Origin of the sequence: Methylobacterium currus (assembly GCF_003058325.1) — a bacterium.
GTDB classification, from domain to species: Bacteria; Pseudomonadota; Alphaproteobacteria; order Rhizobiales; family Beijerinckiaceae; genus Methylobacterium; species Methylobacterium currus.
The window spans coordinates 5154512-5211128 of record NZ_CP028843.1 but is presented as its reverse complement, the minus strand read 5'-3'; the positions used below and the strand labels follow the sequence as shown (position 1 = coordinate 5211128).

Sequence of the window (56617 nt, the reverse complement as noted above, 5' to 3'; positions counted from 1 at the left end):
CCGCGCCGCTGCCGGCCGCCGAGGCGCCGTTCGACGCCGTCGGCCTCGCCAAGTCCTTGCTGCGGAAAGTGCGCTCGGGCGCTCTCGCGACCCTGGAGCGGGAGGGTGGCGCGCCCTTCGCATCGCTCGTCACCGTGGCGACGGATCTCGACGGGGCGCCGCTCCTGCTGCTCTCGCGCCTCTCGGCCCATACCCTCAACCTGGAGGCGGATCCGCGCTGCTCGCTCCTGCTCAGCTCCGGCGGCAAGGGCGACCCGCTCGCCCATCCGCGCCTGACCGTGACGGGGACCGCCGAGCGCAGCGATGAGGCGCGGGTCAGGGCCCGCTTCCTCGCCCGCCACCCGAAGGCCGCGCTCTACGCCGATTTCCCGGACTTCGCCTTCTTCCGGCTCGCGGTCCGGGCCGGCCACCTCAATGGCGGCTTCGCGAAGGCGGCGACGCTGAAGCCGGCCGAACTCCTCACGGACCTGTCCGGGCTCGAGGCGCTCCCCGAGTCGGAGCCCGGCGCGGTCGCCCACATGAACGAGGATCATGCCGACGCCGTCGCGCTCTACGCCACGCGGCTCGCCGGCGAGGAGCCCGGGCCGTGGCGGCTGACCGGGTTCGATCCGGAGGGGCTCGACCTGATGGCCGGCGACCGCACCGCCCGCGTCGCGTTCCCGGAACGGCTGGCCAGTCCTGCCGCCTTGCGTCCAGCTCTGGTGGCGATGGCGGCGCAGGCTCGCGCTGTCCCCAGCTCATGACACAAAGTCGAGCGTGTCACGGCGACGCCACGCGAATTCGATTGAACCGTGAAGTTTCGCCACCTACTAAAGCAGCCCATCGAGGTCGCCTTGATCGGCCTCGGCGCGGGGGCGCGCGACCTGCTAGGACTGGCATGGTCGCCGCACCGGACGCGAGCGTAAGTCAATCGGCCCGATCCGGACCGGCAGACGGCCGGGCTCCCCGCGGTCGGCGCCAGGAGGAACAGGCGTGAACGACATCGGCGTATTCAACGAGGCGTTCGGCGCCGACAGGATCGGCTTCCGCAACCTCAAACGCGTCAACTGGAACCTTGAGGCTCCGAGCCTCTACGAGCACGCGCTGCAGCGCGGCGAGGCGCAGCTGGCCGCCGGCGGCGCCCTGGTCGCCGAGACCGGCATCCATACCGGCCGCTCGCCCAAGGACAAGTTCGTGGTCCGCGACGCGGAGACCGAGAACGAGGTCTGGTGGGAGAACAACGGCGGCATCACCCGGCCCCAGTTCGAGACCCTGCTGGAGGATTTCCTCGCCCATGCCGAGGGCAAGGAGCTGTTCGCCCAGGATCTCGTCGGCGGCGCCGAGGCCGGCCACCGGGTGCGGACCCGCGTCTTCACCGAATATGCCTGGCACTCGCTGTTCATCCGCAACCTGCTGATCCGCCCGGAGCGCGAGACCCTCGCCGGCTTCGAGCCGGAGCTGACCATCATCGACCTGCCGAGCTTCCGCGCCGATCCGGCCCGGCACGGCTGCCGCAGCGAGACCGTCATCGCGGTCGATTTCTCGCGCAAGATCGTGCTGATCGGCGGCACCTCGTATGCCGGCGAGATGAAGAAGTCGGTCTTCACATACTTGAACTATGTGCTCCCCAGAGCGGGCGTGATGCCGATGCACTGCTCGGCCAATGTGGGCCACGAGGGTGACTCGGCGCTGTTCTTCGGCCTGTCGGGCACCGGCAAGACCACCCTGTCCTCCGACCCGAACCGCGTGCTGCTCGGCGACGACGAGCACGGCTGGAGCCCGAAGGGCATCTTCAACTTCGAGGGCGGCTGCTACGCCAAGACCATCCGCCTGTCGCGGGAGGCCGAGCCCGAGATCTACTCCACCACCGAGCGCTTCGGCACCGTGATGGAGAACGTCGTCATCGATCCGGTCACCCGCCTGCCGGACTTCGACGACGCCTCGCGCACCGAGAACACCCGCTGCGCCTACCCGCTGCCCTTCATCAGCAACTCGAGCGCCACCGGCCAGGCCGGGCACCCGAAGAACATCGTCATGCTCACCTGCGACGCCTTCGGGGTGCTGCCCCCGATCGCCAAGCTGACCGGCGCCGAGGCGATGTACCACTTCCTCTCGGGCTACACCGCCAAGGTGGCCGGCACCGAGAAGGGGCTGAAGGGCCCGGAGGCGACCTTCTCGACCTGCTTCGGCGCGCCGTTCATGCCGCGTCATCCCTCGGTCTACGGCAACCTGCTGCGCGACCTGATCGCCCGTCACCACGTCGATTGCTGGCTGGTCAATACCGGCTGGACCGGCGGCGGCGTCGGCACCGGGCGGCGCATGCCGATCCGGGTCACCCGCCGGCTGCTGACCGCGGCCCTCGACGGCTCGCTCGCCAAGGCGGATTTCCGCCGCGACCCGTATTTCGGCTTCGCGGTCCCGACCTCGGTGCCGGGCGTCGAGCCGCACATCCTGTACCCGGTCAAGACCTGGCAGGACAAGGCGGCCTTCGCCGAGACGGCCAAGAGCCTGGTCGAGATGTTCCAGAGCAACTTCAAGCGCTTCGAGGCCCATGTCGATGCCGACGTGCGGGCCGCCGAGCCGACCATGTCGATCGCGGCGTAACGCGCGCGAGCGGTCGCCAGAGGGCCCCTCTCCCCGGAGAGGGGCCCTTTTTCGTTGTACAAGCCCAAACGAAGAAACCTGAAGGGAGGAGCGGCCGATGATGGTGCTCGTCGTCGGTGCCGGCGTGGTCGGCCTCGCGATCGGTCGGGAACTGGCCCTGCGCGGCCACGAGGTGATCGTGGCGGAAGCGGAGGGCGGGATCGGGACCGGCGTGTCCTCGCGCAATTCCGAGGTGATCCATGCCGGGATGTACTATCCGACCGGTTCGGCGAGAGCGCGCCACTGCGTCGAGGGCCGGCGCCGGCTCTACGCCTTCTGCCAGAGCCACGGGGTGCCCCACGCGAAGATCGGTAAGCTGATCGTCGCGGCGACCGAGCCCGAGGGCGCCAAGATCGCGGCGATCCATGCGCAAGGGGTCGAGAACGGCGTCGAGGGCCTGTCGCTCCTCGACGGCACGCAAGCCCGGCGGCTCGAGCCGAACCTGACCTGCAACGCGGCCCTCCTCTCGACCGAGACCGGCATCGTCGACAGCCACGCCCTGATGCTGGCGCTCCAGGGTGACATCGAGGGGGCGGGCGGGGCGCTCGCCTTCAACACCCCGATCTCCCGCCTGACCCGCGCGCCCGAGGGCTGGGTCGCCCGGTTCGGCGACGACGAGGAGATCACGGTCGACGCCGTGGTGAATGCCGCGAGCTTCGGGGCGCAGGGGCTCGCCCGGGCGACCGAGGGCTATCCGCCGGACCGGGTGCCGCGCCTGGTGCTCGCCAAGGGCAATTACTTCGGCTGCACCGGCCGGCCGGCCTTCTCGCGGCTGATCTACCCGGCCCCGGTCGAGGGGGGGCTGGGCATCCACCTCACCCTCGACCTCGCCGGCCGGATGCGCTTCGGCCCCGATGTCGAGTGGATCGACGCGCCCGATTACGAGGTCGATCCCGGCCGCGGCGCCCTGTTCTATGCCGCCATCCGCCGCTACTGGCCCGCGCTCCCCGACGGGGCCCTGGTGCCCGATTATGCCGGCATCCGCCCGAAACTGTCCGGCCCGGGGGAGGGGGCCGCCGACTTCCTCATCGACGGCCCGGCCGAGCACGGGCTGCCGGGGCTGGTGCATCTCTTCGGCATCGAGAGCCCGGGGCTGACGTCGAGCCTGTCGCTGGCGGAGGATGTGGCGGACCGGCTGGGGGCGTGACGGGGGCTGCGCACTCGTCTCGACGCCGCCGCGGCCGGCAGCCGCCTTGTTGCCGGCCTGACCCGCTGCTATCTCGCGCCTTCGAGGATTTCCGAAAACCCCCGTGCGCCGCGTCCCCTGCTGCGCCTGCGCGCCGGAGACAGCCACACGATGACCGCGTCCCCCATCGACAACATCCGCAATTTCTCGATCGTCGCCCATATCGACCACGGCAAGTCGACGCTCGCCGACCGGCTGATCCAGATCACCGGCGCTGTCGCGGCGCGCGACATGAGCGAGCAGATGCTCGACTCGATGGACATCGAGAAGGAACGCGGCATCACCATCAAGGCGCAGACCGTGCGCCTCGAGTACAAGGCGCAGGACGGGCGCGATTACATCCTCAACCTGATGGACACTCCCGGCCACGTCGACTTCGCCTACGAGGTGTCGCGGTCGCTCGCCGCCTGCGAGGGCTCGCTGCTGGTCGTCGACGCCTCGCAGGGCGTCGAGGCGCAGACGCTGGCCAACGTCTACCAGGCGCTCGACGCCAACCACGAGATCGTCCCGGTCCTCAACAAGATCGACCTGCCGGCGGCCGAGCCCGACCGGGTCAAGGAGCAGATCGAGGAGGTGATCGGCATCGACGCCAAGGATGCGGTGCCGATCTCGGCCAAGACCGGCCTCAACATCGAGGCGGTGCTGGAGGCGATCGTCACCCGCCTGCCGCCGCCGAAGGGCGACCGGACCGCGCCGTTGAAGGCGCTGCTGGTCGATTCCTGGTACGACGTCTATCTGGGCGTCGTGGTGCTGGTGCGCATCGTCGACGGCGTGCTCAAGAAGGGCATGACGATCCGCATGATGGGGGCGGACGCGGCCTACGGCGTCGAGCGCCTCGGCGTGTTCCGGCCCAAGATGCAGGACGTCTCCGAGCTCGGTCCCGGCGAGGTCGGCTTCTTCACCGGCTCGATCAAGGAGGTGGCGGACACCCGCGTCGGCGACACCATCACCGAGGACAAGCGCCAGACCAAGGAGGCGATGCCGGGCTTCAAGCCGGTGCAGCCGGTGGTGTTCTGCGGCCTGTTCCCGGTCGATGCCGCCGACTTCGAGAACCTGCGCGGCGCGATGGGCAAGCTGCGGCTCAACGACGCCTCGTTCTCCTACGAGATGGAGACCTCCGCGGCGCTCGGCTTCGGCTTCCGCTGCGGCTTCCTCGGCCTCCTGCACCTCGAGATCATCCAGGAGCGGCTGGAGCGCGAGTTCAACCTCGACCTGATCTCGACCGCGCCGAGCGTGGTCTACCACCTCAACATGCAGGACGGGGAGCAGCGTGAGCTGCACAACCCGGCCGACATGCCCGACGTGATGAAGATCGATACGATCGAGGAGCCGTGGATCCGCGCCACGATCATGACGCCGGACGAGTATCTCGGCGGCGTGCTCAAGCTGTGCCAGGACCGGCGCGGTACCCAGATCGACCTCAACTATGTCGGCAAGCGCGCCATGGTCGTCTACGACCTGCCGCTCAACGAGGTGGTGTTCGACTTCTACGACCGGCTGAAGTCGATCTCGAAGGGCTACGCGTCGTTCGACTATCACATCTCGGATTATCGCGAGGGCGACCTCGTGAAGATGTCGATCCTGGTGAATGCGGAGCCGGTCGACGCGCTGTCGATGCTGGTGCACCGCACCCGCGCCGAGAGCCGCGGCCGGGCGATGTGCGAGAAGCTGAAGGACCTGATCCCGCGCCACCTGTTCCAGATCCCGGTCCAGGCGGCGATCGGCGGCAAGATCATCGCCCGCGAGACCATCCGGGCCCTGTCGAAGGACGTCACCGCCAAGTGCTACGGCGGCGACATCTCCCGCAAGCGCAAGCTCCTCGACAAGCAGAAGGAGGGCAAGAAGCGCATGCGCCAGTTCGGCAAGGTCGAGATCCCGCAGGAAGCCTTCATCGCCGCCCTCAAGATGGACAGCTGACCCGCAGGAACGGATCGGTTCGCGAAGCGAGCGCCGCCGGCCGTCCGGCGGCGTTTCTGTTCATGCCCTATGACCCCTGCAACGGCATCCGCCGTGGCGGCATCGGCATAAGGATATCATTCCTATTATACCCTCGCGCCTTGGCATCGACACGTCGATGCCAAGGCGTCCGGCGCATCAGCGCCGACGCCCGTTCGGGCTGAGCCAGCGCCTTGGAACGGATCCGTTCGAAGGCGCGGCGGTATGATGCAACCTTGTGCTGCAGCCGGCCGCCAAAGCTAACGCAACGATCAGGAAACTAAAAAAGTAAATACCCCTTTACATTGCGTCATATGACGTAAGGTGACTTTAACTCGTTCCAGGCAAACTGCGCCGAGTGTGGAAGTTGGGCTGCTTGGCAAGATGATTCGGTACGGATTCGCTCACTGCAACCGGTTCGCGGCGGATCGTGCGGCGAGCGTGGTGCTCATTTTCGCCCTCGTCGCTCCCCTCCTGCTCGGCATGGTCGGTCTCGGCATCGACTACGCGTCCTGGGTGCTGCAACGGACGATGCTGCAGCAGGTGGCCGATGCCGCGGCCCTCGCGGTCGCGTCCGATCTCCAGGTGTCCGGCGCGAGCCCGCACCGCATGCAGTCCCTGGCGCAATCCTACGTCGACAGCGCCGTGAAGGTGGAGCGCGGCGACGGGCGGGTCGCCGTGGCGACCGTGGCGGTGATCCGTGAGCGCCCGGGCGGACCCTTCGTGCCGGCCAGGTGGATGCATGGCGAGGTGCCGCCGACCGGGGTCAGGGTGACACTGACCCAGCACAAGCGGGCGATCATGAGCCGTCTGGTGACGCCGCATCTCACCGACATCGCCGTCTCGGCCACTGCCGAGGCTGTCAACTCGTCCAAGCTCTGCGTCTTGGGTCTGGCGTCGGGAGGGATCCAGGCGATCCAATTGAGGAACAGTGCCAGGATCGAAGCCGACGACTGCGTCGTGTACTCCCTGTCACCCAGTGCCGTGGGACTCTCGGGAAGCGATCGGAGCGTCGTCACGGCGACGAGAACCTGCGCGGTCGGCGGCTACCAGGGAGGACATGCGAACTTCAGGCCGCTCCCGGTCACCGGTTGCCCGACCCTCAAGGACCCGCTCGCCGGCCGGCCGGCACCACCGGTCGGAAGCTGCATCGCCAATGACCTGGCGCTCACGGATGGCACCTACACGCTCTCGCCGGGAACGTATTGCGGTGGCCTTTCGATCGGGGGAGGTGCCGAGGTGACGTTGCGACCGGGTATCTACGTGATGAAGGATGGTCCGCTTGTCGTCGGCCCGCCTGGGCAACGGACCGAGGTGGAGACGATCTGCAGGCCACCGTCGCTTACGTTGGGTTTCGTGACGGCGGTAGCGCTAATCAATATCTGCAAACAGGCGATAAATGTCAGAACGCGCGGCTACATGAAGGGAGATGGCGTCGGCTTCTATTTCACGGGCAATATCGCGTGGCCCAAAGTGCGGACCATGCAGCCATTGCTTCTCCAACCGAACTCCGTCGTCGAGCTGACGGCGCCACGCGACGGGGACATGGCTGGCCTGCTGTTCTTCGAGGATCGCGCCGCGCCGGTCGGCCGATCGTTCGAGGTTCTCAGCAACAGTGCGCGGCGCCTCGTCGGCACGATCTACCTGCCGCGAGGTACCTTCTCCGTGCAGACCAATCAGGTGGTGGCCGATCAGTCCGAGTACACCGCGATCGTCGCCAACCAGATCTTCCTGTCGAACAGCCCGCGCCTCGTGATCAACACCCGCTACAGCGCGACCGACGTGCCGGTGCCCAAGGGACTGGGACCGAGGAGCGGCTCGGTCGGACTGGCGAATTGACGCTCCGCTTGTCGCCGCGCTCGCGGGCGTGGCATGAGAAGGGCCCGACCGACGCGCCGCCCGGCAAGGGCGGCCGAAACGCCGCCGTGATGGCGGCCAGGATGACGATCCGTGTCCGTGCTGAGCCTGAAGCCCCGTCCCGAGGATGTCGACGCGCTGATGCGCGAGATCGGCAGGCAGGCCCGCGCCGCCGCCCGCCGGATGGCTCTGGTCCCAGGCCCGGCCAAGGACGAGGCCCTGCGGGAGGCCGCACGCTCCTTGCGCGACGCGGGCGCGGCGATCCTCGAGGCCAATGCCGCCGACATGGCGGAGGCGCGGGCCAAGGGCCTGCCCGCCGCCACCCTCGACCGCCTGGCGCTGAACCCCGCCCGGATCGAGGCGATCGCGCAAGGCCTGGAGAGCGTCGCCGGCCTGCCCGATCCGGTCGGCCGCACCCTCGCGACCTTCGAGCGGCCGAACGGCCTGACGATCGAGCGGGTGGCGACGCCGCTCGGCGTCGTCGGCGTGATCTTCGAGAGCCGCCCCAACGTCACGGCGGATGCCGGCGCGCTCTGTCTGAAGGCCGGCAACGCCGCGATCCTGCGCGCAGGCTCGGAGAGCCATCGCAGCGCCACAGCGATCGCGACCGCGATGGGCGAGGGGCTGACCCGCAGCGGCCTGCCGGCGGATGCGATCCAGCTCGTGCCGACCCGCGACCGGGCGGCGGTCGGCGCCATGCTCACCGGCCTCGACGGCGCCATCGACGTGATCGTGCCCCGCGGCGGCAAGGGCCTGGTGGCCCGGGTGCAGGACGAGGCGCGGGTGCCGGTCTTCGCCCATCTGGAGGGGATCTGCCACGTCTTCGTGCACGCGGCCGCCGACCTCGCCATGGCCCGCACCATCGTGCGCAACAGCAAGCTGCGCCGCACCGGCATCTGCGGCGCCGCCGAGACCCTGCTGGTCGACCGCGCCTGCGCCGGCACCTATCTCAGCCCCCTGGTGACCGACCTCCTGGAGGCCGGCTGTGCCGTGCGCGGCGACGAAGGCGTGCAGGCGGTCGATCCCCGGGTGACGCCGGCGACCGAGGAGGATTGGCGCACCGAGTATCTCGACGCGATCATCTCCGTCCGGGTGGTGGACGGGCTCGAGGCCGCCATCGACCACATCGAATCTTACGGCTCGCACCACACCGACTCGATCCTAACCGAGGACCAGGCGGCGGCGGAGCGCTTCCTGGCGGAGGTCGATTCGGCGATCGTCGTCCACAACGCCTCGACCCAGTTCGCCGATGGCGCCGAGTTCGGCTTCGGCGCCGAGATCGGCATCGCCACCGGGCGGATGCATGCCCGCGGCCCGGTCGGCGTCGAGCAGCTCACCACCTTCAAGTACCGGGTCCGCGGCACCGGGCAGATCCGCCCGTGACGACCTGAAGGCGGGAGGCGCCACGCTCCGGAACCGCGCGCGTGATCGTGCGCCTGCCGCCCCTCGCGCCGGGCCTGCGGGTCGGCCTCTATGGCGGCTCGTTCAACCCGGCCCATGCCGGCCACCGGCATGTCAGCCGGCTGGCCCTGCGGCGCCTCGCCCTCGACCGGATGTGGTGGCTGGTGAGCCCCGGCAACCCGCTCAAGGACCGCAGCCACCTGCCCGACGCCGCCTCCCGCGCCGCGGGCGCCCGGGCGGTGGCGCGCGACCCGCGGATCGCCGTCACCGACTTCGAGGCGGGCCTGGGGGTTCGCTACACCGTCGAGACCCTGACCTGGCTCACCGCGCGGCACCCGGAGGTCCACTTCGTCTGGATCATGGGCGCCGACAGCCTGGCGAGCTTCCATCGCTGGCGCGGCTGGCGCACGATCGCCGCCCGGATGCCCATCGCGGTGATCGACCGGCCGGGCTACACCCTGCGGGCCATGGCGTCCCCCGCCGCCCGGGCGCTCGCGGGCTCGCGCCTCGACGAGGCCGCCGCCCCGACCCTGGCCGACCGGGCGCCGCCGGCCTGGGTCTTCCTCCACGGGCCGCGCAACAGCCTGTCCTCGACGGCTCTGCGCGCCGCCACGGTCCGGTCCACGTCCTGATCGCGGGCGATTGCCAGGGAGCTTGCAAGGGATTTGCGCGGCCCCAGCTTGAAAATTCGCCATCGGTTCGCCACTGTCACCGTCTAATGGCATCGGCACCGCGTATGCCGCGGGCAACATCGTCTCGTGGCGCCACCGGGTGCCTTCATCGACAGGGGCCGGCACTGAACGACGCAATCTCTCACGAAGCTCATGACAACGAGCTTCCCGTGCAGCCCGATGCGCAGGAATCCCGGCAGCAATCCCGGATCGACGCGCCCGAGGCCGCGGACATGAGGTCGGTTGCCCTCGCCTGCCTCGAGGACATGAAGGCCGAGGAGACGGTCGAGATCGATCTCGCCGGCAAGACCTCCATCGCCGACGCCATGATCATCACCTCCGGCCGCTCGCAGCGCCATGTCGGCTCCATCGCCGACAAGGTGATCCAGGAGCTGAAGAGCCGCGGCTTCGGCAATCCCCGGGTCGAGGGCCTGCCGGCCTGCGACTGGGTGCTGATCGATGCCGGCGACCTCCTGGTCCACATCTTCCGGCCCGAGGTGCGGCACTTCTACAATCTCGAGAAGATTTGGGGCGCCGACCGGCCGGCCGACCGCCTCGCCGGCTGACCGCACGCAGCGCAGACGGACGGACACGCCGCCATGCGGCTCGCCCTCGTCGCGGTGGGCCGCCTCAAGCGCGGCCCGGAGCGCGACCTCGCCGAGGAGTATCGCGGCCGCGCCGACGCGCTGGGCCGCAGCCTCGGCTTCGCCGCCGTGCAGCTGACCGAGATCCCGGAGAGCCGGGCCCGGCGCGCGCCGGACCGCTGCGCCGAGGAGGCGGGCGCGATCCTGGCGGCGATCCCGCCGGGCGCCGCCGTGCTCGTCCTCGACGAGGGCGGCAGGGCGGTGACGAGCCTCGCTTTCGCCGACCAGCTCGGCGCGTGGCGCGACGGCGGGCGGCCCGGTCTCGCCATCGTGATTGGCGGCGCCGACGGCCTGGATCCTAGTGTCAGGGCCAGAGCGGACCTCATCTTCGCCTTCGGGGCCGCCACCCTGCCGCATGGGCTCGTCCGGGTCCTGGCCCTCGAGCAGCTCTACCGGGCCATGACGATCCTCTCCGGCCATCCCTATCACCGCGGCGCCCCGTGACCCGAGCGCTCCCCCCCGCCATCGCCGCGCTCCTGACGGCCGCGACCCTCGCCTGCGCCCAGCCGGCGCCAGATGCGGATCCCGTGGCGAAGGCTCAAGATCCCGTGGCGAAGGCACAAGATCCCGTGGCGAAGGCCCAAGCCGAGAAGGACCGGCGGGCCGAGAGCCTGCGGGCGATCGACGCCGCGCTCCAGGCCAGCACCGAGACCCGGGCCAAGCTCGAGCGCGAGGTGGCCGAGATCAAGGGCGACGGTGCCCGCCTCAACCAGGCCCTGATCGACGCCGCCCGCAAGGCGCAGGAGGCGGAGGACCGCATCTCCGAGCTGGAGGCGCGGCTCCAGACCATGGCGGGCAGCGAGACGGCGCTGCGCCGCTCGCTGGAGGCCCGCCGCGGCGTCATCGCGGAGGTGCTGGCGGCGCTCCAGCGCATGGGACGGCGCCCGCCGCCGGCGGTGCTGGTGCGGCCCGAGGACGTGCTCGCAGCGATCCGCACCTCGATGCTGCTCGGCGCCGTGGTGCCCGAATTGCAGGGCGAGGCCGAGACCCTGGCCGGCGACCTCGCCGAGCTGGTGCGCCTGCGCGGCCTCATCGCCGCCGACCAGGAGACCCTGCGCGGCGACATCAAGGGCTGGGCCGCCGAGCGCCAGCGCCTCACCGCCCTCATCGCCGCCCGCCAGGCCCGCCTCGGCGAGGCCGAGAGCGGCCTGACGGCCGAGCGCGAGCGCGCGACGGGACTTGCCGGCCAGGCCCGCTCCCTCAAGGATCTGGTCGACCGCCTGGACGGCGACCTGGCGAATGCCCGCCGCGCCGCCGGCGCCGCCAAGGAGGCGGCCGAGGCCGAGAGCCGCGAGACCCGCGAGCGCTTCGCGGCGGCGGCCCTGCGCGATCCGGCGCGGCTCGCCCCCAAGGTGCCCTTCCCCCAGGTGCGCGGCCTGGTGCCGCGCCCGGTGAGCGGCGAGGTGGTGCGGACCTTCGGCAGCCCGGACGGGGCCGGGGGAACGAGCCGCGGCATATCGCTCATGACGCGCCCGCGGGGCGTCGTCTCCTCTCCGGCCGACGGCTGGGTGGCCTATGCGGGGGCGTTCCGCTCCTACGGTCGTCTCTTGATCATCAACGCAGGCGACGGCTACTATCTGCTCCTGGCGGGCATGGACCAGATCAACGTCGAGGTGGGTCAGTTCGTGCTCGCGGGGGAGCCGGTCGCCGTGATGGGAGACACGGGCGCCGCACCTTCGGCAGGAGCCGGTGGGCGGAACGATCCCGTCCTGTACGTCGAGTTCAAAAAAGACGGTGGCTCCATCGACCCGGATCCTTGGTGGGCCAAAGGGTCAAGCGAGAAGGTTCGCGGATAATGCGCAAAGTTTCCCTCGTCCTGTTCGGAGCCATGTTGGGCGCCGGGACGGCTACGGTGGCGACCCAGACCCACCTGCTCTCGAGCACGAGCGCCGTCGCTGCCTCGGCCGAGACCTATCGCCAGCTCAGCCTGTTCGGCGACGTGTTCGAGAAGATCCGCACCGACTACGTCGAGAAGCCCGACGAGGGGAAGCTGATCGAGGCGGCCGTCAACGGCATGCTGACCTCCCTCGACCCGCATTCGAGCTACATGGACGCCAAGAGCTTCCGTGACATGCAGGTGCAGACCCGGGGCGAGTTCGGCGGCCTCGGCATCGAGGTGACGATGGAGGACGGCCTGATCAAGGTCGTCACCCCGATCGACGACACGCCGGCCGCCCGCGCCGGCCTGCTCGCCAACGACATCATCACCCAGATCGACAACGACCAGGTCCAGGGCCTGACCCTCAACCAGGCCGTCGACAAGATGCGCGGCCCGGTCAACTCGCCGGTGAAGCTCAAGATCACCCGCAAGGAGGCCAAGGACCCGATCGAGGTCACGCTCAACCGCGACCTGATCCGGATCAAGCCCGTGCGCTCGCGCACCGAGGGCGGCGACATCGGCTATATCCGCCTGACCCAGTTCAACGAGCAGACCTATGACGGCCTGAAGGCCGCCGTGGACAAGATCGCGACCGACCTGCCGGGCGACAAGCTCAAGGGCTTCATCATCGACCTGCGCAACAATCCGGGCGGCCTGCTCGACCAGGCGGTGATGGTCTCCGACGCCTTCCTCGACCGCGGCGAGATCGTCTCGACCCGCGGCCGCAACCCGGACGAGACCCAGCGCTTCTCGGCCAAGTCCGGCGACCTGACCAAGGGCAAGCCGGTCGTGGTGCTGGTCAATGGCGGATCGGCCTCGGCCTCCGAGATCGTCGCCGGCGCGCTTCAGGACCACAAGCGGGCGACGGTGCTCGGCACCCGCTCCTTCGGCAAGGGGTCGGTGCAGTCGATCATCCCGCTCGGCGGCAACGGCGCCCTGCGGCTTACCACCGCGCGCTACTACACCCCGTCCGGCCGCTCGATCCAGGCCAAGGGCATCGAGCCGGACCAGGAGGTGCTGCAGGACGTGCCCGACGAGCTGAAGGGCAAGGACGAGACCAAGGGCGAGGCCGGCCTGAAGGGCCACCTGAAGCAGAAGGACACCGAGGAGCGCGGCGGGTCGTCGGCCTATGTCCCGCCGGACCCGGCCAAGGACAAGCAGCTGATCGCCGCGATCGACTTCCTGCACGGCGTGCAGAAGGGCGCCGCCAACACCGCGAAGACCACCGTCCCGAACCCGAACTGATCGGCCGCGTCTCCTAACGGTGTCTCCCGGGCGCGGGACGCGCCCGCCTTAACGCCGCATTTACCACGAAGGCCCGCAATACCGGTCGAACGACCGGCGCTGCGGGCCTTCCGCTTATCTAGCAGCGACACGGTCGCGGGACCTCACGCCAGTGCCGCTCGCGTCCGACACCATCCTGACCCGTCCCCTCGGGCTGAGGGGCGAGGCGACCGCCCGCGTCCAGCGCTGGCGCGCCGCCCTGCAGCCGCGGCTGCTCGCCGGCGCCGCCCTCGGCGCAGGCGCCCTCGCGCTCGCCGCCTTCCTCGTCCTCAGCGACGACCCGCTCGCCGGCGAGCCCTATGCGATCGCCGCCATCACGATCCGGGCACCGAGCGCGCCGGCGCCGGAGCCGGCCGTTCCGTCGCGTCCCGACCCCGCGAGCCGCAGCGCCGGCGAGGTCGAGCGGGCCTCGGGCGTCGCAGTGAGCCGGCCGGACGGCGCGACCGCGCCGGATTCGGTGGTGATCCGGGTGCCGGGCAACGCCCCGATCCAGCTGAACCCCGCCCCCGACCCGCGTCTCGCCGAGCGCGGCCGCTACGGCACATTGCCGAAGATCGGCCCGGACGGTGCCCGGTCCCTCGACGTCTATGCCCGCCCCGAGGCCTCGGGGCTGGAGCGGGGCGGGGCGGTCGCCGGCCGCATCGCCCTCGTGGTCTCGGGCCTCGGCATCGGCCAGGCGGCGACCCAGGACGCGGTGCAGCGCCTGCCGCCGGCGGTCACCCTGGCCTTCGCGCCCTACGGCGCCGACGTCACCCGCAGCGCCGCCCGCGCCCGCGAGGCCGGGCACGAGGTGATGGTCCAGGTGCCGATGGAGCCGTTCGACTATCCCGACAACGACCCCGGCCCCCAGACCCTGCTGGCGGGGGCCAAGCCGGCCGAGAACCTCGACCGCCTCGCCTTCGTGCTTGCCCGGGTGCCCGGCGCGGTCGGGGTGACGAACTTCATGGGCGCGCGCCTCACGGCCGAGGCTGCTTCCCTGGAGCCGGTCCTGCGCGAGATCGGCGCCCGCGGCCTCGGCTTCCTCGACGACGGCAGCTCGCCGCGCTCGCTCGCCCGCGACCTCGCCCGCAAGGCCAAGGTGCCGGCGGCCCGGGCCGAGATCGTCGTCGACGCGGTGCCGCGCCCGGACGCGATCGACCGCGAGCTCGCTCGCCTGGAGGAGGCGGCGCGCAAGGCGGGCTTCGCGCTGGGCTCCGCCACCGCCCTGCCGCTCTCCATCGACCGCATCGCCCGCTGGGCGCGGGACCTCGAATCCCGCGGCATCCTGCTGGTCCCGGCGAGCCGAGCCATGCGTTCCGGACCCTGAATCGCGGCCCTACCCCCTCTCACCCCGCAATTTTGCCGGATGGTCGGTCCACAGACGGGGAAATTGCTCTAAGGTCGCCTCATGGCACCGCTTCACCGCTCCGAGGCCGCCCTGGCCAGCCTTCCCTACCGGCCCTGCGTCGGCATCGCCCTGTTCAACCGCGACGGGCTGGTCTTCGCCGGCCATCGGCGGCACGAATCGGCCGATCTCGGCGCCCATGCCTGGCAGATGCCGCAGGGCGGCATCGACGAGGGCGAGGCACCGCGCGACGCCGCCCTGCGCGAGCTCTACGAGGAGACGAACGTCGCCCCCGCGTCGGTGCGCCTGCTGGCCGAGGCGCCGGGCTGGTACTCCTACGACCTGCCGACCTTTGCGGCGGGCAAGCCCTGGAAGGGGCGCTACCGCGGCCAGACCCAGAAATGGTTCGCCTTCGCGTTCGAGGGTGACGAGCGCGAGATCGACATCCTGCGGCCGGGCGGCGGCGCCCACAAGGCGGAGTTCGACGGCTGGCGCTGGGAGCCGCTGGCCAACCTCGCCGAGTTGGTCATTCCGTTCAAGCGCCCGGTCTACGAGCAGGTGATCGCCGCCTTCGCCCACCTCGCGCGCCCCGCGTGACCGGCCTCGCGCACCCTCCTGCCGGCGATCGGGCATGACGCGCTGGTGGCTCGCGGGCCTGGCGGTCCTGCTCCTGTGGATCGCCTACGGTGTCTCGCCCTACATCGCGCTCTACCGCCTGTCGCAGGCGGTGCAGGCGCATGACGCCGCCTCCGTGGCGCAAAGGGTGAACTTCCGCACTCTGCGTCTGTCCCTGACCAAGCAGGCCCTCGCCGCGGCGGTCGACGGGATCTCGGCCCGCCGCGACCTGTCGCCCCGGGAGCGCACCATCCTGACCGAGGCGAGCGGGGCGCTGGCCGAGCCGCTGGTCGAGTCCCTGGTCACGCCCGAGACCCTGATCGACCTCCTCGACGACGGCTGGCCCGTGCGCGCCGGCCTCGCCCGCGATGGTGCCCGGGAAAGCGCACGCGACACGGCCCGCGAGGACGCGCCCGGCGAGACGACCTCCGCATCCGGCGCGACCCCGAGGGCCGTGACCCCGAAGGCCAAGGACGGCCTCGGCCTGCATGCCTCGACATTCAGCCAGCTCTTCGCCCTGTTCCGCTCGGCCGAGCCGCGGGGCTTTCGCGGCATGGTGGTGAGCTACCCGCCCGACCGGCCGCTCGAGAGCCGCTTCCGCCTGCGCCTGCGCCTGCGCGGCTGGACCTGGCGCCTCGTCGACCTGGAGCTGCCGAGCGCGTTGCGCGAGCGGATCAGGGAACGGCTCACCGGGGCGATGCAGCGCTGAGACCGCTTTCCGGGACGCCTTGTCTCTCCTGGACGGCAATCGTTGCCCGCGACGGGAGCCCTGCCCGCGATGGGAGAGCCTGCCCTTGATGAAAACCTTGGCGCCCCTCATATCCTAGACCGGGCCGGCGGAGTTGCGGTCGGTCCCGACGGGCGCTGCGGATGCGGGCCCGGGATCCTGACCGAAGTGCCTCCGCAACAGGGCTTCGCCGACACCATGACGCGTCCATCGCCGTTCGGGCACCCATTCCTGCTGGGCTTCGACGAGATCGAGCAGGCGCTCGACCGCGTCGCCAAGGCCGCCAACGACGGGTACCCGCCCTACAACATCGAGCGCCTGCCCCGCACGGAGCGGGAGCCGGAGCGGCTGCGTATCACCCTGGCGGTGGCCGGCTTCACCCGCGACCAGCTCGACGTGACCCTTGAGGAGAGCCAGCTCATCGTCCGCGGCCGGCAGGCCGACGACAAGAGCCGAACCTTCCTGCACCGGGGCATCGCCGCGCGGCAGTTCCAGCGCGCGTTCCTGCTCGCCGACGGCATGGAGGTGCTGGGCGCCGACCTGTCGAACGGGCTGCTCTCGATCGACCTCGCCCGGCCCGAGCCCGAGCGCATCGTGCGACGGATCGACATCGGGTCGCGCGACGCCGACTGAGCATCCCCATATCGTGTTCACCCCGGTCGGCGGGCCGCTTCGGGACCTTTTGCCGACCACCGTCCTGCTGCCTTTGAGAGGAGGGCGCATCATGTCCGACACCACCCTGAACCTCGATCCCACCGCGCTCGCGGCCCTCGGCGAGGGCCACGTGGCCTATGTCCGCGCCATGCGCTCGGAGGAGGTCAAGCGCCTCTTCCCGCAGGCCCCGGACCTCACCCCCGGCCTCGACGTGTTCGCCCTGCTCTCGGCGAGCGGCGCTCCGATCCTGCTCACCGACAGCCGCGACGCCGCCTTCGCCAATGCCTGGGCGCATGACCTGCAGGCGCTGAGCGTGCATTGATCCGGCGGCCCGGGATGCCGATGTGAGGCATCCCGTCGATCATGGGCCTGCCCGTGATCGACGGGGCCACCGATCTGTCTCGAAACGTGGAGACCAGGCCCGGATCTTCCGGGCCTTTTTCATGGGCTTCATCGCCGGCCGAAGGCTCGCCTTCGGGGAGTCAGATCGTCGAAGCCGGCGCGTCGACATCGGAGCCGGCGCGCAGCCTGTCTTCTATCGATCCCGGGGTTCCGCCGCTCTGCTCGCTCCTGCGAGCCCGTGGATCGGACGATCGGGGCGATCGCGGGATCGCCCCCACCCCCTCACATCGCCGTCGGCCGCCCGGCCGCCACCACCAGCAGCTTCCCGTCCCCCAGGGTCCGGGCCGCCGCGCGGCGGATATCGCCCTGCGTGACCGCGCCGATCAGCCCGTTGCGGCGCGCGATGTAGTCGATGCCGAGGCCCTCGAAGGCGATCTGCACGAGCTGGTGGGCGATCTTGGTCGAGGTGTCGAAGTTGAGCGCGTAGGAGCCGGTGAGGTAGTCCTTGGCCTTCTGCAGCTCGTCGTCGGAGGGGCCGTCGCTGGTCAGGCGAGCGATCTCGTCGGCGATCACCGTCAGGCACTCGGCGACGCGCTCGTTCTTGGTGGCGGTGTAGCCCCAGGTCATCGAGGCGGCGCGGTGGCTCACCAGCGAGGTGCCGACGGAATAGGCAAGGCCGCGCTTCTCGCGCACCTCCTGGAAGAGCCGCGAGGTGAAGGCGCCGCCGCCCAGGATGTGGTTGAGCACGTAGGCCGGGATGAAGTCGGGATCGCGCCACGGCACGCCGTCGGTGCCGAACCGCAGCACCGATTGCGGCACGTCGAGATCGACGACGATGCGCCGGCCCAGGCCCGTGATCGTGGTCGCGGGCACGGCCGTGAGGTCGCTACCCTCCGGCAGGGCGCCGAAGGCGGCGTCGAGGGCGCGCAACAGGGCCTCCTCGCCGATGGCACCGACCGCCGCCACCTTGACCCGGCCGCGGGCGAGGAGGCGCCGATGCATCGCCACGAGGTCGTCGCGGGTGATCGACGACACGCTCTCGATCGTGCCGGAGGAGGGCCGGCCGTAGGGGTGGCCCGGATAGGCCTCGGCGAAGAAGCGGCGCGAGGCCATCACGCCGGGATCGTTCTGCTGGTATCGCAGGCCGGCCAGCATCTGCGCCCGCACCCGCTCGATCGCCGGCTGGTCGAAGCGGGGCTGGGCGAGGGCGAGCGCCAGGAGCTCGATCGCCTCGTCGGTATGCTTGACCAGCATCTTGAGCGAGCCGCCGATGGCGTCCGGCCCGGCATGGAAGCTCAGCTCGATGGCGCGGGCGGCGAGCCGCTCCTGGAAAGCGTCGGAATCGTGCGGCCCGGCGCCCTCGTCGAGGAGGCGGGCCAGCATCTGGGTGGTGCCGGCCTTGCCCTCGGGATCCTGCGCGGCGCCGCCCTCGAAGGTGAAGGCCAGGGCGACCAGCGGGACGACCGGCGATTCGACGTGCCAGGCCTCGATTCCGCGGGCCGAGAGGATGGGACGCGCCTGGGTCGGGGACGAGGAGTCCGGGGCGGCGGCAGTGCGGGAGACGGCGTCGGCCGGGGTCATGAGGACCTCTTGTTGTGTCTTAGAAACGGAAAATCCGCCCGGTGGCAAAAGGCCCCCGGGCGGGTCCTGGTGGAGGGCGTCAGGCGGCGGCCGCGGCCGCAGGGCCCTTGATCAGGTAACCGGTGACCGAGCGGGCCGGCACCAGGTAGCGCTCGGCCGCCGCCGCCAGGCGGGCGGCCTGCACCGCCTCGATCTCGGCGGGCCAGCGGCGCACCTCCTCGATGCTCTCGCCGATGGCGAGCGCCGAGCCGAAGATGCGGGCGAGCGACGACTGGCTGTCGGAGGAATAGACCGTCTCGGCGACGAGCCGGGTCTTCGCCCGCTCGATCGCGGTGGCCGACAGGGCCTCGGACGGGGCGCGGGCGAGCGCCCGGTCGAGGGCCTCCTCCAGACCCTCCAGGCTCACGCCCTCCGCCGGCACGGCGTAGACCGAGAAGCGGGTGTCGTCGATCGCAGAGCCCATGTACCAGGCGCCCGCATTCACCGCGACGCCCTGCTCCAGCACCAGGCTGCGGTAGAGGTAGGAGGTCGGCCCGCCGCCCAGCACCTCGGCCAGGAGCTCCAGGGCGTGGCTCTCGCCGTCGCGGGCGGTCATGCAGGACGGGGTGAGGTAGAGCCGCTGCAGGGTCGGCTGCTCGACCTTCGGGTCGGCGACGCTGAGGCGGCGCGCCGCCCGCGGCTCCGGCTCCCGCGGCCGCGCCCGCTGCGGCCGGGCTCCCCGGGGCGCCACCACCCCGTAGGTGTCGTCGGCCAGCCGCCGGACCTCGTCGGCGGTGACGTCGCCGGCGACGACCAGGATGGCGTTCTCCGGGGTGTAGAAGCGGCGGTAATAGTCGAGGGCGTGGGTGCGGTTCAGCTCCTCGATCTCGTGCATCCAGCCGATGATCGGAATGCCGTAGGGGTGGTGCACGAACAGCGAGGCCGCCATCGCCTCGGAGAGCTGCGCCGCCGGGTCGGTCTCGACCCGCATGCGGCGCTCCTCCAGCACCACGTCGCGCTCGGGCGCCACCACCGCGTCGTCGAGGATCAGGCCGGTCATCCGGTCCGCCTCGAAGCTCATCATGGTCTTGAGGTTCTCGCGGGCGACGCGCTGGAAGTACGCCGTATAGTCGAACGACGTGAAGGCGTTCTCCTGGCCGCCCAAGCTCGACACCGCCTTCGAGAAGGCGCCGACCGGATGGGTCTCGGTACCCTTGAACATCAGGTGCTCGAGGAAGTGGGCGATGCCGGACTGGCCGAGCGGATCATCCGCCGAGCCGTTGCGGTACCACACCATGTGGGTGACCACCGGGGCCCGGTGGTCGGGCACCACCACCACGTCGAGGCCGTTGTCGAGCACGAAGGACGCCACTTCGGGACCGCCCGCCTCCGCTCGGCCGAAGGGCGCCGCGTCGGTGCGCAGGGTCGCGCCGACGGGGCAGACGAGGCCGGGGGCGGGGCGCATCCTGAATGGGGACATCCTGATCTACCTTAGCCGGGCGGCCGGATGGGCCACCCGTGTTGGATCGTGAACCGGCTCGCTTAAGAGAGGCTTGCGGCTCATGCGAGTCACGGGCCAGCGGGGCGTCCGAGCCGGCCGGTGGCCGGCCACCGGGGTCGCTGGCCGTTAGAGACCCTGTTCTAGTGCATTTTGTGGCAGGGGGGACCCGAGAACTGCGGAGAAATGCAGCCAGCGCAGATCGGATGGAATCTGGCCCAATTGAAGCGTGGCCGTGAATTCATCGGAAGCTTGGCCTCCCTTCCGCCAGGGTAGCCCTTGGGACAATCCGGCCCGAAGCCCTGCATCCGGAGCGGGTCTTGACCAAGCAAAACCCCGGGCCGCTGGTGCGGCCCGGGGCGTGAAACTCACGACGATCTCGGAAATGTTACTGGCGGGAGCGCAGATAGGCGCCGGGATCGGCCTCTTCGCGGTCGGACTTCATGCCCATCGGGCCGCGCTCGGTGCGGGCGACCTTGCCGTTCGGCGCCTTGCGGTAGCCGGTCGGCGGCGCGGTCAGCGAATCGCGGGAGGGCTCGACGTCGGGCAGGTTTGGATCCTCGTCCTTCTTGCCGGCGAAGAGCTGCATCGGGTTGAGCCAGAACGACTCCTTGACGTTGTCGCCCGGCTTGTAGGTCGGCTCGGTCTCCAGCCCCGCGCCCTCGCGCCGGCCGGCCCGCATCTCCTGGATCGGCAGCGTCGCGTTGTTGTCGCTCATCCGGCCGCCATAGCCGCGGGTGATCGGCTTGCGGTCCTCGGCGGCGCGGCGGTCGCGGGCGGCGGTCTCGGGATCGGTCGGCCATTGCGGGTTGGCCTCGCGCACGGCGCGGCGGTCGACCGGCGGCGGCAGGGCGGCCTTGTCCATCTTCGGCGGCAGCACCAGCGGCGCGCGCTCCCGGTAGGTGATGGTGGGCCGCTCGGGCTCGATGAGGCCGATCGACGACAGGGCGTTCTTCATCGCGACGCCCTCCTGGGCGTGCGCGCTCGCCGACACGGCGAGGCCCGCGACCGTCACCGCGGCGAATATCGTGCGCTTGTCGAGCATGCTGGCCCCTTGCCTGTTCCGCCCCCTGGTTGCGATCCTGGGTGGTGGCGGTTTCGGGCGAAGGTATGGCGTGGCCGTGAGCAGGCGCAACGCCGGGGAGCGGCGTGGCACCCGCGACACACAAGCGATTTTAGGTCGGCTCCTGCGTTGCCGGGGCGCGGCGGCGCTCCAGCACCAGCCCGTCATAGAGGAGCCCGACCACGCCGAAGACGATGCCGGCATCCGCCACGTTGAACACGTACCAGGACCAGGCGCCGGCATGCAGGTGGACGAAGTCGAACACCGCCCCGTAGGCGGCCCGGTCGATGGCGTTGCCGATCGCCCCGCCGACGATCAGCCCGAGCGACCCGGCGAGCCAGCGGCTGCCGGCCCGCGCCATCCACACCGACAGTGCGACGCAGGCCACCAGCGACACGCCCACCAGCACCCAGCGCCCGAGCGCCGAATCCTGCTGGAACAGCCCGTAGGAGACGCCGCGATTCCACACCACGATCAGCTGCGCGAAGGGCGCGAGCACCACCGGCTCGCGCAGGGGCAGATCGGCGAGGAACAGGAGGCCGAGCTTCGTCCCCTGGTCCAGGACCAGGGTGACGAGCGCGACCAGGAGGCCGAAGGGGAGGGGACGCATCCCCCGTCCCTACTCGGCCGCCTCGGCGTGGAGCGCGTCCCACTCGCGCAGGGCCTGCGCGTCGCGGGGCGTCACGTCCGGGTAATCCGGATCGCTGCCGACGCTTGGCAGCACCTTCCACGAGCGGGCGCATTTGCGCCCTTGCGCGAGTGCCGGCACCACCGCGACGCCCTTGACCTCGTCGAGCCGGAACGCCTCGGCCGGACCCTCGCCGGCCTCGACCGCGATGTCGGAGGTGATGCAGACCTCCGCGAAGTCGATGCCGTCCAGGCTCGCCAGCAGGTCCGGATCGGCGACAAAGACTTTTGGCGCGGCCTCCAGGCTCGCGCCGATGCGCTTGGCGGCGCGCTCGATCTCGAGGGCGCCCGTCACCACCCGGCGCACCCGGCGGATCTTGGCCCAGTTCTTGGCCAGGGCCTCGTCGCGCCACGCGGCGGGGGTCTCCGGCAGGGTCTCGGTGTGCACCGAGCCGGCCTCGGAGGGGTAGCGCGCGAGCCAGGCCTCCTCGGCCGTGAAGGCGAGGACCGGGGCGAGCCAGACCGTGACGCGCTTGAAGACCTCGTCGACCACCGTGAGCGCGGCCCGCCGGGTCTCCGACGAGATCGGATCGCAGTAGAGCGCGTCCTTGCGCACGTCGAAGTAGAACGACGACAGGTCGCCGGTCATGAAGCCGTTGAGCAGAGCCACCACCCGCTTGGTGTCGAAGGTGCGGAAGGCGTCGCGGATCTCGGCATCGAGCTCGGCGAGGCGGTGCAGGATGAAGCGCTCCAGCTCCGGCATCGCCTCAGGCGCCACCCGGTCCTCGGGCCGGTGATGGGCCAGCGTGCCTAGCATCCAGCGCAGCGAGTTGCGCAGCTTGCGGTAGGTCTCGGAGAAGGTCTTGATGATCTCCGGGCCGATGCGCAGGTCGTCGGTATAGTCCGAGGCCGCCACCCACAGGCGCAGGATGTCGGCGCCCGAGCCCTTGATGACGTCCTGGGGCGCGACGACGTTGCCCTTCGACTTCGACATCTTCTCGCCCTTGGGGTCGAGGACGAAGCCGTGGGTCAGCACCACGTCGTAGGGCGCGCGGTCGCGGGTGCCGCAGGATTCGAGCAGCGAGGAGTGGAACCAGCCGCGATGCTGGTCCGAGCCCTCGAGATACATCACCGTATCCTGCCCGCCGTCGCGGCGGCGGCGGATGCCGGCGAGGCCCGGGAACTGCTCGGGATCATCCAGAGTGAAGGCGTGCGTGGACCCTGAATCGAACCACACGTCGAGGACGTCGGTCACCTTCTCGTAGGAAGCCGGGTCGTGCTCCGGCGCGAGGAACCGGGCGCCGTCGGCATCGGTGAACCACGCATCCGCCCCCTCCGCCGCGAAGGCGGCGTGGATGCGGGCATTGACCGTCTCGTCGCGAAGAATCTCGCCGGTCTCGCGGTTCACGAACACCGTGATCGGCACGCCCCAGGCGCGCTGGCGCGACACCACCCAGTCCGGGCGGTTCGCGATCATGCCGGTGATGCGGTTCTGCCCCTGCGGCGGCACCCACTGGGTGACGGCGATCTCGCGCAGGGCCACGTCGCGCAGGGTGGCGCCGTTGAGCGTCGCCACCGGCTTGTCGAGGGCGATGAACCATTGCGGCGTGTTGCGGAAGATGACCGGCTTCTTCGAGCGCCAGGAATGCGGATAGCTGTGCTTGAGCGTGCCGCGGCCGACGAGCGTTCCGGCCTCGGTCAAAGCGGCGATCACCGCCTTGTTGGCGTCGCCCTTCTGACCCTTCTCGTCGAGGACGCGCTTGCCGGTCAGGCCGGGGGCGGCCTCGGTCAGCACGCCGTCGGCGTCGACCGTGTAGGGGATCGCCGTCTCGATGCCGCGCTCGCGAAGCTGGCGGCCGTTCGCCATCCAGACCTCGAAATCCTCGCGGCCGTGGCTCGGCGCCGTGTGGACGAAGCCGGTGCCGGCCTCGTCGGTGACGTGCTCGCCCTCCAGCATCGGCACGGCATGGCCGTAGCCGGGATTCCAGCCCGCCAGGGGATGCGCCAGGGTCAGGCCGGCCAGCGCCTCGGGGGTGACGTCGCTCAGTCGCTCGTAGCTCTCGACGCGCGCTGCCTTGAACACGTCGCCCGCCAGTTTGTCAGCAACAACGTAACGAACACCAGGTTGAGACCAGTTCTCTTGAGGAGCAGCAACGACACGATACAGTCCGTAGGAAACTTTTTTGGAGTAGGCGACGGCCCGGTTGGCCGGGATCGTCCAGGGAGTGGTGGTCCAGATGACGATCCGGGCGTCTTGCAAGTCCGGGGCCGTCTTGGTCTCGACGACCGGGAAGGCGGCCCAGATGGTGTCGCTGACGTGGTCCTCGTACTCGACCTCGGCCTCGGCGAGCGCAGTCTTCTCGACCACCGACCACATCACCGGCTTGGAGCCGCGATAGAGCTGGCCGGTGGTGGCGAAGGTCATCAGCTCGCGGGCGATCGCGGCCTCGGCCGGATAGGCCATGGTCAGGTAGGGATGGTCCCAGTCGCCGGTGACGCCGAGCCGCTTGAATTCCTCACGCTGCACCGACAGCCAATGCTCGGCGAAGGTCCGGCACTCGCGCCGGAACTCGACCACCGGCACCTCGTCCTTGTTGCGGCCGGCGGCGCGGTACTGCTCCTCGATCTTCCACTCGATCGGCAGGCCGTGGCAGTCCCAGCCCGGGACGTAGTTGGCGTCGTGGCCCAGCGCCCCTTGGGTGCGGACGACGATGTCCTTCAGGATCTTGTTGAGCGCCGTGCCGATATGGATGTGGCCGTTGGCGTAGGGCGGGCCGTCGTGGAGCACGAATTTCGGCCGCCCGGCCGCCGCCTCGCGGATGCGGGCATAGAGGTTGGTGCGGGCCCAGCGCTCCAGGATCTCCGGCTCGCGCTGCGGCAGGCCGGCCCGCATCGGGAACTCGGTGACCGGCAGGAACAGGGTCTCGGAATAGTCGCGCCCGGCGGCAGGCTTTTGCTCGGTCATAGGGGATTCAAGGCTCGTCTGACGGGCACCAGGCCGGTACGAACCGACCGGGGCCTCGAGGGAATCGCGGCGGAAACGGCAGCAACCCGGCCTTCCGCGCGGCCGCGAGCGGCCCTCAGGCGGAAGCCGGGCTCGTAATTCGCCGGATGGCGACGCGGCGCGGGTGCGATTCGGTCATCCGGCGCTTCTAGCAGCGGCGGGCGGGCGGGGGAAGCGGGGTGTTCGACGGACCGGCCAGTGCGGTTCGGCCCACGGCGAACGGCATGGTATCGTTGCGTCAGTCAACCGGGGGACGCCCACCCCGTGACCCACGACAGCGTCCCGGCCTTGACCAGCACCATCGCCCCGATCCCGATCAACACGACCGGCGTCGCCACCCGGCCGATCCGGCGGATCGGGGCTCCCAGAGCCGGGTGGTGCACGAGCCAATGGGCGAGGCCGAGCCAGAGCGCCGTCATGACGGCGAAGGCGGCGACGAACAGGAGGAGCCGGGGAGCCGACGAGGTGGCGAAGACCGGGGTGTAGATGCCGAGATTGTCGCCGCCATTGGCGATCGTCACGCCGGCCACCGCCAGCGCGTTGCCGAAAGAAGCCGTCCCGGTCCCGACCTCATCCTCCGCGTCGGCCCGCAGGGCGAGGAGGCGGCGGGAGCCCAGGGCGACCGGCACGAGGCCGAGGAGGCCGAGCCAGGCCGGGGGCACGACCAGGGACAGGAGCGCGCCGGCGAGCGAGGCCAGGACCAGGGCGGCGATGCCGAGGCATTGGCCGACGACGATCTGGCGCGGGCGGTAGCGCGGATCGGAGAAGAAGCCGATCAGCACGAAGACGTCGTCGATGTTGGTCGAGGCGAACAGCGCGATCGCGACGCCGAGATCGGCCAGAGGAGTCATGAAGGTCCGATGGAAGGGGCCGGAACGGGGCGCGGCGTCGCGCGGTTGACGGACAGGCTCAGTGAAGCCGGAGCTTCGCCATGAAAGTCTCGGCCATGCGGAGGCTGCTCTCCGCCTTCGCGCTCGCCGCCCTGTCGATCCTCCCGACCGCCGCCCTGGAGCGGAGGGTGCCGCCGCGACCGATTCCGGAGGATGTCGACGTGACCGGCACGGTGACGCCGACCGACCCGTTGCTGATTCCCGACGAGGACAGGGGAACGATGCGGCGCACCAAGCGCCAGCGGGGACGTGACGCCGACACCGAGGCGCCGATCCGCGAGTTCATCCCGGAATAGGCGGTCAGATAACCGGCACGTCACCTCACTGGGTCACCCGAGCCAAGTCGCCCGAGCCAAGTCACCCGAGCCAAGTCACCCGACCAAGTCACGCCAGCATCGAGGGCGTGCGGTCCTCGGCCAGCATCCGTCGTGCCTCGGCCGCATCCTCGTGCATGCGGGCGACCAGCGCCTCGGCACTGTCGAACCGAGCCTCGCCGCGGATGAAGCCGACGAACTCCACCGCGATGCGCTGGCCGTAGAGGTCGCCGGAAAAATCAAACAGGGTGGTCTCGAGGAGCGGGGCGCCGTCGTCGAAGGTCGGGCGGCGGCCGTAGCTCGCGACGCCGTCGCGCACGCTGCCATCGCCCAGGCGGGCGCGGACCGCGTAGATGCCGTGGGCGAGCGCGCAGGCATCGAGCGCCACGTTGGCGGTGGGGAAGCCGAGGGTGCGGCCGCGCTTGTCGCCGTGGCGCACCTCGCCCTCGACGAACCAGCGATAGCCGAGGAGGTGGTTGGCGGTGGCGACGTCGCCCGCCTCCAGGGCGGCCCGGATCGCGCTCGACGAGACCGGCGCCTCGCCGCCGCCCGCCGCCACCGCCGGCACGATCCGGCAGGCGAGGCCGTTCTCGGCGCAGAGCGCCTCCAGCATCGCCGGCGTGCCCTCGCGGCCGCGGCCGAAATGGAAATCGTGCCCGATGACCACGCCCGACAGGCCAAGCTCGCCCTTCAGGGTGTCGGCCACGAAGGCCGCCGCGCTCGTGCCGGCCAGCGCCGCGTCGAAGCGGCGCACGAAGGCGCCGTCGATTCCCAGGCGCCGCAGCACGGCCAGCTTCCCCGTCTCGCCGGTGAGGCGGAACATCGCCGTGTCGGGAGAGAAGAAGGCCCGCGGATGCGGTTCGAAGGTGAGGACCGCGCTCGGCCGGCCGAGATCCGCCGCCAGCTCCCGCACCGCCGCGATCAGCGCGCGGTGGCCCTGGTGGATGCCGTCGAAATTGCCGAGCGCCGCCACCGCACCGTCCAAGCCCGCGGGCACCGGCTCGCCGTCGCGATGGACCGGGAAGGGCGACGCGACGGGGCGCGGGGCAGTCTCGTCGCGCGGCATTCCGGGTCCTTGGCTGACGATGCAGGGGGCTCTGTGAAGGCGGCCGGACCCTGTCGAAATCCGCCCCGTGGGTCAAGCCGCAAGGAGGCGGCCAAGATAGGGCGCAAGACCAGGCGGCCGAGACATGGGCAATCGCTGCCGGGCGGGTTAACCCCTTCTCAAGAGGGGCGGACTTACAAGCTGAGACCAGAAGCGCCACCCGGTGCTTCCCCTGATGATCCAAGCGGGGTTCGTCGCGCACGGGGATGCGTCGCGCCCGCGAACGGAGCCGTAACCATGGCCCTTGACCTCGGCATGCCGATCCTCGTCGTGGACGACTACCAGACGATGGTCCGCATCATCCGCAACCTGCTGAAGCAACTCGGCTTCGAGGACGTCGACGATGCCTCCGACGGCACCGGCGCCCTGGCGAAGCTGAAGACGAAGAAGTACGGCCTCGTCATCTCCGACTGGAACATGGAGCCGATGACCGGGTACGAGCTGCTGCGCCACGTCCGGGCCGACGACGCCCTGCGCACCACGCCGTTCATCATGGTCACCGCCGAGTCGAAGACCGAGAACGTCATCGCGGCGAAGAAAGCCGGCGTGAACAACTACATCGTGAAGCCCTTCAACGCCCAGACGCTGAAGACCAAGATCGAGGCGGTCTGCGGCGCGTGATCGCGCCGGCTCGGTGACGCGGCGCGTCTCTCGGGCGCGGGATCGTGCGGCCGGACCCGAAAGGCCAGCCGCGCCTCCCGCGCCGGACCGCCCACCGAGCTTGGTGAATCCTGCGGCAAGAGCTGCGCCCAGGATCGCTGCGCCTCGGACGACCTGCCTTGAGATGATCCGATTCGGGACATTCGATCCAAGAACAACCCATTCGCGGGGAGCGATCACGTGCTCAGGCAGATGACGGCGGGGCCGCGATCCGCCCTCAACCGGCTGCTGGGCGGCCAAGAGGCGCCCATGGCTCGCGCGACCAGAACCGAACCGGCGGGCCAGGCGATCCCGGTCACCGAGCTGCTCGAGATCGCCGACTACATCACCAAGCTCAAGCGGGGCATCGCGGCTCTGCGTGCGCAGGAGCTCACCCGCGACCGCATCCCGATGGCGCATGACGAGCTCGGCAGCGTCGTCGCCGCCACCGCGAGCGCCACCAACCGCATCATGGAATCGGCCGAGGCGATGCTGGCCATCAAGGCCAAGACCCTCGACGAGTATCGCGACCAGGTCGAGGCGCATATCGGCGACATCTTCGAGGCCTGCACCTTCCAGGACATTACCGGCCAGCGCATCTCCAAGGTGGTGGAGGCCTTGGGCCAGCTCGAGAAGCGCCTGTCGCAATTCTCGACCGTGGTGAACGTGCGCGACGGCGAGGCCGAGCACGACCCGGAGGAGGCCCGCCGCAAGGCCCGCGCCGAGGCTCTGCTGCTCAACGGACCCCAGCTCAAGGGGCCGGCAACCCCGCAGGACGCGATCGACGCCCTGTTCTCCTGAGCGGGGATCGTTCCGACGACCTCGGACCGGGGTGCGGCTCGCCGCGCCCCGGTTTCTCGTCGTGGCTACCAGCGCAGCAGGTCGATCACCGCGTCCGGATGGACGGCCTGCGCGTCGAGCCAGTGGGCGATGTCGCCGAGCGGCGCGCCCGCGGCGATGCCCAGCTCCTCGGCGTGGATGCCCCGCGCGACCAGCAGGGACGCGACGCCGAAGGCCCGTGCGCCGGCGACGTCGGTGCGGATCGCGTCGCCGATGGCGAACACCCGGTCGCGGGGGAGGGGGGCGCCGTGATCGAGCGCCTCCGCCGTCGCGAGCGCCGCCTCGTAGACCGGGACGTACGGCTTGCCGGCATAGACCACCGCGCCGCCCATCTCCTCGTAGAGCGCCGCCACGGCACCCGCACAGGGAATCAGCCGGTCGCCGCGCTCGACCACGAGATCGGGATTGGCGCAGATCAGGGTCACGCCGCGCGCCGCCCAGGGCTCCAGCACGGCGCGGTAATCCGCCGCCGTCTCGGTCTCGTCGTCGAGGAGCCCGGTGACGACCACGTGGGCGGCCTCGTCCGGCCCGCCGCGGGCGAGGTCGAGGCCGTCGAAGAGCGGCAGGTCGCGGTCGGGCCCGACATGATGCATCGGCGCGTCCGCCCGCTCCGCCATCAGCCGGCGGGTCAGGTCGCCCGAGGTGACGATGGCGTCGTAGGCGGTGCGGGGCACGCCGAACCCGTCGAGCAGCCCCTGCACGGCGCTGCCGGGCCGCGGTGCGTTCGAGAGCAGCACCACCCGGCGCGGCCGTGGACCCGGCAGGGCGCGAAAGCGCGTCAGCGCCTCGCCCGCCGCCCGGTGGGCGCGGACGCCGTCATGCAGCACGCCCCAGACGTCGCACAGGATCAGGTCGAAGCCGGATGCGATCTCGGCGATCCCGTCCAGGATCGCGACCTCGCCCGGATGCGCTGCGCGGATCATCTCGGCCATTCCTGCCACCTTTGCCCGCCTCGGCCTTGCTGCATCGCAGCAGAGAGTCGCATCGGGCTTAAAGGCGGTTCGCCCCGAACGCAACGTGTCGGGCGACCGATCGTGAAATCGTTTACAGGAAGAGATGTCACAGGATAAGGAGACGTCACAGGATCATCATGCGATCGACGTCGACGAGGCCGCGATCGGTGATCTTCAGGTGCGGGATCACCGGCAGCGGCAGGAAGGCGACCTGCAGGAACGGCTCGGGGAGCGTGCAGCCGAGCCGGCGGGCGGCCTCGCGCAAGGGTGGCAGCGCGTCGCGCACCGCCTCGAAGGGCAGATCGCTCATCAGGCCGGCGATCGGCAGCGCCAGCTCGGCCAGGATGCCGGTCTCGTCCGCCACCACGAACCCGCCCTGCAGGGTGATCAGCCGGTCGACCGCCCGCGCCATCGCCTCCGGGTCGGCGCCGACGACGCAGAGATTGTGGCTGTCATGCCCGACCGAGGAGGCGATGGCACCGCGCCCGAGCCCGAAGCCCTGGACCAGGCCGCGGCCGATGCTGCGCGTGCCGTGGCGCGCCACGACGGCCACCATCGCCACGTCCTGGGCGACATCCGGCACGCCCGAGAGCGTCAGCCGGCGGTGTTCGGTGATGATCCGGCCCGGTACCACGCCGATCACCGAGGTCTCGCCGGCGGGAACCGGCACGGCGAGGTCGGAGGCCGTCACCGGCTCGGCCCGCACGCTGCCGCGGCCCGGCGGCGGGGTGACCGTCCGCGTGGCGAACAAGGCCTCCTCGACGAGGCGGCCGGCGGAGAAGACCGAGGAGACCGCGCAGGAGTCGAGGTCGTCGAGGAGCACGATGTCGGCCCGCTTGCCCGGCGCGATCATCCCGCGATCGGTGAGCCCGAAGGCGGCGGCGGCGCTGAGCGAGGCGGCGCGGTAGGCGGCCAGGGGCGGAACGCCGAGGGTGATCGCCGTGCGGATCAGGTAGTCGAGATGGCCTTCCTCCGCGATGTCGAGGGGATTGCGGTCGTCGGTGCAGAAGGTGAGGAACGGTGCCGTCCGCTCGGTGAGGATCGGAGCGAGCGCGTGCAGGTCCTTCGAGACCGAGCCCTCGCGGATCAGCACGATCATGCCCTTGCGGATCTTCTCCAGGGCTTCCTCGGCGCTCGTCGCCTCGTGGTCGGTCCGGATGCCCGCCGCCGCATAGGCGTTGAGGGCGGCGCCCGACAGGAGCGGCGCGTGGCCGTCGATGTGGCGCCCGGCGAAGGCCGAGAGCTTGGCGAGGCAGCCCGGATCGGCCCCGACCACCCCGGGGAAGTTCATGAACTCGGCGAGCCCCAGCGACCGGGGATGGTCGCGATAACGCGACAGGTCGGCGGCCTCGATCCGGGCGCCGGCGCTCTCGAGCCCGGTCGCCGGCACGCAGGAGGAGAGCTGGACCCGGATGTCCATCACCGTCTCGCCGGCCGCCGCGAGCGCGTAGTCGAAGGCGGCGGTGCCAAGCACGTTGGCGATCTCGTGAGGATCCCAGATCGCCGTGGTGACGCCGTGCGGCAGCACGCAGCGGTCGAATTCGTGCGGGGTGATGAGCGAGGATTCGACGTGCAGGTGGGTGTCGATGAAGCCCGGGACGGCGATGCGCCCCTCGGCCTCGATCACCCGGGCGCCCTGATAGGCGCCGTAGGTCCCCACCACCGTGTCGCCGCAGACCGCGATGTCGGTCGTCACCAGCTCGCCGGTGACGAGGTCGAGGAGGCGGGCGCCGCGAATCACCAGGTCGGCGGGCTCGCGGCCCGCTCCTTGCGCGATCCGGCGGGCGATGAGGTCCGGCATCGGGGGCCTTTCTGCTGCGAAAGTCCCCCCATGCTAGGCGGTCGGGCGCCGGCCCGCTACCGCTTCGTCATCCGTCACACGGCTCTTCGCAGCACGTCCCGGAAGGCGCGGCGCACCGGCGGCGGGTCGTCCGCCGGCGGATTCGGCTCGGGCACGGGCTCCGGCGCGGGCGGCGAGAGCACCTCGGGACGGACCACGCGGGGCGGCGAGAACACCGCGCCTTGCGCGAGCGGCAGGTCGAGGTCGATCAGGTCCGGCACGTCGGCCTCGCGCTCGACGCCCTCCGCAACCAGCCGGATCCCGGCCTGCGCCAGGGAGACGGCGAGCGCGGCGCCGTGCTCGCCGAGCAGGGTGTCGAGGCCGACCTTGGCGTAGCTCACCCCACGGGCCGCGAGGGCGGGGGTGTCGAGGCCCGGATCGGCCACCCGGTCGACCGCGAGCCCGATCCGCTCGCGCAGGGCATTGAGCGCGCTGGCCTGCTCGGCGTCGAGGCTGCGCCAGCTGCGCTGCGGCAGCGCCAGGATCAGCCGGCCGGCCAGCTCCGGGTGCAGGTCGATCAGGCGGGCCACCGCCCGCAGGAAGCCGGGCTCGAACAGCGATCCGGGCGACAGGGCATAGGCAACCGGCGTCTCGCTGCCGCGGGAGGCGAGGTGCTGACCGATCGCCGTCACGCGGGCGAGCATCAGCCGGTCGAGCTCGGTGGTGCGCCCGTGCCGCTCCAGCACCCGGACGAACTCCGCCGGCGACAGCAGGGCGTCGCCGACGCGCAGGCGGGCCAGGGCCTCGTAGAACGCCACCTTGCGCTGCGGCAGGCTGACGACCGGCTGAAGGTGGACTTCGAGCCCCTGGGCGAGGGCGGCGAGGATCTCGGCGTCCGGGCGGATCTCGGCGGCGGGCTCGGGCACGAAGGGCCGGCGCGGCGCGGGGGCGGCCTCCCGCGGCAGGATCGGGTCGGCCGGAGGCGCGGCGGGGGCCGGCGAGGGGACGGCCGACGCGGCCCGCGCCGCCGCGGGCTCGACCATCCAGGACGGGGCCGCGGGATGAACGGCCGCCGGCGGCTGCACGGGCGCGAGCGCGGCGGACAAGGCCGCGGCATAGTCCTGCGGCGGCTCCGCGCGCGTGGGCGCAGGCTGCAAGGGCGCGGCCGCAAAATTGGGGGCCGTCGCTAGCCCGGGAGCCGCCGGGTGCGGAAAAGCCGCAGCCTGCACCGGCGTCGCCTGAACCTGCACGGGCGGCACTTGCACGGGCGGCACTTGCACGGGCGGCACTTGCACGGGGGGAACTGGCACAGGGGGAACTGGCACGGGCGCAACCGGCTGGTCCGCGGCGATCGGCCCGGCCTTCAGCCGGGTCAGGTCCTCGTCCTGGGCCGCCACCGCCATGGCAAGCTCGCGCACGATGCCGCCGAGCAGGCCGATCTCGGCTGTGAGCTCCGACAGGCCGTTCTCCAGCTTGGCGGCCGGCACCGCCGGGGCCTCCCGTTGCTCCACCGTCAGCAGGCGGCGGGAGAGCAGGTCGATCTCGCCCGACAGCCTCTCGACCTGACGGGCGAGGCGGCTGGCGCGGCGCAGGGTGAGCACGGTGGCCACTCCGCCGATGACGGCTGCCGCCAGCGCGGCTCCGGCCACGGGCCCGAGGAGAGGCGTGGGCAGGAACGAGACGGCGACGCAGAGGCCGCCCGCCAGGAGGAGGGAGAGGCTGAGGGCTATCCGGCTCACCGACGACCCGCCGGCGCGCCGGCCGGAAATGAGGGCCATCGCGATTCCTTTTACGCGTCGAGGACAGGCCAGGTTCCGCGAATTCCGGCCTGCCCCGGTTGTCGCCGAGGCGCCGAATACCCGCAAGACGTGGCCACGGGCTGCCCACGGTTTTCGCGGTACCCTTGTCCGGAATGCCGCAGTACCCGAGATGGCTTGCGCGGCCCTTGTGCGCCGCCGGGTAAGGAGCGAGGCGATGACGGATGGGTCCGGCGAGCGGATGGAACTCCTGATGAAGGTCGAGGGCATGACCTGCCAGGGTTGCGTCGCGGCGGTGACCAAGGCGGTCCAGCGCCTCGACCCGGCGGCGCAGGTGAGCGTGGACCTGGAGGCCGGCCGCGTCGCGGTCGTCACCGACGCCCAGGCCCTCGACGTGGCCCAGGCGCTCGGCCGCGCCGGGTACGAGGCCGAAGCCATGACGGGGTAGGGCCACGACGGGGCGAGGCTATGACGGGGTAAGATCGCACCCGCGCATGATCGACCGGGGGACGACGATCCCGGGCGTCGCGCGCTCTAACGTTCGTTTAAGCCGGCTCTGCGAGGGTTTGGACAGTTCGCAGTGTAGGGGCGCCGGGGCCGCGAGGTCTCCCGCGCTGGCGTGGCGGTGTGCGTATCAACAGTGCCTTTGCGTCCCTGATCGATGCCCGGCTGACGGGCCTCGTCCACGACTCCGCCGCGGGCGACCCGGCCGAGCGGGCCCGCCACGAGCGGTTCCTGATCTCGCGGCTCGCCACCGGCGCCGTGCTGATGGCGATGCTGCCGCCTTATCTCCTCTGGCGCGGCGTGCCGACGCTGGTCGAGGCGACGGCGGCATGCTGCCTGATGCTGCCCGTGGTGGCGGCCCTGCTCCTGGCGCGTACCGGCAATCTCACCCTCGCCCATGGCCTGTCCTCGGCGGCGCTGACCGGGCTCGTCGTCTGCCTGGCGAGCCTCACCGGCGGCCCGACCTCGGCGGCCGCCATGTGGCTGGTGATGATCCCGGTCGAGGCCCTGCTCGCCGGCTCGCACCGCGCCGCCCTGGTGGCGGCCGTGTTCGCGATGCTGGGGGCGGTGGCGGTCGCGGTGATCGAGCCCACCCCGGGCCTCGGCTTCTTCGCCTGGCCGGCGGCGCTCGCGATGCCGGTCTTCGCCATCACGGCAATCTGCCACGTCCTGGCGCTCTCCCTGGAGCATCGCCGCCGCGAGGGCCGCTGGAGCGACCGGCTGCACGCCGCCACCTTGCGCGACGCGCTGCTCCTCGACGCCATCGACGACCTCGTCACCTGGCACGACCGCACCGGCAGCGTGCTGCGGGCGAGCCCGGCCGCCCGGTCGCTCGCCGGGACGACGCCGGACGCCCTGGAGGGCCGCGGCCTGTTCAACCGCGTCCACGTCTCCGACAGGCCGGCCTTCCTGACCGCGCTCAGCGACGCCGCCGGCCAGGCTCAGCCCGTGACGGTTCAGTTCCGCCTGCACGCTGCCGGCGGGACGGGTGAGGCCGGCCGGGTGATCTGGGCCGAGATGCGGGCCCACCGCGTCCCGGGGGCGGCGATGCCGGAAGCCGGCGAGACCGCCGTGGTGGCGGTGACCCGCGACGTCTCGGAGCACAGGCGCCGGGCCGAGGAGCTCGACCAGGCCCGGGCCGCGGCCGAGCGTGCCGACGAGGTCAAGAGCCGGTTCCTCGCCACGGTGAGCCACGAGCTGCGCACCCCGCTCAACGCCATCATCGGCTTCTCGGAGATGCTGGAGGCCGAATCGACCCTGGCGCTCGGCCCGGAGCGGCGGCGGGAATATGCCGGCATCATCCATTCCTCGGGCCAGCACCTGCTGGAGGTGGTCAACGCACTGCTCGACATGTCGCGGATCCAGAGCGGCAATTTCGACTACGCGCCCGAGCCGTTCGACCTCGCCGGCCTCGCCCGCGGCGTCTGCGACCTGATGCAGATCCGCGCCGACCAGGGCGGCGTGCGCCTGCGCCGCGAGATCGCCGCCGATCTGCCGGAGGTCACGGCGGATGCCCGCGCCTGCCGGCAGATGCTGATCAATCTCCTGTCGAACGCCGTGAAGTTCACGCCGCGCGGCGGCGACGTCGTGCTCTCGGTGCGCCGGGTGTTCGACCGGGTCGAGATGGCGGTGGTCGATACCGGGATCGGCATCGCAGAGGCCGACCTGCCGCGGCTCGGCGACCCGTTCTTCCAGGCCGGCCTCGGCGCCGGCGCCGGCTATGGCCGCCCGCACGAGGGTACGGGCCTGGGGCTCTCGGTGGTGCGCGGCCTCGTCGGGCTGCATCACGGCGAGCTCACGGTCGAGAGCAGCCCGTCCTGCGGCACCCGGGTGATCGTCGCCCTGCCGCTCGATTGCCGCGGCGCCCGCGGCGTGCCGGGCGGTCCGGTGCCGATCCGGACCGGACGTCTCGCCAGGGCCTATGTCGGCGACATGCCGGCCACGATGCGGCTGACGGGCTGACGTGAGCGAGTCGGCCACGGTTCCGCCGCCCCTGGTCCGCGCGAAGGCGGACCGATCGAAGCCGGATCGGTCCAGGCCGGACCGTCCGAAGCCGGAAGGAGACGCGATGTCCGAGGCGCCGGCCCGGAAGCCCGTCGAGGCGACAGCCCGGCGACACGATTCCGACGTGGCGCTGACCGCCGAGGCGCGGCCGGCGCCGCGCCCGCGTCCGGCCGCCCGGGCGCCGCGCGCGCCCCGGAGCGCCCCGCGTCCCGCCGGTCCCCTCGACCGCCTGCGGCTCCGGGCCGACCGGATCCTGCGCCATCCGGCCGGCATCGTCGGCGGCCTCCTCGCCCTCGGGGCGGTGGCGGCGGTGGCGGCGAACGCCCTCAGCTTCCAGACCGGCCGCCATCCGGCGCCCCTCTTCGCCAAGGCCCCGCCGCTCCCGGGCCTCGCGCCCGCGGGCGAGGCCGCGCCCACCGCGACGGCGAAGGCCGAGGCGCCGCGCAGTACGGGCGACGCGGGACCGCGCGAGGCCGCGGCGCGGCCCAAGCCGGACGGGATCGGCGCGCTGATCCGGGGCGAGGATCACGGGACCGCCTCGGTCACCCCGAAGGCCGCGCCGGCCAAGGCTGTGGCCGCGAAGGCGGCACCGGCGAAGGAGGCTCCCGCCAGGGACGCGGCCGGCAAGGATACCGCCGGCAAGGATACCGCTGGCAAGCCTGCGCCGGTCCGGGAGGCGAGGGCGGCGGAGCCGGTGAAGGCCTCGGCGCTCCACGCCGCGCCGGCTCCCGGCGCCAAACCCGACAAGGCGGTCGCCTACGCGCAGCGCGCCCTGATCAAGCTCGGCTACGGCCCGCTCACCGTAGACGGCATCGCCGGTCCGACCACCCGCGCCGCGCTCGCCCGCTTCGAGCGGGAACGCCGCCTGCCCGGCGCGAGCGTGGCGCGCCGGACCCTGCAGGAACTCGAGGCACGCTCGGGGCTCAAGCCGGAATAGGGAGGTGTGCCGTCCCGCGGCGTCGCCCATGGTGGCGGGATGGACCGTGTGGTGGACGAGGGCGACACGATGAGTCTGCGCCGCGCGGAGAACGACACGGACCCTGTGGTCGACGCCCTTCTGACGTTTCTCGCGCGGGACATGGCCGACAACCCGTTGCATATCACGGTGATTCCGGCCGGCCTCGCGGCACGGATGGCCGCCTTCACGGCGGGGATCGCCGTCGATCTCGACGACGACATCGACGGCACCGTGATTCTCTGAGAGCCGGTTTGATTGGCTGCATCGGTTGATCCGACACGCACACCAACAACTCTCCCCGTCATCCCGGGTTCTCGACTTCGTCAAGCTCCGGGATGACGAGGGAGGACGCCAATTCGGTCGGCACACTTAATCGGGCTCTCGGGACGTGGCCGCGGGTGGGATAACGGGGATGTCTGCGACGCGGCTTGCGCCGGTTGGGCAAGCTCTCAGCCGTGGGCACCGAGCCGAACGGCCAACCCTCACTCCAGCCCCAACCCCCGCCGGAGCCACGCCGCGTAATGCCCGGCGATGTAGGTCACGCGCCGGCGCTCCGAGGCCGGGTCGTACCAGGCGCCGCCGGCGCTGGCGTTGGTGGCGGAGAGCTGGGGGTGGCGCAGCAGCACGGTGCCGGCGCGGTCGACCACGAGGGCCTCGCCTTCGAGATAGTCGCTGTTGGTGGCATTGCCGCCGCCGAAGCGGGTCTCGCTCCCGGCATAGGGGTTGAGCGAGATGCCGGTCACCCGCACGACGAGCGTCGGGCCGGGGCCGCCGACCCGGTCGGCGAAGTTCTTGGCCAGCGCCGCCTGCAACTCGCCCCGCACGGTCTCCGCATAGGGGCCGAGGCCGCGGGCGAGGAGGGGGCCGACATCGACCCGGATGGCGGAGAAGCGCGTCCCCGGCGGCAGGGTCGCGTCCTGCGCGCCCGCCGGCAGGGCGGCCGCCAGCAGGGCGGCCGCGATCAGGGGTCGGAACCAGCGCAGCATCGGCGTCGTCTCCACGGCGCCCGACGGGGCCACCTCGTGAGGGCCGGGATAGCCTCAGGCCGCCGTCACGGCAACGCTTCGCGGGCCGGGCGCCGGGCGATCCTCCGCTCAGGCGCCGAACGATCGTCGGCGCCTAAGCGCCGAACTGGATGCCGACGATTTCGTAGGACTTGCCGCCGCCCGGGGTGACGACCTCGACGGTGTCGCCGACGGCCTTGCCGATCAGGGCGCGGGCGATGGGCGAGGTGATCGAGACCCGGCCGGCATGCACGTCGGCCTCGGGCTCGCCGACGATCTGGTAGGTCTTCTCCTCCTCGGTGTCCTCGTCGATCAGCTTGACGGTGGCGCCGAACTTGACCTTCGTCCCCGAGAGCTTCGACACGTCGATGACCTCGGCGCGGGAGATCAGGCTCTCCAGCTCCAGCACCCGGCCCTCGTTGTGCGACTGTGCCTCCTTGGCGGCGTGGTACTCGGCATTCTCCGACAGGTCGCCGAGCGCGCGGGCCTCCGCGATCGCCTGGATGATCCGCGGACGCTCCTCCTGCTGGCGGCGCTTCAGCTCCGCCTCCAGAGCCGCGAATCCCCGTACCGTGATCGGAACCTTGTCCATCGTCGTCGTCTCGCGTCACAAATAATCGGCCCGGCGGGAGGGTGAGCCTCCCCGACCGGGCCTGTTTCCGATTGTCCCGCGCGGGCGCGTGGGGATGAGAAGAGATGTCTCCGCGGTCCTACGTCTTCACGCCGCGAAATATTCCTGCAGGGCCCGGACCTCGAGATCGCCCCCGAGATAGGCCTTGATTCCCTCTGCGGCCGCCATCGCTCCCGCGAGAGTGGTGTAGTACGGCACTTTATGCAAGAGGGCGGCCCGGCGCAGGGACCGGGAGTCGGACAGCGCGCCCGCCCCCTCGGTGGTGTTGAACACCAGGTGGATCTCGCCGTTCTTGATCGCGTCGACCACGTGCGGCCGGCCCTCCAGCACCTTGTTGATGCGGGCGCAAGCCACGCCGTTCTCGACGAGGTAGCGCTGCGTGCCGGTGGTGGCGAGCACCGTGAAGCCGAGTTCGGCGAGCAGCTTGATCGATGGCAGGATGCGCGCCTTGTCGCCGTCGCGCACCGAGACGAAGACCGTGCCGGCCTTCGGCACCTGGGTGCCGGAGCCGAGCTGGCTCTTGGCGAAGGCGACGCCGAAGCCGCGGTCGAGGCCGATCACCTCGCCGGTCGAGCGCATCTCCGGCCCGAGCAGCACGTCGACCCCGGGGAAGCGGGCGAAGGGGAAGACCGCTTCCTTGACGGCGATGTGCGGCAGGGTCTTGGGCTTGAGGCCGAAGGAGGCGAGGGGCTCGCCGGCCATGACCCGGGCGGCGATCTTGGCGATCGGCTCGCCGATCACCTTGGCGACGAACGGCACCGTGCGCGACGCCCGCGGGTTCACCTCCAGGACGTAGATCATCCCGTCCTTGATCGCGTATTGCACGTTCATCAGGCCGCCGACCTCGAGCGCGAGCGCGAGGCCGCGGGTCTGGCGCTCCAGCTCGGCGATGGTTTCGGCTGAGAGCGAGCGCGGCGGCAGCGAGCAGGCCGAGTCCCCCGAGTGGATGCCCGCCTCCTCGATGTGCTCCATGATGCCGGCGATGAAGACATCCTTCCCGTCCGAGACCGCGTCGACGTCGACCTCGATCGCGTCCGACAGGTAGCGGTCGAACAGGAGCGGGTTCTTGCCCAGGACGGTGTTGATCTGGCCGGTCTTGTCGTTGGGGTAACGGGCCTTCACGTCCGACGGGATCAGGCTCGGCAGGGTGTCGAGCAGGTAGTCGGCGAACTGGGTCTCGTCGTGGATGATCGCCATCGCGCGCCCGCCGAGCACGTAGGAGGGGCGCACCACGAAGGGCAGGCCGAGATCGGCGGCGATGAGCCGGCTCTGCTCCACCGAATAGGCGATGCCGTTCTTCGGCTGCTTCAGGTGCAGCTTGTCGAGCAGGCGCTTGAAGCGGTCGCGGTCCTCGGCGAGGTCGATCGCGTCCGGCGAGGTGCCGAGGATCGGCACCCCGGCCTCCTCGAGGGCGCGGGCGAGCTTCAGCGGGGTCTGGCCGCCGAACTGCACGATGACGCCGTGGAGCGTGCCGGCCTGCCGCTCGGTCTCGATGATCTCCAGCACGTCCTCGGCGGTCAGCGGCTCGAAATAGAGCCGGTCCGAGGTGTCGTAGTCGGTCGAGACCGTCTCCGGATTGCAGTTGACCATGATGGTCTCGTAACCCGCATCCGAGAGCGCGAAGCAGGCGTGGCAGCAGCAATAGTCGAACTCGATGCCCTGGCCGATCCGGTTCGGGCCGCCGCCGAGGATGATCACCTTCTTCTTGTCCGAGGGCAGCGCCTCGTCGGCCATCGCGCCCGCGAAGGGGGCGACGTAGGTCGAGTACATATAGGCCGTCGGCGACTTGAACTCGGCCGCGCAGGTGTCGATCCGCTTGAAGACCGGCCGCACGCGGAGCGACCGGCGGGCGTCGCGCACCGCACCCTCGTCCGTGCCGGCGAGCACGGCGAGGCGCGCATCGGAAAAACCCGCCGCCTTGAGCTGGCGGAAGGCGCCTTCGGTCTTCGGCAGGCCGAAGCGCTTCACCTTCGTCTCGAGATCGATGATGCCCTGGAGCTGCTCCAGGAACCACGGGTCGATCTTGCAGGAGGCGTGGACCTCCTCGTGGCTGACGCCGAGGCGCAAAGCCTGCGCCACCTTGAGCAGCCGGTCGGGGGTCGGGGTGCCGATCGCCGCCTTGATGGCGTTGCGGTCGTCGCCCTTGCCGAGGCCCTCGATCTCGATCTCGTCGAGGCCGGTGAGGCCGGTCTCCAGCGAGCGCAGGGCCTTCTGGAGCGACTCGGAGAAGGTGCGGCCGATCGCCATCGCCTCGCCGACCGACTTCATGGCGGTGGTCAGCGTCGGCTCGGCGCCCGGGAACTTCTCGAAGGCGAAGCGCGGGATCTTGGTGACGACGTAGTCGATCGTCGGCTCGAACGAGGCCGGGGTGGCACCGCCCGTGATGTCGTTGGCGATCTCGTCGAGGGTGTAGCCGACGGCGAGCTTGGCCGCGACCTTGGCGATCGGGAAGCCGGTCGCCTTCGAGGCGAGCGCCGAGGAGCGCGACACGCGCGGGTTCATCTCGATCACGATCATCCGGCCGGTGGCCGGATCGACGGCGAACTGCACGTTCGAGCCGCCGGTCTCGACGCCGATCTCGCGCAGGACCGCGAGCGAGGCGTCGCGCATGCGCTGGTATTCCTTGTCGGTCAGCGTCAGCGCCGGCGCCACCGTGATCGAGTCGCCGGTATGCACCCCCATCGGGTCGAGGTTCTCGATCGAGCAGACGATGATGCAGTTGTCCGCACGATCGCGGACGACCTCCATCTCGTACTCCTTCCAGCCCAGCACCGATTCCTCGATCAGCACCTCGTTGGTCGGCGAGGCGTCGATGCCGCGTTCGACGATGTCGAGGAACTCCTCCCGGTTATAGGCGATGCCTCCGCCGGTGCCGCCCATCGTGAAGGACGGCCGGATGATCGCCGGCAGGCCGACCTCGGCCAAAGCCACCAGCGCCTGGCCGATCGCGTGCTCGCCGTAGCGCTTGCGCCGGTCGTTCTCGCCGGAGGCCCACTTCTTCTCGAAGGCGGCGAGCGCCGCCTTGCGGGACTGCGGGTCGCTCTCGGCCGCCTCGATGCGGGCCACCTCGGCGAGGTACTTCTCCCGGTCGGCCTTCTTGGCCGCCGAGGCGTTGGCCAGCGCCGATTTCGGGGTCTCGAGCCCGATCTTGGTCATCGCGTCGCGGAAGAGGCTGCGATCCTCCGCCTTGTCGATCGCCTCCGCGGTGGCGCCGATCATCTGCACGCCGAATTTTTCCAGCACGCCCATGCGCTTGAGCGAGAGGGCGCAGTTCAGCGCGGTCTGCCCGCCCATGGTCGGCAGGAGGGCGTCGGGCCGCTCCTTCTCGATGATGCGGGCGACGATCTCCGGCGTGATCGGCTCGACATAGGTGGCGTCGGCGAGATCCGGATCGGTCATGATCGTCGCCGGATTCGAGTTGACCAGGATGATCCGGTAGCCTTCCTCACGCAGGGCCTTGCAGGCCTGCGTGCCGGAATAATCGAACTCGCATGCCTGCCCGATGACGATCGGGCCCGCGCCGATGATGAGGATGGAGGAGAGATCGGTGCGCTTGGGCATCGGACGCTTCAGACTCGTGCGGCGCGCTGCCTCGTTCCTCGGATCCGGCGTCGCGAGGCCCTGGCGGGCGTCGAGGCGGGAGCGGAACGTACGGGAGCGGCGGGGATTGCGTTGGGCGCCCTTAGCATAGGCGTACAGATCAGGGGAAGGGTGTGGCCGAGAACGGGGACAGGAGGGGAGATGCGCGCTGGACGCTGGTCACCGGCGCGTCGAGCGGAATCGGCGCCGAGATCGCCCGGGCCTTCGCCCGGCGCGGGCGACCGCTGGTGCTGAGCGCCCGGCGGGTGGACCGCCTGGAGGCGCTGGCGGCGGACCTGCCCGTCCCGGTCGCGGTGATCCCGGCCGACCTCGCGGCACCGGGCGCCGCCGAGGGCCTGATCGCGGCGGTCGCGGCGCGGGGCATTCCTCTCCACACCCTCGTCAACAATGCGGGCTTCGGCCTGCGCGGCCGCCTCAGCGCCCTGCCGGCGCAGGACCAGACCGAGATGGTGGCGGTGAATGTCACGGCGCCGACCGTGCTCAGCCGCCTGGTGCTGCCCGGCCTGATCGCCCGGCGCTCCGGCGGCATCCTCAACGTCGCCTCTGTGGTCGCCTACCTGCCGGGTCCCAACATGGCGGCCTACTATGCCAGCAAGGCCTACCTCCTGTCGCTGTCGGAGGCCCTCTACGAGGAGGCGCGGCCGCACGGCGTGACCGTCACGGCCGTCTGTCCCGGCGCCACCGCGACGGAGTTTTCGGAGCGGGCCGATGTCGGCGGCGCCAAGCGCTTCACCGGCAACGTGATGGCGCCGGACGCGGTGGCCGAGGCGGCGGTCGCCGGCCATCTCGCCGGCCGTGCGGTGGTGATCCCCGGAGCGGCCAACCGGGCCGCGGTGATCGGCGCCCGCCTGATGCCGCGCTGGCTCAGCCGAAAGGTGGCGGCTCGCCTGCAAGGATGACCCCGGATCCGCCGCTTTCGGGTCATCTTCGGTTCAGTGCCCGGCGCTAGACAGGAAGCGGGGCGGCGCCGGCCGCCCCGATGATTCCTGTGCGTGGTCGAGTGACGCCGTGGCGAGCGAACCGAGAGCGAAGCTGTGGGATGCCGACGCGCTGGCGGCTCTTGCGCGGCAATTCCTCTCTTATGTCGGTGTGAGCCTCGCGGCGCTCGCCGTGCATTACGCCCTGCTCGCCGCCCTGGTCGAGACCGGCCGCGCCGATCCGGTGCCGGCGGCGCTCGCCGGCTACCTCGCCGGCGCGGTGGTCTCCTACGGGCTCAACCGCCGCCTGACCTATGCGAGCGCCCGGCCCCATGCCGAGGCGACCTGGCGCTTCGGCGTCGTGGCGGCCATCGGCTTCGGGCTGACCTGGCTGATCATGGCGGGGCTCACCCGCGGGTTCGGCCTGCCCTACCTGCCGGCCCAGCTGCTGGCGACCGGCGTCGTGGTGTTCTGGAATTTCCTCGGCCATCGCCTGTGGACCTTCGCCGGCAGGCCGGTGCCGGTCTTGTCGGAAGAGACGTCGGGGGTGCGGTGACGCCCCGGGTCATGGCCGGCGGTGCGAACGACCGGCTTCGTCCGTAGGGCCTTTGCCCGTCTTTGCGCGGATCGCTCTTCCGCCCCGCCGCCGTCTTGCAGGCCCAGCTCCGCCTGTCCCGCACGAAAGCCTCGCTCGTCCTTCAATCCGACTTTCGTGATGCCACCAAAACGACGGACGCCCGCCCGGCGGGAAGCCGGGCGGGCGCGGGGGGACGGTCGGTGATCGGGGGAGCGGCTTAGAAGGTGATGCCGCCCTCGATCATGTAGCGGTCCTGCGAGGTGCGGTTGCCGGTGCGGCCGAAGCCGGTGCCGAGCGTGCCGAAGACCAGGTCGCCGCGGGTGATGTCGTAGAGCTGAACCCGCGAATACTCGCCGCGGACGAAGTAGCGGTCAAAGGTGAAGGTCGGCGTGACGGTGAAGGACAGGGCCGAGCTGCCCGCGCCGTAGAGCAGGCTGGTGCCGCCGGCGAACCGGTCGCCGGTCTGGGCGATGTACTCGACGCGGCCGGCGAGCGCGAAGTTGTCGGTGAAGGCGTAGCTCGCCAGGACCGCTCCGCCATAGGTCGAGGCGCCCTCGGCGATGCCGATCTTGAAGTCGCGCGCGACGTTCGTGTACTGGAAGTAGGGCGTGATCGTCCACGGCCCGTTCGAATAGGTGTAGTTGATCGACAGGATCCCGCTATTCTGCTGGAAGAGCGGCGTCGCGTAGGAGTAGCGCAGGCTGCGCGACAGCACGTCGGTGCGGTCGAGGTTGACGCCGCCGTTGATGCCGAAGGTGTTGTTGTCGTCGAGCTTGTAGGTGACGGCGCCGGTGAGCCAGCTGATGTTGCCGGAGAAGAATCCGTCGGTGCCGGCGACCGAGGCCGACCACGGGCCGTCGCTGTAGTTCACCTGCACGCCGTGGTTGATGATGTTCTCCTGGTTGAACAGGAGGCCACGGGAGATGTTCAGGTTCTGGAAGGTGAACGGCGCCTCGGTGCCGATCAGGGTCGGCATCCGGCCGCCCTGGATCGACCAGTTGTCGTTGAACACGTACTTGCCGAAGGCGACCGGCAGCGGCGTGAACAGCAGGTCGGTCTGGTCGAGGGCGCTGTAGTTGAGGAAGCCGAGGGCCGGGATCGCGTAGGCGCCGGCCTGGACGTAGAATTGGAACGGGCCGTCGGCCTTCTGGATCCAGCCCTGGATGTTGGTGAAGTCGACCCGGGCCGCCCGGTCGCTCGGCAGCGGCGCGGCTGAGAACGGGAAGGGGTTGGTCTGGGTATAGGCGTAGCCGGTGATCGCGCCGCCGACATAGATGTCGCCGAAGCCGCCGAGGGTGAAGCAGGACGGGTTCGGGTTCGGCTTGATGACGCCGCCATAGGCCGGCAGCGACAGGGTCGCCTTGCAGTGCTCGACAACGGCCACCGGGGCAGGGGCCGGGGCGGCCAGGTCGGCGGCGAGAGCGGAGCCGGACGACAGCAGGGCGACGGTCAGGCTGCTGAGGGTGAAGCGCATTGCCACGGTCGGGGAGTCCATGTGGAGCCGGATCTGTGGGGCCAGATCCGGCCGGGGCCAACTGCGGCCAAGCTGGCAGTGTGGCGGCAACGTGGCAAAACCTTTTGTTGTGCGTTTGCTCAAAAATTGGGCAATCTAGCCTCTGTTGCGAAGGTGTATCCGTTGCCGTGTCTTTCGCGCAACGCGGGTGGATACTTGGTCTGCGTACGATTCGAGCGGTCTCGCGGCGCCTCTGCGTTGGGGCAGTTCGGCGCGAGCCGCCCGAGATGCACCCGCCGGTGATGGGGTCGGACCCTGCTGGCACCGGCGATGCGCCGGGACCGCGGGGCGTGACGGGATCGCCGGCTCACGCCTCCGCGGCCAGCATCCGCCGCAGCCAGTCGACGAAGGCCGACGCGGCCGGCGAGAGCGGACGGTCCGCCGCCGGCACGGCGGCGAAGCCGTCGGCGAAGCGGTGCAGGCCGCAGGGGGCGACGAGGCGGCCCGCCGCCAGGTCGTCGCGCACCAGCACCTGCTCCACCAGCGCGACGCCGAGGCCCGACAGGGCGGCCTCGATGCACAGGCCGTTATGCGGGAAGGCGATGTCCCGCTCGGCCGCGACCCGCATCCCCGTCGCCGCCTCCCAGGCCGGCCAGGAATGCGGCGTGTATTCGTGGACGATCCGGGTCTCGGCGGCGATCCGCCGGTTCTCGACCCGGACCAAGTAATCGGGCGCGCAGACCGCCCCGAAGGCCACGTCGCCGAGGCGGATCGCCCGGGTCTCGTCGCGGATCGGATGGGCGAGCCGGTCCCAGGTCAGCACCAGGTCTGCGCCGTCGTCGCGGGTCTCCCGGGCCGAGGTCATCGAGAGGCGCACCTGCACCGTCGGCCGCTCGCGGTAGAAGCCCGACAGCCGCGGCACCAGCCAGCGCATCGCGAAGGTCGCCCCGCAGGCGAGGTGGACGTTGGCGCCGCGCCCGGCATCGCGCAGGCGAAGGTAGCCCCGCTCCAGATCGTCGAGCACCCCCGCCACCACGGCCCGGAAGGCCTCGCCGGCGGGGGTGAGCCGCAGGCCCGTGCCGGCCTTCTCGAACAGGGCGGTGCCGGCCTGATCCTGCAGCGCCCGCACCTGGCGCGACACCGCCCCGTGGGTGCGCCCGAGCTCGTTGGCCGCCTTCGTCACCGAGCCGAGGCGCGCCGCCGCCTCGAAGGCGCGCAGGGACGAGAGCGGCGGCAGATTGCGCATGGCGGAGACCTGTGAGTTTCGCGCACGAAACGGGGTGAAGAACTCAATATACGGCGGTCCCCGCTCCGGGTAGCTCTGCCTGGCCCGATCCAGAAGGAGACCTGCCGTGGCCGCCACCGTCATCCCGTTCCCGATGCACCGCATCGCCGGCGCTCCGCGGGTCGTGACCGTGAGCCACGTGCACGAACCGCGCCTGGCCGGCCTGGCGATCCTGCGCGGCTGGTTCCGGCGATGGAGCGCCCGCCGCGGCCTCGCGCGCGACTTGCCCTTCATGACCGACGAGACCCTGGCCGATGTCGGCCTCAGCCGCGCGGAGGCGCTCGCCGAGGCCGGCCGCCCGTTCTGGCAGGCCGGCGCGCACGACGCCGCCTGAGGATGCGGCCTGAGCGTGACGCGGCCTGATCCTGCGCCCGCGGCCGGTTGACCGGCAGCAGTGCCGCTGCCAGCCTGCTCCCGCCGGGGCCGGGAGACGCCCCGCCGGGAGGATCCATCGTGTCCCTACGCGTCCGCGCCGCCATCCTGCACCACGCCCCGGTCGGGCGGCCCTATGCCGAGAGCCGGCCGCTCCGCATCGAGACGATCGAACTCGATCCGCCGGGGCCGGACGAGGTGCTGGTCAAGATCGCCGGTGCCGGCCTCTGCCATTCCGACCTCTCGGTCATCAACGGCGACCGGGTCCGGCCGGTGCCGGTGGCGCTCGGGCACGAGGCCTCCGGCATCGTCGAGGAGCCCGGGCCCGGCGTCACCGACCTCAAGCGCGGCGACCACGTCGTGATGTCCTTCGTGCCGACCTGCGGCGGCTGTGCGCCCTGCCGCGAGGGACGCGGCGCCCTGTGCGAGCCCGGCAACGCCGCCAACGCCCGCGGCACGCTCCTGTCCGGCGCGAAGCGCATCCGCTGCGACGGCGCCGAGGTGAGTCACCACAGCGGCGTCTCGGCTTTCGGCGAATACGCGGTGATCTCGCGGCGCTCGATCGTGAAGATTGATTCCGAGGTGCCGCTCGTCGAGGCTGCCCTGTTCGGCTGCGCGGTGATGACCGGCGTCGGCGCGGTGGTGAATACCTGCCAGGTGCGGATGGGCCAGAGCGTCGCGGTGGTGGGCCTCGGCGGCGTCGGCCTTTCGGCGCTGATCGGCGCGGTGGCCTGCGGAGCGGGCCGCGTCGTCGCGGTCGATCTCTCCGAGGACAAGCTCCGGGTCGCCCGCGAGCTCGGCGCCACCGACACCTTCCTCGCGTCCGATCCCGACGCCGTCGCGGCGATCCGCGACGCCACCGACGGCGGCGTCGACTACGCCCTGGAGATGGCCGGCTCGGTGAAGGCCTTCGACACCGCCTACCGGATCACCCGCCGCGGCGGCACCACGGCCACCGCCGGCCTCGCCAACCCGAACCACAGCTTCACCCTGCCGCCGGTCGGTCTCGTCGGCGAGGAGCGGGTGGTGCGCGGCAGCTACATGGGCTCCTGCGTCCCGGCCCGGGACATCCCGCGCTACATCGCGCTGTATCGCCAGGGCCGCCTGCCGGTGAACAAGCTGATGACCGGCACCCTCACCCTCGACCAGATCAACGAGGGCTTCGACCGGCTCGATCGCGGCGAGGCGATCCGCCAAGTGATCGCGATGTAGCAAGTGATCGCGATGTAGCACGTGATCGCGATGTAGCACGTGATCGCCATGGAGGAGGCGGTTCTACGCGGCGGGACGGCCCGGTGCGCGGCAATCCCGTCGAGAGGGCCGGGGGCAGACTCTTGCTGCCCTCTCGCCGTCCCGGCGCCAGTCGTGCCGTGATTCCGGGGCCTCCCCATCGCAGCGTTCGCGGTCGAGACGGGCGTGTCGGATGGAGCACGCCCGGGGGTTTTCTTGTGCAGACCTCGGCCGTTGCCCGAATTCGTCCGCCGGTCGCGGCGGCGTTGCACTTGTCCGGCGCGTGTGCCCGTGCATCGTTGGGCGACCGCGACGAGGGGGCCGCCCGCTGCCGGCCCGAGGGATTTTTCACCTTAAGGACGTGTCATGGGGCTGTTTCAGGATGCCTTCTCCCGGTTCGGCCGGGTCGTCATGTCCTATGCCGGCGACACCGCCTTCCTCCACGCCTCCTGCTCGGCCGCCGCCACCGTGATCCTGGCCGACCAGGAGATCGACGAGGAGGAGATCGAGACGGCGCTCGCCGACCTCAGCAACAACCCGATCCTGCACAAGTCCTACGGCGTGCTGAAGCTCGAGCAGGAGCTGCACGAGGCGATCGCCCGGGCGAAGAGCCGGGCCGGGCGGCTCGAGAACCTGCGCCTCGTCGGCGCCATCGCCGACCGGCCGCTGGAGCAGCGCCAGGACGTCTTCCTCATCGCCGCCGACGTCGCCGACCAGGGCGGCATCAGCGAGCTGGAGCACAAGGCCCTCGACGAGATCGCCGAGGTGCTCGGCGTCGAGAAGGCGGCCCTGCTTGGCCTCTGACGTCGGGCGCGTGAGGGCCTGACACCGGCTCGTCCCGCCATATCTCCTCCTCGATCGAAGGACGGGGAGGTCTCGCGATGGATGTCGGGTTTCTCGGGCTCGGCCGGATGGGCCGGCCGATGGCGCTCAACCTGGTCAAGGCCGGCCACCGGGTCCGGGTGTGGAACCGCTCGCCGCAAGCCGCGGAGGAGCTGCGCGCCCATGGTGCCGTGCCGGTGGCGACCCCCGCCGAGGCGTTCCGGGGCGACGCCGCGGTGACGATGCTGGCCGACGACACGGCCCTGCGCGCCGTCCTCGTCGAGGGCGGCCTGCTCGACCAGGCCGAGAAGCCCGGTGTTCATCTCGGCGCCAGCACCATCTCGGTCGCGCTGGCCGAGGAGCTGGCGGCGGTGCACGGCCGGGCGGGCGTGGCTTACGTCTCCGCTCCGGTCTTCGGCCGGCCCGACGTGGCGGAGCTGGGAAAGCTCAACATCCTGGCGGCCGGCCCGGAGGACGCGATCGCCCGCGCGCAGCCGCTCCTCGATGCGATGGGCGCCAGGACCTGGCGCTTCGGCGAGGCGCCGGCCCGGGCCAACGCGGTCAAGCTCGCCGGAAACATGATGATCGTCGCGGCGATCGAGGCGATGGGCGAGGCCGCGGCCTTGGGCGAGGCACACGGGGTCGCCGCCGCCGACCTCCTCGACCTCCTCACGAGCACGATCTTCGCCGCCCCGGTCTACAAGAACTACGGCGCCTCGATCGCCGCCGGCCGCTACGAGCCGCCGGGCTTCGGGCTGTCCCTCGGCGCCAAGGACGTGCGCCTGGCGCTGGCCGCCGCCGAGGCCGCCCGGGTGCCGATGCCGCTCGCCAGCGTGTTGCGCGACAGCCTGCTCGATGCGCTCGCGCATGGCGACGGGGAGAAGGATCTGGCGGCGTTGGCGACGGTGTCGATGCGTCGGGCGGGGCGGAGCTGACGCCACCCCCCGATATCCCTGTCCCGGATCTCCCGCGTCGCGCCGGTCGTCCGGGAAAGGGGTGAGGCGCGACCCTTCCGCGTTTCACGCCCCCGGATCGTTCGCCAGCAGGATCGGCTCCCCGTGCGGCGTGGCCGCCGCGGCGCGGGCGAAGGCGGCGCGGCGCGCCTCCAGGGCCGCCGCGCTGGTCAGTCCGCGCTCGGCGAGCAGACTTTCGATGGTCTCGAGCCACAGCGCGTAATCCGCAATGCGGTCGCCGGCCCGGCCGAGGGCCTGCGCCCAGTCCGACCAGGTGAACAGGCCGGCATCGTGGAGCGAGACCACCAGCGCGAAGGTCTGCGCCTCCCAGGGCGCGGCGAAGACCGGTGGCTCGGGCGGGCGGCTCGCGTGCGGGCGGCTCATGTGCGGGCGGCTCATGCGGCGCTCCGGGCGGGTTCGAGGTAGCTCTCGAAGGCGTTGACCGAGACGGCCAGCCCCGGATCCGCGTCCTCGCCCCACAGCTCGATCCCGGAGAAGCGCAATGTGTAGAGCCATTGCGGCGCCTCGCCCGCGAAGGCGGCGTTGGAATCCGGGAAGACGAAGCCGCCATGGACCCGCTCGACGGTGCCGGTGCGGCCGCGGACGTAGCGCGGCAGGCGGGTATGGCCGGCCGGGTGGATCACCTTGGCCCGCACCTCGTCGCCGATCGCGAAACGGGCGGGCGTCGCCACCGGGCGGTCGCTCGGGAAGCCGCGGGCGAAGAGCGGCGCCACCTCCTCGGCCTTGAGCACCCGGGCGATGGGGGCAGGCGGCGTCAGCGCGGCACCGGCCGCGAGTTCGCCGGCCTCGACCAGCCCGTGCTGCTGCACCTGTTTCTCCAGGGCCCGGAACCAGATCCGGTAATAGCTGGAAGTCAGGTACTCGCCGGGCGGCAGCGATTCGCGGGCGGCGCGGCTGGCATCGAGGTTCCAGGTGCCGGTCAGCCCCATCGCCATCGCCATGGCGAAGACCCGCCGCTCCCACGGGGCGTGGAACCAGGGCTCGTCCGCCTCCAGGCCGAGCGGGCCGAAGCCCTGCATGCCGCCGAGATCCTGTCCGCCGTTCATGCCTGCACCACCTGGTCGGGGCTCAAGGGAAGCCCGGTGCCGATCATCGAGTCGCGGGTGACGAGATCGGCCAAGGCCGCCTCGTCGAGATGGTCGGTGCCGGGGGGCCGCATCGGCAGCACCATGTAGCGCAGCTCCGCGGTCGAGTCCCAGACCCGGATCCGCGTCCCGGCCGGCAGGTCCGTGCCGAACTCGGCCAGCACCCCGCGCGGGTCGATGACGGCACGGGAGCGATAGGGCGGCGACTTGTACCAGACCGGCGGCAGGCCGAGCACCGGCCAGGGGTAGCAGGAGCACAGCGTGCAGACGACGAGGTTGTGCTCGTCGGGCGTGTTCTCGACCACCACCATGTGCTCGCCGCCGCGCCCGCCGACATCCAGCTCGCGCATCGCCGCGCTGCCGTCCGCCAGGAGCCGCGCCTTGAAGGCGGGATCGACCCAGGCCCGCGCCACCACCCGGGCGCCGTTATGCGGCCCGACCTTGGTCTCGTAGGTCTCGATCAGCGCGTCGAGAGCGGCCGGATCGACGTAGCCCTTCTCGACCAGGATCGATTCGAGGGCGCGCACCCGCAGCTCCATCGGCGACAACTCGCTGCCATGCGGGTGGTCGTGGTCATGGTCGTGATGATGATGGTCGTGGTCTTGCGCCATGTCGGTCCTCCCGGAGCCGCCAGGATACGCGGCAGGCCCTCACGCCGCCACCGTCATGGACGCACGGCCGGGGTTTCGACGGGCAAGGGCGCGGCGCGCTGCATCAGGTAGAGGGTGAGCGCCACCGCCTCCGCCGAGCCGGGGGTGAACGGCTCGGCCCGCATGCCGGCAAGGCAGTTGCGCAGGCGCCGCTCCAGCGAGCCGAGATCCTGCCATTCGAGCCGGTAGAGCGGATAGCCGTTCGGGTGGCCCTGGGGGATCGTGGCCGCACCGAGGCGGCCGCCCCAATGGACATCGTGGCAGGCAGCGCAGGAGAAGCCGAGCTGGCCCATCGGCGTCTCGAACAGGGCCCGCCCCGCGGCCCGGGCCGGCGCGAGGCGGGGATCGGCCGGCGGCGCCAGCGGCAGCCCGCGGGAGAGGTGGCCCAGATAGGCGGTGAGGGCCAGGAGGTCGCGGCTCTCCCGCGGCAGCGGCGTCGCGGCCTGATGGCGGGCCCGGCAGAGGTTGATCCGCCCTTCGAGATCGACGGGCCGCGCCGTCGCCTCGTCCCAGGCCGGGTAGCGGGCGGCGACGCCGCGCAAGGCCGCCTCGGTGTGGCAGCCGGCGCAGGCCGGGGCACCGGGGGAGGGCGCCCGGGCAAAGAGCTCCGCCCCGTCCTGGACCCAGAGCATGCCCGGGTTGGCGGTGTCATCGGCCTGCATCGCCCGGGTCTCCGGCGCCATCTGGTCGAAGCCGGAGCGGCGCTCCGTGGGTGGGAGGCCTTGCGCGGCGGCGCCGAGGACCAGCGCCGCGCCGAGCAGCGGCGCCGCGCCGAGCAGCGGCGCCGCGAGGGCGAGGCTGGTGAGCGTGCGGTGGCCCGGTGCGCGCATGCCGGAATCAATCCTCGTGGCCGGTCGAGCAGGTGGCCAGAGACTACATGGCAGCCCGCAAATACGCATGTCGGGCTGCCGCATGGCCGGATGGAGGCCGCGTGACCCGGATCCCGTCCCGCCTTCCTGTCGGTCGTGACACCCGGTCTCAGACGATCTCAGATCGGCCCCGATCTCAGATCGGCCGCACCTCGCCCGGCCGCAGCTTCAGCCGCGCGGCGAGGCGATCGGAGAGGGTGCCGCTCAGCTCCACCGCCGCCTCCGGCGCGACCGCCTGCACGGCGGCGACCGCGGCCAGCGGATCGGTCGCCATGGCGACGTAGACCCGCAAGGCCGGAGCGTCGGATCCGATATCGGGGGCCGAGACGGCGACCGTGAAGGCGGTTTGCTTCGGCTTCTTGGCTGGCATGGGATCCTATCGCACGCGGACGGGTCCTCTGTCTCCGCTCAGCCTGCCGATGCCCACATGCGATCACGTCCCGATGACGGCCTTCGTCGATCGATGAGACGGCGGCCTCGCCGAACCGTGACTTGCGCGGCCGGGCAATCGCCCCGATGTCCCCTGCGAGACCCTGCCATCCGGAACGCGGCCTTCAAGGGACGAGCCCATGCACATCAAGATCACGCGCGGCTGGGAGATGCCCGAGCGCCTCGCCACGCCCGAATCGGTCTTCCTCAACCGCCGGGCGCTGCTCGGCGGCAGCCTCGGACTGGCTGCTTCCTCCCTCGCCGGCGGGCCGGCTCTGGCCGCCCTGCCGGGGGAGGGGACGGGCGCGGTGAAGACCGCCGACCTGTATCCGGCCAAGCAGAATCCGGCCTACACCCTCGACCGTCCGGTGACGCCGGAGCGCTACAGCGCCGACTACAACAATTTCTATGAGTACGGCACCAACAAGACCGTGACGCCGGGCTCGAACGCCCTCAAGGTCCAGCCCTGGACGATCAAGATCGACGGGCTGGTCGAGAAGCCGTTCGAGATCGGCTTCGAGGATCTGGTGCGCAAGATGGCGCTGGAGGAGCGGCTGTATCGCCACCGCTGCGTCGAGGCGTGGTCGATGGCGGTGCCCTGGACCGGCTTCCCGCTCAGCGCCCTGGTGGCGCTCGCCAAGCCGACCGGGGATGCCAAGTACATCCAGATGCAGACGTTCCTGGACAAGGCGATGGCGCCGGGCCAGCGCGCCTTCTTCTATCCCTGGCCCTACACCGAAGGCCTGACGATGGCCGAGGCCAACAACGAGCTCGCCTTCCTGGCGACAGGCGTCTACGGCAAGCCGCTGCTCAACCAGTTCGGCGCGCCCCTGCGGCTGGCCGTGCCGTGGAAATACGGCTTCAAGTCGGTGAAGTCGATCAACCGCATCACCTTCACGGCCGAGCGGCCCAAGACCTTCTGGGAGGGCCTGCAGGCCTCGGAATACGGCTTCTGGGCCAACGTGAACCCGGCGGTGCCGCATCCCCGCTGGAGCCAGGCGAGCGAGCGGGTGCTGGGCACCGACGAGCGGGTGCCGACGCTGATCTATAACGGCTACGGCGCGCAGGTCGCCGACCTGTACAAGGGGCTCGAGAAGGAGCGCCTGTTCGCCTGAACGAGAAGGCCGGCGCATCGCGGGATGCGCCGGCCTCGTCTCGCCTCACGCCGTGCCGTCGCCCTGGAGGTAGCCGGAGCGGCGGCTGTCCGGCATCTGCAGCGAGACCAGCAGCGCCACGGCGCACATCGCCGTGACGTACCAATAGAAGGTGGTCTCGTAGCCTGCCTCCTTGAAGCTCAGCGCCACGAACTCGGCCGAGCCGCCGAAGATCGCGTTGGCGATGGCGTAGGACAGGCCGACGCCGAGCGCCCGCACCTCGGCCGGGAACATCTCGGCTTTCACCAGCCCGCTGATCGAGGTGTAGAACGAGACGCAGAGCAAAGCCGCGGTGATCAGCAGGTAGGCAAGAATCGGGTTCTGGGCGCCCGCGATCGCGTGCAGCAGCGGCACCGTCAGCACCGTGGTCGAGGCCCCGAACAGCAGCATCGCGGTCTTGCGGCCGAACTTGTCGGCGAACATGCCGAAGAGCGGCTGCACCACCATGTAGGTAAACAAAACCGCCGTCATCACCAGGTTGGCGGTCTTCTTGTCCATGTGGGTTGTGTTCACCAGGTACTTCTGCATGTACGTGGTGAAGGTGTAGAAGATCAGCGAGCCGCCGGCGGTGTAGCCGAGCACGGTGAGGAAGGCGCGGCGATGGTTGCGCCAGATCGACGCCATGCTGCCGGCCTCCCGCGAGGTGCGGGTCTCGGCGGTCGAGGTCTCGTGCAGCGAGCGCCGCAGGTAGAGGGCGACCACGGCGGCCGCGGCGCCGATGAAGAACGGGATGCGCCAGCCCCAGGCGGTCATCGCCTTGTCGTCGAGCGTCAGCGTCACCAGCACCACCACCAGCGAGGCCAGGAGCTGGCCGCCGATCAGGGTGACGTACTGGAACGAGCCGTAGAAGCCGCGTTTGCCCTTGAGCGCCACCTCGCTCATGTAGGTCGCCGAGGTGCCGTACTCGCCGCCGACCGAGAGGCCCTGCGCCATGCGGGCCAGCAGCAGCAGCACCGGTGCGAAGATGCCGATCTGGCCGTAGGTCGGCAGGATCGCGATGACGAGCGAGCCGGCGCACATCATCATCACGGAGATCAGCATCGAGGTCTTGCGGCCGTAGCGGTCGGCGACGCGGCCGAACAGCCAGCCGCCGATCGGCCGCATCAGGAAGCCGATGGCGAACACCGCCGCGGTGTTGATGAGCTGCACCGTCGGGTCGGAGCCCGGGAAGAACACGTCCTTGAAGTAGATCGCCGTGAAGGCATAGGCGTAGAAGTCGTACCACTCGACGAGGTTGCCCGACGAGGAGCCGATGATGGCCTTGATGCGGGCCTTGTTGTCGTAGGCCGCGATGGTCGGGTTGGTCGAGGCGAGGCCGTCGGCGGCGGACGGCCGCGCGGCCCCGGGCCGGCTCTGGGCGGTGGTTGTCATCGCGGGTTCTGTCTCCTCCCGGGGGTGAGCGATGGCGGCGGGCTGCGAGCCGTCGAGGCGCAGCGCCGTGCACGGACTAGGAGAATGCCGGGCCGGGGTACAGCCCCGCACTGCACCATTCCGGCATTTTCTTGCCGGCGGCGTCGCCTGTCCCAAGGATAGGCGCCTGACGCAAGGTCTGGTTGTCGGAATCCCGCACGCGAAGAGACGTATGGAGTGGTTTGCGGAAACCAACCGGAACAGGAGGAACGCTGTGCTGCAATGCAGCAATCTTGCGAAGACTTGCTATGGTCCGGTCGGGCAGGCCTCGCGGGGAGAGGTCTGCAGGGGCTTGGCGCCGGCGGCACCGGTCTCGGCGGCGAGGCGCTCGGCCAGGGCCGCCACGGCGGCGTCGAGATGGGGGCGCAAGCGCTCGCGCGGCGGCACGATCTCGTCGCCGACCTGGACCCAGCGGGCGCCGGTCCATTCCTGCACGGTGAGCGGACGCCGCCCGCTGTGATCGGCGCAGGAGAGGCGCAGGCGGCGGGCGAAGCCGACGAGGCCGAGCTCCTTCCAGCGCACCGGATCGAGGTTGATGGCCTCGAGCCCGCGGCGCATGTCGGACCCGTCGATCTGCCTCTTTCCGGCGAGGGCCTGCGCGTTGCGGATGCCCTCGGCCAGGATCACCCCGGCATAGACGCCGCGGTTGTAGAGCGGGCCGGCATTCTCTTCCTTGGGCGTGCGCGACAGCCCGGCATCGATCACCAGGAGATCGATCTGGTCGAAGGCCGGGAAGCTGTCGCCCGGCGCGTGCCAGGTCACGGTGCGCAGGCCCTTGGCGGTGAGGTCCCGGGCGCCGGCACCCGGCCGCAGCAGATCGTCCTCGCCGGTCCAGCCCACCGTGACGATGCGGTTGAGGGGCAATCCCGCGGCGGCCGCGTCCCGCAGGGGGGTGCCGGAGAGTCCGGCGGTGGCGTCCAGGATCACGGTGTCGGGATCCGCCGCCCGGACGGCGCGCCACGGGGACGCGTCCTCGTCGGCGCCGTCCGGCAGGGCATAGGCGCGGAAGGCGAGGCCGGCCTCGGAGGCCAGCGCCCGCAGCACCGGCTCCGGCTCGCGCCCGGCCGGGCTGTCGCGGTGAACATAGGCGAGGCTGCGGCCCTGCGGGCTGTCCTCGCTGCCACCTTGCGCGAGATGCGCGAGCGCCGCGCTCACGGAATCCCAGACCGTGGCCGGCGGCGCGAAGGCCCAGGGCAGCACGTCGCCCCGCGCCATCGCGGCCGGGCCGTAGCCGGCGGCGACGAGCGGCATCCGGTCGGCGGCGAGGCGCGGCAGCAGCGCCAGGGCCGCGTCGGCGCTGCCGGGCACGAGCGCGATGCTGCCGCGCTCGACCGCCGCCTCGTAGCAGGCGAGCGCCCGTGCCGGCTCGCCCCCGGTCTCGCATTCCTCGACCGCCAGGGGGGCGCCGCCGACGCCGCCGTCGCGCCGGCCGAGCATGGTGAGGTAATCGGCGAGCCCGTTCGCCAGGGCCGTGCCGGCGGCGGCCATGGGGCCGGTGCGCTCGGTCAGCACGGTCAG

Annotated in this window: 52 protein-coding genes (2 of these 52 cut by a window edge); 30 read left to right on the top strand and 22 right to left on the bottom strand. The window is 71.1% G+C overall.

The window, feature by feature from the left end; all coding sequences use genetic code 11:
* The 16 genes from DA075_RS24060 to DA075_RS23985 all read left to right on the top strand — a co-directional run.
* On the top strand, positions 1 to 743 hold the 3' portion of the coding sequence (locus tag DA075_RS24060; protein ID WP_099955370.1) for a HugZ family pyridoxamine 5'-phosphate oxidase. Its footprint begins 25 nt before the window's first position; only the last 743 of its 768 coding nucleotides appear in the window; its start codon lies off the left edge, out of view; it ends in the stop codon at positions 741 to 743.
* A 229-nt stretch (positions 744 to 972) separates the two neighbouring features.
* Complete coding sequence (locus DA075_RS24055) at positions 973 to 2583, top strand: phosphoenolpyruvate carboxykinase (protein ID WP_099955369.1); 1611 nt, start codon at positions 973 to 975, stop codon at positions 2581 to 2583.
* 97 nt (positions 2584 to 2680) lie between these two features.
* The gene (locus DA075_RS24050; protein ID WP_099955368.1) at positions 2681 to 3769 is read left to right on the top strand and encodes an NAD(P)/FAD-dependent oxidoreductase; all 1089 of its coding nucleotides are present in this window, start codon (positions 2681 to 2683) and stop codon (positions 3767 to 3769) included.
* A gap of 150 nt (positions 3770 to 3919) precedes the next feature.
* Positions 3920 to 5725: a translation elongation factor 4 gene (gene lepA, locus DA075_RS24045; RefSeq protein WP_099955367.1), complete on the top strand. Its 1806-nt coding sequence runs from the start codon at positions 3920 to 3922 to the stop codon at positions 5723 to 5725.
* Positions 5726 to 6184: 459 nt separating this feature from the next.
* Positions 6185 to 7582: a TadE/TadG family type IV pilus assembly protein gene (locus DA075_RS24040; RefSeq protein ID WP_244936310.1), complete on the top strand. Its 1398-nt coding sequence runs from the start codon at positions 6185 to 6187 to the stop codon at positions 7580 to 7582.
* A 111-nt stretch (positions 7583 to 7693) separates the two neighbouring features.
* On the top strand, positions 7694 to 8983 hold the full coding sequence (locus tag DA075_RS24035; protein ID WP_099955365.1) for a glutamate-5-semialdehyde dehydrogenase: 1290 nt from the start codon (positions 7694 to 7696) through the stop codon (positions 8981 to 8983).
* A 41-nt stretch (positions 8984 to 9024) separates the two neighbouring features.
* Entirely contained in the window at positions 9025 to 9633 is a 609-nt protein-coding gene (locus tag DA075_RS24030; protein WP_099955364.1) for a nicotinate-nucleotide adenylyltransferase, read from the top strand.
* Positions 9634 to 9938: 305 nt separating this feature from the next.
* The gene (gene rsfS / locus DA075_RS24025) at positions 9939 to 10238 is read left to right on the top strand and encodes a ribosome silencing factor (protein WP_331254789.1); all 300 of its coding nucleotides are present in this window, start codon (positions 9939 to 9941) and stop codon (positions 10236 to 10238) included.
* Between the two features lie 33 nt (positions 10239 to 10271).
* Entirely contained in the window at positions 10272 to 10760 is a 489-nt protein-coding gene (rlmH, locus tag DA075_RS24020) for a 23S rRNA (pseudouridine(1915)-N(3))-methyltransferase RlmH (RefSeq protein ID WP_099955363.1), read from the top strand.
* 83 nt (positions 10761 to 10843) lie between these two features.
* Positions 10844 to 12112 carry a murein hydrolase activator EnvC family protein gene (locus DA075_RS24015; RefSeq protein WP_099956772.1) on the top strand — a complete coding sequence of 423 codons (1269 nt, stop codon included), beginning with the start codon at positions 10844 to 10846 and terminating at the stop codon, positions 12110 to 12112.
* A complete protein-coding gene (locus DA075_RS24010) occupies positions 12112 to 13440 on the top strand; it encodes a S41 family peptidase (RefSeq protein ID WP_099955362.1) in 1329 nt (442 codons plus the stop codon). The genes DA075_RS24015 and DA075_RS24010 overlap by 1 nt, the downstream gene beginning before the upstream one ends.
* 151 nt (positions 13441 to 13591) lie before the next feature.
* Complete coding sequence (locus DA075_RS24005) at positions 13592 to 14785, top strand: divergent polysaccharide deacetylase family protein (protein WP_099955361.1); 1194 nt, start codon at positions 13592 to 13594, stop codon at positions 14783 to 14785.
* An 81-nt stretch (positions 14786 to 14866) separates the two neighbouring features.
* A complete protein-coding gene (locus DA075_RS24000) occupies positions 14867 to 15400 on the top strand; it encodes an RNA pyrophosphohydrolase (protein WP_099955360.1) in 534 nt (177 codons plus the stop codon).
* Positions 15401 to 15434: 34 nt separating this feature from the next.
* Positions 15435 to 16127 carry a DUF2939 domain-containing protein gene (locus tag DA075_RS23995; RefSeq protein ID WP_099955359.1) on the top strand — a complete coding sequence of 231 codons (693 nt, stop codon included), beginning with the start codon at positions 15435 to 15437 and terminating at the stop codon, positions 16125 to 16127.
* Between the two features lie 216 nt (positions 16128 to 16343).
* Entirely contained in the window at positions 16344 to 16778 is a 435-nt protein-coding gene (locus DA075_RS23990) for an Hsp20 family protein (protein WP_048451641.1), read from the top strand.
* 91 nt (positions 16779 to 16869) lie between these two features.
* Positions 16870 to 17121, top strand: a complete 252-nt coding sequence (locus DA075_RS23985) for a BQ00720 family protein (RefSeq protein WP_099955358.1) — start codon at positions 16870 to 16872, stop codon at positions 17119 to 17121.
* A gap of 302 nt (positions 17122 to 17423) precedes the next feature.
* Here DA075_RS23985 and DA075_RS23980 read toward each other — a convergent pair whose 3' ends face one another.
* From DA075_RS23980 to DA075_RS23955, 6 genes are all read right to left on the bottom strand, one after another.
* A complete protein-coding gene (locus DA075_RS23980) occupies positions 17424 to 18722 on the bottom strand; it encodes a M16 family metallopeptidase (protein ID WP_099955357.1) in 1299 nt (432 codons plus the stop codon).
* 79 nt (positions 18723 to 18801) lie between these two features.
* Positions 18802 to 20166 (bottom strand): M16 family metallopeptidase, encoded by a 1365-nt coding sequence (locus DA075_RS23975; protein WP_099955356.1) that lies wholly within the window; start codon positions 20164 to 20166, stop codon positions 18802 to 18804.
* 421 nt (positions 20167 to 20587) lie between these two features.
* Positions 20588 to 21244, bottom strand: coding sequence for a hypothetical protein (locus DA075_RS23970; protein WP_099955355.1), 657 nt, complete (start codon positions 21242 to 21244; stop codon positions 20588 to 20590).
* 130 nt (positions 21245 to 21374) lie between these two features.
* The gene (lspA, locus tag DA075_RS23965) at positions 21375 to 21872 is read right to left on the bottom strand and encodes a signal peptidase II (RefSeq protein ID WP_099955354.1); all 498 of its coding nucleotides are present in this window, start codon (positions 21870 to 21872) and stop codon (positions 21375 to 21377) included.
* A 9-nt stretch (positions 21873 to 21881) separates the two neighbouring features.
* Entirely contained in the window at positions 21882 to 24854 is a 2973-nt protein-coding gene (gene ileS / locus DA075_RS23960; RefSeq protein ID WP_099955353.1) for an isoleucine--tRNA ligase, read from the bottom strand.
* A gap of 281 nt (positions 24855 to 25135) precedes the next feature.
* A complete protein-coding gene (locus DA075_RS23955) occupies positions 25136 to 25744 on the bottom strand; it encodes a cadmium resistance transporter (RefSeq protein ID WP_099955352.1) in 609 nt (202 codons plus the stop codon).
* An 80-nt stretch (positions 25745 to 25824) separates the two neighbouring features.
* On the opposite strand from DA075_RS23955, the gene DA075_RS23950 reads away from it, so the two are divergent.
* Complete coding sequence (locus tag DA075_RS23950) at positions 25825 to 26079, top strand: hypothetical protein (RefSeq protein WP_099955351.1); 255 nt, start codon at positions 25825 to 25827, stop codon at positions 26077 to 26079.
* Between the two features lie 88 nt (positions 26080 to 26167).
* On the opposite strand, the gene DA075_RS23945 is transcribed toward DA075_RS23950, so the two are convergent.
* On the bottom strand, positions 26168 to 27163 hold the full coding sequence (locus DA075_RS23945; protein WP_099955350.1) for a bifunctional riboflavin kinase/FAD synthetase: 996 nt from the start codon (positions 27161 to 27163) through the stop codon (positions 26168 to 26170).
* 276 nt (positions 27164 to 27439) lie between these two features.
* On the opposite strand from DA075_RS23945, the gene DA075_RS23940 reads away from it, so the two are divergent.
* Complete coding sequence (locus DA075_RS23940) at positions 27440 to 27823, top strand: response regulator (protein ID WP_048452414.1); 384 nt, start codon at positions 27440 to 27442, stop codon at positions 27821 to 27823.
* Between the two features lie 288 nt (positions 27824 to 28111).
* A complete protein-coding gene (locus DA075_RS23935; RefSeq protein ID WP_099956771.1) occupies positions 28112 to 28642 on the top strand; it encodes a protein phosphatase CheZ in 531 nt (176 codons plus the stop codon).
* 65 nt (positions 28643 to 28707) lie between these two features.
* On the opposite strand, the gene DA075_RS23930 is transcribed toward DA075_RS23935, so the two are convergent.
* The 3 genes from DA075_RS23930 to DA075_RS23920 all read right to left on the bottom strand — a co-directional run bounded on the left by DA075_RS23930 (position 28708) and on the right by DA075_RS23920 (position 33192).
* Positions 28708 to 29613: a TIGR01459 family HAD-type hydrolase gene (locus DA075_RS23930; RefSeq protein ID WP_099955349.1), complete on the bottom strand. Its 906-nt coding sequence runs from the start codon at positions 29611 to 29613 to the stop codon at positions 28708 to 28710.
* A gap of 145 nt (positions 29614 to 29758) precedes the next feature.
* Entirely contained in the window at positions 29759 to 31435 is a 1677-nt protein-coding gene (ade, locus tag DA075_RS23925) for an adenine deaminase (protein WP_099955348.1), read from the bottom strand.
* A 74-nt stretch (positions 31436 to 31509) separates the two neighbouring features.
* Positions 31510 to 33192 carry an EAL domain-containing protein gene (locus DA075_RS23920; RefSeq protein ID WP_244936309.1) on the bottom strand — a complete coding sequence of 561 codons (1683 nt, stop codon included), beginning with the start codon at positions 33190 to 33192 and terminating at the stop codon, positions 31510 to 31512.
* Positions 33193 to 33388: 196 nt separating this feature from the next.
* Between DA075_RS23920 and DA075_RS23915 the strand changes: the two genes are divergently transcribed.
* The 4 genes from DA075_RS23915 to DA075_RS23900 all read left to right on the top strand — a co-directional run bounded on the left by DA075_RS23915 (position 33389) and on the right by DA075_RS23900 (position 36880).
* A complete protein-coding gene (locus DA075_RS23915) occupies positions 33389 to 33619 on the top strand; it encodes a heavy-metal-associated domain-containing protein (protein WP_232387304.1) in 231 nt (76 codons plus the stop codon).
* A 179-nt stretch (positions 33620 to 33798) separates the two neighbouring features.
* Positions 33799 to 35637, top strand: coding sequence for a sensor histidine kinase (locus DA075_RS23910; protein WP_099955347.1), 1839 nt, complete (start codon positions 33799 to 33801; stop codon positions 35635 to 35637).
* 106 nt (positions 35638 to 35743) lie between these two features.
* The gene (locus DA075_RS23905) at positions 35744 to 36616 is read left to right on the top strand and encodes a peptidoglycan-binding domain-containing protein (protein ID WP_099955346.1); all 873 of its coding nucleotides are present in this window, start codon (positions 35744 to 35746) and stop codon (positions 36614 to 36616) included.
* 51 nt (positions 36617 to 36667) lie between these two features.
* Complete coding sequence (locus DA075_RS23900; protein ID WP_164712471.1) at positions 36668 to 36880, top strand: type II toxin-antitoxin system PrlF family antitoxin; 213 nt, start codon at positions 36668 to 36670, stop codon at positions 36878 to 36880.
* Positions 36881 to 37119: 239 nt separating this feature from the next.
* Here the strand turns inward: DA075_RS23900 and DA075_RS23895 are convergent, their stop codons facing one another.
* The 3 genes from DA075_RS23895 to carB form a co-directional block, all read right to left on the bottom strand.
* Positions 37120 to 37623, bottom strand: a complete 504-nt coding sequence (locus DA075_RS23895) for a hypothetical protein (protein ID WP_099955344.1) — start codon at positions 37621 to 37623, stop codon at positions 37120 to 37122.
* A 133-nt stretch (positions 37624 to 37756) separates the two neighbouring features.
* Complete coding sequence (gene greA / locus DA075_RS23890) at positions 37757 to 38233, bottom strand: transcription elongation factor GreA (RefSeq protein WP_048442228.1); 477 nt, start codon at positions 38231 to 38233, stop codon at positions 37757 to 37759.
* Positions 38234 to 38359: 126 nt separating this feature from the next.
* Positions 38360 to 41833, bottom strand: a complete 3474-nt coding sequence (carB, locus tag DA075_RS23885; RefSeq protein WP_099955343.1) for a carbamoyl-phosphate synthase large subunit — start codon at positions 41831 to 41833, stop codon at positions 38360 to 38362.
* Positions 41834 to 41985: 152 nt separating this feature from the next.
* Here carB and DA075_RS23880 point away from each other — a divergent pair, with 152 nt between their 5' ends.
* Both DA075_RS23880 and DA075_RS23875 read left to right on the top strand, forming a co-directional pair.
* Entirely contained in the window at positions 41986 to 42771 is a 786-nt protein-coding gene (locus tag DA075_RS23880; protein WP_099955342.1) for an SDR family NAD(P)-dependent oxidoreductase, read from the top strand.
* Between the two features lie 109 nt (positions 42772 to 42880).
* Positions 42881 to 43345: a GtrA family protein gene (locus DA075_RS23875; RefSeq protein WP_232387307.1), complete on the top strand. Its 465-nt coding sequence runs from the start codon at positions 42881 to 42883 to the stop codon at positions 43343 to 43345.
* A 238-nt stretch (positions 43346 to 43583) separates the two neighbouring features.
* On the opposite strand, the gene DA075_RS23870 is transcribed toward DA075_RS23875, so the two are convergent.
* Entirely contained in the window at positions 43584 to 44861 is a 1278-nt protein-coding gene (locus tag DA075_RS23870; protein WP_420813076.1) for a porin, read from the bottom strand.
* 325 nt (positions 44862 to 45186) lie between these two features.
* On the bottom strand, positions 45187 to 46065 hold the full coding sequence (locus tag DA075_RS23865) for a LysR substrate-binding domain-containing protein (RefSeq protein ID WP_174800117.1): 879 nt from the start codon (positions 46063 to 46065) through the stop codon (positions 45187 to 45189).
* Positions 46066 to 46171: 106 nt separating this feature from the next.
* Here DA075_RS23865 and DA075_RS23860 point away from each other — a divergent pair, with 106 nt between their 5' ends.
* The 4 genes from DA075_RS23860 to DA075_RS23845 all read left to right on the top strand — a co-directional run bounded on the left by DA075_RS23860 (position 46172) and on the right by DA075_RS23845 (position 49463).
* The gene (locus DA075_RS23860; RefSeq protein WP_232387308.1) at positions 46172 to 46438 is read left to right on the top strand and encodes a DUF1127 domain-containing protein; all 267 of its coding nucleotides are present in this window, start codon (positions 46172 to 46174) and stop codon (positions 46436 to 46438) included.
* A gap of 119 nt (positions 46439 to 46557) precedes the next feature.
* Positions 46558 to 47688 (top strand): zinc-dependent alcohol dehydrogenase family protein, encoded by a 1131-nt coding sequence (locus tag DA075_RS23855; protein WP_164712470.1) that lies wholly within the window; start codon positions 46558 to 46560, stop codon positions 47686 to 47688.
* Between the two features lie 384 nt (positions 47689 to 48072).
* A complete protein-coding gene (locus DA075_RS23850) occupies positions 48073 to 48510 on the top strand; it encodes a tellurite resistance TerB family protein (protein WP_099955340.1) in 438 nt (145 codons plus the stop codon).
* Between the two features lie 77 nt (positions 48511 to 48587).
* Positions 48588 to 49463 (top strand): NAD(P)-dependent oxidoreductase, encoded by an 876-nt coding sequence (locus tag DA075_RS23845; protein WP_099955339.1) that lies wholly within the window; start codon positions 48588 to 48590, stop codon positions 49461 to 49463.
* 84 nt (positions 49464 to 49547) lie between these two features.
* Here DA075_RS23845 and DA075_RS23840 read toward each other — a convergent pair whose 3' ends face one another.
* From DA075_RS23840 to DA075_RS23820, 5 genes are all read right to left on the bottom strand, one after another.
* Positions 49548 to 49880, bottom strand: a complete 333-nt coding sequence (locus tag DA075_RS23840; RefSeq protein ID WP_232387311.1) for a nitrile hydratase accessory protein — start codon at positions 49878 to 49880, stop codon at positions 49548 to 49550.
* A complete protein-coding gene (gene nthB / locus DA075_RS23835; protein ID WP_099955338.1) occupies positions 49877 to 50548 on the bottom strand; it encodes a nitrile hydratase subunit beta in 672 nt (223 codons plus the stop codon). The genes DA075_RS23840 and nthB overlap by 4 nt, the downstream gene beginning before the upstream one ends.
* Positions 50545 to 51198 carry a nitrile hydratase subunit alpha gene (gene nthA / locus DA075_RS23830; protein WP_099955337.1) on the bottom strand — a complete coding sequence of 218 codons (654 nt, stop codon included), beginning with the start codon at positions 51196 to 51198 and terminating at the stop codon, positions 50545 to 50547. Before nthA ends, nthB begins: the two co-directional genes overlap by 4 nt.
* Positions 51199 to 51251: 53 nt before the next feature.
* Positions 51252 to 52067, bottom strand: coding sequence for a sulfur oxidation c-type cytochrome SoxA (gene soxA, locus DA075_RS23825; RefSeq protein WP_099955336.1), 816 nt, complete (start codon positions 52065 to 52067; stop codon positions 51252 to 51254).
* Between the two features lie 175 nt (positions 52068 to 52242).
* Entirely contained in the window at positions 52243 to 52476 is a 234-nt protein-coding gene (locus DA075_RS23820) for a hypothetical protein (RefSeq protein WP_099955335.1), read from the bottom strand.
* A 199-nt stretch (positions 52477 to 52675) separates the two neighbouring features.
* On the opposite strand from DA075_RS23820, the gene msrP reads away from it, so the two are divergent.
* The gene (gene msrP / locus DA075_RS23815; protein ID WP_099955334.1) at positions 52676 to 53650 is read left to right on the top strand and encodes a protein-methionine-sulfoxide reductase catalytic subunit MsrP; all 975 of its coding nucleotides are present in this window, start codon (positions 52676 to 52678) and stop codon (positions 53648 to 53650) included.
* A 45-nt stretch (positions 53651 to 53695) separates the two neighbouring features.
* Here msrP and DA075_RS23810 read toward each other — a convergent pair whose 3' ends face one another.
* Both DA075_RS23810 and DA075_RS23805 read right to left on the bottom strand, forming a co-directional pair.
* A complete protein-coding gene (locus DA075_RS23810) occupies positions 53696 to 55060 on the bottom strand; it encodes an MFS family transporter (protein ID WP_099955333.1) in 1365 nt (454 codons plus the stop codon).
* A gap of 285 nt (positions 55061 to 55345) precedes the next feature.
* A protein-coding gene (locus tag DA075_RS23805; protein ID WP_099955332.1) for an ABC transporter substrate-binding protein crosses the window boundary here: on the bottom strand, positions 55346 to 56617 show its 3' portion. It continues 78 nt past the right edge of the window; 1272 of the gene's 1350 nt are visible here — the last part of the coding sequence; its start codon lies beyond the right edge, outside the window; it ends in the stop codon at positions 55346 to 55348.

What these genes read in the sequence shown, in the direction of transcription:
- DA075_RS23930 (WP_099955349.1), bottom strand. Translation starts at nt 29,613, where the DNA reads ATGGCCGAGATGATCCGCGCAGCGCATCCGGGCGAGGTCGCGATCCTG.
- DA075_RS23915 (WP_232387304.1), top strand. Translation starts at nt 33,389, where the DNA reads ATGACGGATGGGTCCGGCGAGCGGATGGAACTCCTGATGAAGGTCGAG.
- DA075_RS23820 (WP_099955335.1), bottom strand. Translation starts at nt 52,476, where the DNA reads ATGCCAGCCAAGAAGCCGAAGCAAACCGCCTTCACGGTCGCCGTCTCG.
- DA075_RS24010 (WP_099955362.1), top strand. Translation starts at nt 12,112, where the DNA reads ATGCGCAAAGTTTCCCTCGTCCTGTTCGGAGCCATGTTGGGCGCCGGG.
- DA075_RS23895 (WP_099955344.1), bottom strand. Translation starts at nt 37,623, where the DNA reads ATGCTGCGCTGGTTCCGACCCCTGATCGCGGCCGCCCTGCTGGCGGCC.
- DA075_RS23985 (WP_099955358.1), top strand. Translation starts at nt 16,870, where the DNA reads ATGTCCGACACCACCCTGAACCTCGATCCCACCGCGCTCGCGGCCCTC.
- DA075_RS23970 (WP_099955355.1), bottom strand. Translation starts at nt 21,244, where the DNA reads ATGCTCGACAAGCGCACGATATTCGCCGCGGTGACGGTCGCGGGCCTC.
- DA075_RS23870 (WP_420813076.1), bottom strand. Translation starts at nt 44,861, where the DNA reads ATGGACTCCCCGACCGTGGCAATGCGCTTCACCCTCAGCAGCCTGACC.
- nthA (WP_099955337.1), bottom strand. Translation starts at nt 51,198, where the DNA reads ATGGCGCAAGACCACGACCATCATCATCACGACCATGACCACGACCAC.
- DA075_RS23950 (WP_099955351.1), top strand. Translation starts at nt 25,825, where the DNA reads ATGAAAGTCTCGGCCATGCGGAGGCTGCTCTCCGCCTTCGCGCTCGCC.
- DA075_RS24000 (WP_099955360.1), top strand. Translation starts at nt 14,867, where the DNA reads ATGGCACCGCTTCACCGCTCCGAGGCCGCCCTGGCCAGCCTTCCCTAC.
- soxA (WP_099955336.1), bottom strand. Translation starts at nt 52,067, where the DNA reads ATGCGCGCACCGGGCCACCGCACGCTCACCAGCCTCGCCCTCGCGGCG.
- DA075_RS23850 (WP_099955340.1), top strand. Translation starts at nt 48,073, where the DNA reads ATGGGGCTGTTTCAGGATGCCTTCTCCCGGTTCGGCCGGGTCGTCATG.
- nthB (WP_099955338.1), bottom strand. Translation starts at nt 50,548, where the DNA reads ATGAACGGCGGACAGGATCTCGGCGGCATGCAGGGCTTCGGCCCGCTC.
- DA075_RS23840 (WP_232387311.1), bottom strand. Translation starts at nt 49,880, where the DNA reads ATGAGCCGCCCGCACATGAGCCGCCCGCACGCGAGCCGCCCGCCCGAG.
- DA075_RS23990 (WP_048451641.1), top strand. Translation starts at nt 16,344, where the DNA reads ATGACGCGTCCATCGCCGTTCGGGCACCCATTCCTGCTGGGCTTCGAC.
- carB (WP_099955343.1), bottom strand. Translation starts at nt 41,833, where the DNA reads ATGCCCAAGCGCACCGATCTCTCCTCCATCCTCATCATCGGCGCGGGC.
- DA075_RS24050 (WP_099955368.1), top strand. Translation starts at nt 2,681, where the DNA reads ATGATGGTGCTCGTCGTCGGTGCCGGCGTGGTCGGCCTCGCGATCGGT.
- greA (WP_048442228.1), bottom strand. Translation starts at nt 38,233, where the DNA reads ATGGACAAGGTTCCGATCACGGTACGGGGATTCGCGGCTCTGGAGGCG.
- DA075_RS23940 (WP_048452414.1), top strand. Translation starts at nt 27,440, where the DNA reads ATGGCCCTTGACCTCGGCATGCCGATCCTCGTCGTGGACGACTACCAG.
- DA075_RS23920 (WP_244936309.1), bottom strand. Translation starts at nt 33,192, where the DNA reads ATGGCCCTCATTTCCGGCCGGCGCGCCGGCGGGTCGTCGGTGAGCCGG.
- lspA (WP_099955354.1), bottom strand. Translation starts at nt 21,872, where the DNA reads ATGCGTCCCCTCCCCTTCGGCCTCCTGGTCGCGCTCGTCACCCTGGTC.
- DA075_RS23865 (WP_174800117.1), bottom strand. Translation starts at nt 46,065, where the DNA reads ATGCGCAATCTGCCGCCGCTCTCGTCCCTGCGCGCCTTCGAGGCGGCG.
- ileS (WP_099955353.1), bottom strand. Translation starts at nt 24,854, where the DNA reads ATGACCGAGCAAAAGCCTGCCGCCGGGCGCGACTATTCCGAGACCCTG.
- rsfS (WP_331254789.1), top strand. Translation starts at nt 9,939, where the DNA reads ATGAAGGCCGAGGAGACGGTCGAGATCGATCTCGCCGGCAAGACCTCC.
- DA075_RS23845 (WP_099955339.1), top strand. Translation starts at nt 48,588, where the DNA reads ATGGATGTCGGGTTTCTCGGGCTCGGCCGGATGGGCCGGCCGATGGCG.
- msrP (WP_099955334.1), top strand. Translation starts at nt 52,676, where the DNA reads ATGCACATCAAGATCACGCGCGGCTGGGAGATGCCCGAGCGCCTCGCC.
- DA075_RS23935 (WP_099956771.1), top strand. Translation starts at nt 28,112, where the DNA reads ATGGCTCGCGCGACCAGAACCGAACCGGCGGGCCAGGCGATCCCGGTC.
- DA075_RS23980 (WP_099955357.1), bottom strand. Translation starts at nt 18,722, where the DNA reads ATGACCCCGGCCGACGCCGTCTCCCGCACTGCCGCCGCCCCGGACTCC.
- ade (WP_099955348.1), bottom strand. Translation starts at nt 31,435, where the DNA reads ATGCCGGACCTCATCGCCCGCCGGATCGCGCAAGGAGCGGGCCGCGAG.
- DA075_RS23810 (WP_099955333.1), bottom strand. Translation starts at nt 55,060, where the DNA reads ATGACAACCACCGCCCAGAGCCGGCCCGGGGCCGCGCGGCCGTCCGCC.
- DA075_RS23945 (WP_099955350.1), bottom strand. Translation starts at nt 27,163, where the DNA reads ATGCCGCGCGACGAGACTGCCCCGCGCCCCGTCGCGTCGCCCTTCCCG.
- DA075_RS23975 (WP_099955356.1), bottom strand. Translation starts at nt 20,166, where the DNA reads ATGCGCCCCGCCCCCGGCCTCGTCTGCCCCGTCGGCGCGACCCTGCGC.
- lepA (WP_099955367.1), top strand. Translation starts at nt 3,920, where the DNA reads ATGACCGCGTCCCCCATCGACAACATCCGCAATTTCTCGATCGTCGCC.
- DA075_RS23995 (WP_099955359.1), top strand. Translation starts at nt 15,435, where the DNA reads ATGACGCGCTGGTGGCTCGCGGGCCTGGCGGTCCTGCTCCTGTGGATC.
- DA075_RS23955 (WP_099955352.1), bottom strand. Translation starts at nt 25,744, where the DNA reads ATGACTCCTCTGGCCGATCTCGGCGTCGCGATCGCGCTGTTCGCCTCG.
- rlmH (WP_099955363.1), top strand. Translation starts at nt 10,272, where the DNA reads ATGCGGCTCGCCCTCGTCGCGGTGGGCCGCCTCAAGCGCGGCCCGGAG.
- DA075_RS23905 (WP_099955346.1), top strand. Translation starts at nt 35,744, where the DNA reads ATGTCCGAGGCGCCGGCCCGGAAGCCCGTCGAGGCGACAGCCCGGCGA.